44 protein-coding genes and 1 riboswitch are annotated in these 46,369 nt (G+C 73.9%); of the genes, 11 read left to right on the top strand and 33 right to left on the bottom strand.

Annotation, left to right across the window (positions count from 1 at the left end):
- A partial coding sequence (locus D0D28_RS06200; RefSeq protein WP_205413191.1) for a MarR family transcriptional regulator occupies positions 1 to 442 on the bottom strand: 442 nt, incomplete at its 3' end.
- A gap of 105 nt (positions 443 to 547) precedes the next feature.
- Here D0D28_RS06200 and D0D28_RS06195 point away from each other — a divergent pair.
- From D0D28_RS06195 to D0D28_RS06185, 3 genes are all read left to right on the top strand, one after another.
- Complete coding sequence (locus tag D0D28_RS06195) at positions 548 to 1,654, top strand: ABC transporter ATP-binding protein (RefSeq protein ID WP_094007045.1); 1,107 nt, start codon at positions 548 to 550, stop codon at positions 1,652 to 1,654.
- Between the two features lie 105 nt (positions 1,655 to 1,759).
- Positions 1,760 to 2,938: a xylose isomerase gene (xylA, locus tag D0D28_RS06190; protein ID WP_116110022.1), complete on the top strand. Its 1,179-nt coding sequence runs from the start codon at positions 1,760 to 1,762 to the stop codon at positions 2,936 to 2,938.
- A gap of 49 nt (positions 2,939 to 2,987) precedes the next feature.
- Positions 2,988 to 4,187 (top strand): ROK family protein, encoded by a 1,200-nt coding sequence (locus D0D28_RS06185; protein ID WP_116110021.1) that lies wholly within the window; start codon positions 2,988 to 2,990, stop codon positions 4,185 to 4,187.
- 315 nt (positions 4,188 to 4,502) lie between these two features.
- On the opposite strand, the gene D0D28_RS06180 is transcribed toward D0D28_RS06185, so the two are convergent.
- From D0D28_RS06180 to metH, 5 genes are all read right to left on the bottom strand, one after another.
- Positions 4,503 to 5,777, bottom strand: coding sequence for a sigma-70 family RNA polymerase sigma factor (locus tag D0D28_RS06180; RefSeq protein ID WP_116110020.1), 1,275 nt, complete (start codon positions 5,775 to 5,777; stop codon positions 4,503 to 4,505).
- Positions 5,778 to 5,881: 104 nt separating this feature from the next.
- Positions 5,882 to 7,060 (bottom strand): 4-hydroxybenzoate 3-monooxygenase, encoded by a 1,179-nt coding sequence (locus tag D0D28_RS06175; protein WP_116110019.1) that lies wholly within the window; start codon positions 7,058 to 7,060, stop codon positions 5,882 to 5,884.
- A 426-nt stretch (positions 7,061 to 7,486) separates the two neighbouring features.
- Complete coding sequence (locus tag D0D28_RS06170) at positions 7,487 to 7,954, bottom strand: DUF6292 family protein (RefSeq protein WP_094007037.1); 468 nt, start codon at positions 7,952 to 7,954, stop codon at positions 7,487 to 7,489.
- A gap of 67 nt (positions 7,955 to 8,021) precedes the next feature.
- Complete coding sequence (locus D0D28_RS06165) at positions 8,022 to 8,891, bottom strand: hypothetical protein (protein WP_162830988.1); 870 nt, start codon at positions 8,889 to 8,891, stop codon at positions 8,022 to 8,024.
- Positions 8,888 to 12,496, bottom strand: a complete 3,609-nt coding sequence (gene metH / locus D0D28_RS06160) for a methionine synthase (protein ID WP_116110017.1) — start codon at positions 12,494 to 12,496, stop codon at positions 8,888 to 8,890. Before metH ends, D0D28_RS06165 begins: the two co-directional genes overlap by 4 nt.
- A 15-nt stretch (positions 12,497 to 12,511) precedes the next feature.
- Positions 12,512 to 12,589, bottom strand: a riboswitch (S-adenosyl-L-homocysteine riboswitch).
- A 345-nt stretch (positions 12,590 to 12,934) separates the two neighbouring features.
- Between metH and D0D28_RS06155 the strand changes: the two genes are divergently transcribed.
- Entirely contained in the window at positions 12,935 to 13,942 is a 1,008-nt protein-coding gene (locus D0D28_RS06155; protein WP_116110016.1) for a zinc-dependent alcohol dehydrogenase, read from the top strand.
- Between the two features lie 208 nt (positions 13,943 to 14,150).
- Here the strand turns inward: D0D28_RS06155 and D0D28_RS37285 are convergent, their stop codons facing one another.
- The 5 genes from D0D28_RS37285 to D0D28_RS37280 form a co-directional block, all read right to left on the bottom strand.
- Positions 14,151 to 15,185 (bottom strand): enoyl-CoA hydratase/isomerase family protein, encoded by a 1,035-nt coding sequence (locus D0D28_RS37285; protein ID WP_094007030.1) that lies wholly within the window; start codon positions 15,183 to 15,185, stop codon positions 14,151 to 14,153.
- Positions 15,182 to 15,826 carry a TetR/AcrR family transcriptional regulator gene (locus D0D28_RS06145; protein ID WP_094007029.1) on the bottom strand — a complete coding sequence of 215 codons (645 nt, stop codon included), beginning with the start codon at positions 15,824 to 15,826 and terminating at the stop codon, positions 15,182 to 15,184. The genes D0D28_RS37285 and D0D28_RS06145 overlap by 4 nt, the downstream gene beginning before the upstream one ends.
- 80 nt (positions 15,827 to 15,906) lie before the next feature.
- Complete coding sequence (locus D0D28_RS06140; RefSeq protein ID WP_116110015.1) at positions 15,907 to 16,668, bottom strand: 3-hydroxyacyl-CoA dehydrogenase; 762 nt, start codon at positions 16,666 to 16,668, stop codon at positions 15,907 to 15,909.
- Between the two features lie 326 nt (positions 16,669 to 16,994).
- On the bottom strand, positions 16,995 to 17,204 hold the full coding sequence (locus D0D28_RS06135) for a hypothetical protein (protein ID WP_094007025.1): 210 nt from the start codon (positions 17,202 to 17,204) through the stop codon (positions 16,995 to 16,997).
- Positions 17,205 to 17,278: 74 nt separating this feature from the next.
- Entirely contained in the window at positions 17,279 to 17,404 is a 126-nt protein-coding gene (locus D0D28_RS37280) for a hypothetical protein (RefSeq protein WP_255407928.1), read from the bottom strand.
- Positions 17,405 to 17,731: 327 nt separating this feature from the next.
- Here D0D28_RS37280 and D0D28_RS37575 point away from each other — a divergent pair, with 327 nt between their 5' ends.
- From D0D28_RS37575 to D0D28_RS37565, 3 genes are read left to right on the top strand one after another with little or no spacing between them, the layout of a single operon-like run.
- A complete protein-coding gene (locus D0D28_RS37575; RefSeq protein WP_429727765.1) occupies positions 17,732 to 18,094 on the top strand; it encodes a hypothetical protein in 363 nt (120 codons plus the stop codon).
- The gene (locus tag D0D28_RS37570) at positions 18,046 to 18,951 is read left to right on the top strand and encodes a hypothetical protein (protein WP_116110013.1); all 906 of its coding nucleotides are present in this window, start codon (positions 18,046 to 18,048) and stop codon (positions 18,949 to 18,951) included. The genes D0D28_RS37575 and D0D28_RS37570 overlap by 49 nt, the downstream gene beginning before the upstream one ends.
- Positions 18,888 to 19,058, top strand: a complete 171-nt coding sequence (locus D0D28_RS37565; protein WP_429727764.1) for a hypothetical protein — start codon at positions 18,888 to 18,890, stop codon at positions 19,056 to 19,058. Before D0D28_RS37570 ends, D0D28_RS37565 begins: the two co-directional genes overlap by 64 nt.
- Positions 19,059 to 19,062: 4 nt before the next feature.
- Here D0D28_RS37565 and D0D28_RS06120 read toward each other — a convergent pair whose 3' ends face one another.
- Both D0D28_RS06120 and D0D28_RS06115 read right to left on the bottom strand, forming a co-directional pair.
- On the bottom strand, positions 19,063 to 19,716 hold the full coding sequence (locus tag D0D28_RS06120; protein WP_094007024.1) for a response regulator transcription factor: 654 nt from the start codon (positions 19,714 to 19,716) through the stop codon (positions 19,063 to 19,065).
- Positions 19,704 to 20,828, bottom strand: a complete 1,125-nt coding sequence (locus D0D28_RS06115) for a sensor histidine kinase (RefSeq protein WP_116110012.1) — start codon at positions 20,826 to 20,828, stop codon at positions 19,704 to 19,706. Before D0D28_RS06115 ends, D0D28_RS06120 begins: the two co-directional genes overlap by 13 nt.
- A 108-nt stretch (positions 20,829 to 20,936) precedes the next feature.
- Here D0D28_RS06115 and D0D28_RS06110 point away from each other — a divergent pair, with 108 nt between their 5' ends.
- Positions 20,937 to 21,458: a YceI family protein gene (locus D0D28_RS06110; protein ID WP_116110011.1), complete on the top strand. Its 522-nt coding sequence runs from the start codon at positions 20,937 to 20,939 to the stop codon at positions 21,456 to 21,458.
- Between the two features lie 36 nt (positions 21,459 to 21,494).
- Here the strand turns inward: D0D28_RS06110 and D0D28_RS06105 are convergent, their stop codons facing one another.
- On the bottom strand, positions 21,495 to 22,574 hold the full coding sequence (locus tag D0D28_RS06105) for a polyprenyl synthetase family protein (RefSeq protein ID WP_116110010.1): 1,080 nt from the start codon (positions 22,572 to 22,574) through the stop codon (positions 21,495 to 21,497).
- Positions 22,575 to 22,928: 354 nt separating this feature from the next.
- On the opposite strand from D0D28_RS06105, the gene D0D28_RS06100 reads away from it, so the two are divergent.
- A complete protein-coding gene (locus D0D28_RS06100) occupies positions 22,929 to 23,159 on the top strand; it encodes a hypothetical protein (protein ID WP_116110009.1) in 231 nt (76 codons plus the stop codon).
- Between the two features lie 345 nt (positions 23,160 to 23,504).
- Here the strand turns inward: D0D28_RS06100 and D0D28_RS06095 are convergent, their stop codons facing one another.
- The 7 genes from D0D28_RS06095 to D0D28_RS06065 all read right to left on the bottom strand — a co-directional run bounded on the left by D0D28_RS06095 (position 23,505) and on the right by D0D28_RS06065 (position 30,459).
- Complete coding sequence (locus D0D28_RS06095) at positions 23,505 to 24,281, bottom strand: adenylate/guanylate cyclase domain-containing protein (RefSeq protein ID WP_094007156.1); 777 nt, start codon at positions 24,279 to 24,281, stop codon at positions 23,505 to 23,507.
- Between the two features lie 40 nt (positions 24,282 to 24,321).
- On the bottom strand, positions 24,322 to 24,921 hold the full coding sequence (locus D0D28_RS06090; RefSeq protein ID WP_116110008.1) for an energy-coupling factor transporter transmembrane component T family protein: 600 nt from the start codon (positions 24,919 to 24,921) through the stop codon (positions 24,322 to 24,324).
- A gap of 649 nt (positions 24,922 to 25,570) precedes the next feature.
- Positions 25,571 to 26,245 (bottom strand): energy-coupling factor ABC transporter ATP-binding protein, encoded by a 675-nt coding sequence (locus tag D0D28_RS06085; RefSeq protein WP_094007014.1) that lies wholly within the window; start codon positions 26,243 to 26,245, stop codon positions 25,571 to 25,573.
- Positions 26,242 to 27,348, bottom strand: coding sequence for a thiolase family protein (locus tag D0D28_RS06080; protein WP_094007012.1), 1,107 nt, complete (start codon positions 27,346 to 27,348; stop codon positions 26,242 to 26,244). Before D0D28_RS06080 ends, D0D28_RS06085 begins: the two co-directional genes overlap by 4 nt.
- An 88-nt stretch (positions 27,349 to 27,436) precedes the next feature.
- Positions 27,437 to 28,666 (bottom strand): class I adenylate-forming enzyme family protein, encoded by a 1,230-nt coding sequence (locus D0D28_RS06075; protein WP_116110028.1) that lies wholly within the window; start codon positions 28,664 to 28,666, stop codon positions 27,437 to 27,439.
- A gap of 2 nt (positions 28,667 to 28,668) precedes the next feature.
- Positions 28,669 to 29,238 carry a biotin transporter BioY gene (locus tag D0D28_RS06070; protein WP_094007010.1) on the bottom strand — a complete coding sequence of 190 codons (570 nt, stop codon included), beginning with the start codon at positions 29,236 to 29,238 and terminating at the stop codon, positions 28,669 to 28,671.
- A gap of 51 nt (positions 29,239 to 29,289) precedes the next feature.
- Positions 29,290 to 30,459 (bottom strand): AI-2E family transporter, encoded by a 1,170-nt coding sequence (locus D0D28_RS06065; RefSeq protein ID WP_094007009.1) that lies wholly within the window; start codon positions 30,457 to 30,459, stop codon positions 29,290 to 29,292.
- Positions 30,460 to 30,526: 67 nt separating this feature from the next.
- On the opposite strand from D0D28_RS06065, the gene D0D28_RS06060 reads away from it, so the two are divergent.
- Positions 30,527 to 31,168 carry a GntR family transcriptional regulator gene (locus D0D28_RS06060; RefSeq protein WP_116110007.1) on the top strand — a complete coding sequence of 214 codons (642 nt, stop codon included), beginning with the start codon at positions 30,527 to 30,529 and terminating at the stop codon, positions 31,166 to 31,168.
- Between the two features lie 153 nt (positions 31,169 to 31,321).
- Complete coding sequence (locus tag D0D28_RS06055; protein ID WP_116110006.1) at positions 31,322 to 32,326, top strand: 1-aminocyclopropane-1-carboxylate deaminase; 1,005 nt, start codon at positions 31,322 to 31,324, stop codon at positions 32,324 to 32,326.
- A 134-nt stretch (positions 32,327 to 32,460) separates the two neighbouring features.
- On the opposite strand, the gene D0D28_RS06050 is transcribed toward D0D28_RS06055, so the two are convergent.
- Genes D0D28_RS06050 through D0D28_RS05995 form a run of 12 tightly spaced genes read right to left on the bottom strand, consistent with a single transcriptional unit; the run spans position 32,461 to position 46,240 of the window.
- The gene (locus tag D0D28_RS06050) at positions 32,461 to 33,465 is read right to left on the bottom strand and encodes a sugar phosphate isomerase/epimerase family protein (protein WP_116110005.1); all 1,005 of its coding nucleotides are present in this window, start codon (positions 33,463 to 33,465) and stop codon (positions 32,461 to 32,463) included.
- Positions 33,462 to 34,856: an alkaline phosphatase family protein gene (locus D0D28_RS06045; RefSeq protein ID WP_116110004.1), complete on the bottom strand. Its 1,395-nt coding sequence runs from the start codon at positions 34,854 to 34,856 to the stop codon at positions 33,462 to 33,464. Before D0D28_RS06045 ends, D0D28_RS06050 begins: the two co-directional genes overlap by 4 nt.
- A complete protein-coding gene (eboE, locus tag D0D28_RS06040; protein ID WP_116110003.1) occupies positions 34,853 to 35,938 on the bottom strand; it encodes a metabolite traffic protein EboE in 1,086 nt (361 codons plus the stop codon). The genes D0D28_RS06045 and eboE overlap by 4 nt, the downstream gene beginning before the upstream one ends.
- Positions 35,935 to 36,810, bottom strand: coding sequence for a TatD family hydrolase (locus D0D28_RS06035; protein WP_116110002.1), 876 nt, complete (start codon positions 36,808 to 36,810; stop codon positions 35,935 to 35,937). The genes eboE and D0D28_RS06035 overlap by 4 nt, the downstream gene beginning before the upstream one ends.
- The gene (locus tag D0D28_RS06030; protein WP_116110001.1) at positions 36,810 to 38,222 is read right to left on the bottom strand and encodes an EboA domain-containing protein; all 1,413 of its coding nucleotides are present in this window, start codon (positions 38,220 to 38,222) and stop codon (positions 36,810 to 36,812) included. Before D0D28_RS06030 ends, D0D28_RS06035 begins: the two co-directional genes overlap by 1 nt.
- Complete coding sequence (locus tag D0D28_RS06025; RefSeq protein WP_116110000.1) at positions 38,219 to 39,073, bottom strand: SCO3242 family prenyltransferase; 855 nt, start codon at positions 39,071 to 39,073, stop codon at positions 38,219 to 38,221. Before D0D28_RS06025 ends, D0D28_RS06030 begins: the two co-directional genes overlap by 4 nt.
- Entirely contained in the window at positions 39,070 to 40,221 is a 1,152-nt protein-coding gene (locus tag D0D28_RS06020; protein WP_205413190.1) for an inositol-3-phosphate synthase, read from the bottom strand. Before D0D28_RS06020 ends, D0D28_RS06025 begins: the two co-directional genes overlap by 4 nt.
- Positions 40,214 to 41,362: a Gfo/Idh/MocA family protein gene (locus D0D28_RS06015; protein ID WP_198958305.1), complete on the bottom strand. Its 1,149-nt coding sequence runs from the start codon at positions 41,360 to 41,362 to the stop codon at positions 40,214 to 40,216. The genes D0D28_RS06020 and D0D28_RS06015 overlap by 8 nt, the downstream gene beginning before the upstream one ends.
- Before the next feature lie 28 nt (positions 41,363 to 41,390).
- Positions 41,391 to 42,446 carry a substrate-binding domain-containing protein gene (locus tag D0D28_RS06010; RefSeq protein ID WP_162830650.1) on the bottom strand — a complete coding sequence of 352 codons (1,056 nt, stop codon included), beginning with the start codon at positions 42,444 to 42,446 and terminating at the stop codon, positions 41,391 to 41,393.
- Positions 42,447 to 42,480: 34 nt separating this feature from the next.
- On the bottom strand, positions 42,481 to 43,512 hold the full coding sequence (locus tag D0D28_RS06005; RefSeq protein ID WP_094006994.1) for an ABC transporter permease: 1,032 nt from the start codon (positions 43,510 to 43,512) through the stop codon (positions 42,481 to 42,483).
- The gene (locus tag D0D28_RS06000) at positions 43,509 to 45,017 is read right to left on the bottom strand and encodes a sugar ABC transporter ATP-binding protein (RefSeq protein ID WP_116109998.1); all 1,509 of its coding nucleotides are present in this window, start codon (positions 45,015 to 45,017) and stop codon (positions 43,509 to 43,511) included. Before D0D28_RS06000 ends, D0D28_RS06005 begins: the two co-directional genes overlap by 4 nt.
- Positions 45,017 to 46,240, bottom strand: coding sequence for an ROK family transcriptional regulator (locus tag D0D28_RS05995; RefSeq protein ID WP_116109997.1), 1,224 nt, complete (start codon positions 46,238 to 46,240; stop codon positions 45,017 to 45,019). The genes D0D28_RS06000 and D0D28_RS05995 overlap by 1 nt, the downstream gene beginning before the upstream one ends.
- Positions 46,241 to 46,369 lie beyond the last annotated feature (129 nt).

Genomic DNA, 46,369 nt, shown 5'->3' with positions numbered 1-46,369 from the left:
CCTCGATCCCGACCACCGACACCAGCCGCCCGGCCGTCGTCGCCTCGTCGAACAGCCGCCGCAGCACCGGCCGCGACGCGCGCACCCCGTCGGCCGCGTCCGCCCCGGCCACGTCGAACCGCCGCAGCTGCCGCGCGAGCGGCCGCCCGGACAAGTCCAGGATCACCCCCGCGATGTGCCCGGAGGCGAACTGCAGGCCCAGCGCCACCGGCCCGTACGGATCCAGCACCAGCCGCCCCGCCGGACGCCCCGGCGCCCGGCCCGGTTCCGGCCCCAGGTCCCGCACCAGCTCCGCCCCGGTCAGCTCCGCGACCAGGCTGGACACCGTCGCCTTCGTCAGCCCGGTCCGCTGCGCCAGCTCGACCCGCGACACCGGCGCGTCCCGCGCGATCAGCTCCATGACCAGGGCGACGTTGTGCCGCCGCATCGCCTGCGCACCCATCGCCTCCACATTCGTCAGTTTAGTGAATTGACGAACTCTGGTCACCGGGCCCGGCGCCCGGATAGACAGGCGGGGACAACGACGTGACGCGAAAGGGCGGTCCCCATGGCTGAGGTCAGCTACCGGCAGGCGTCGCGGCTCTACCCCGGCAACCCGCCGGTCCGGGCCGTGGACAGCCTCGATCTCGACATCGCCGACGGCGAGTTCCTCGTGCTGGTGGGGCCGTCGGGCTCGGGCAAGTCGACCGCACTGCGCATGCTCGCCGGTTTGGAGGACGTCGACGAGGGCGCCATCCACATCGACGGCAGGGACGTGACCGCGGTGCCGCCGAAGGACCGCGACATCGCGATGGTGTTCCAGTCCTACGCGCTCTACCCGCACATGACGGTCGCGGAGAACATGGGCTTCGCGCTCAAGCTCAAGCGCGTGTCCAAGGCCAAGATCGCCGAGCGGGTGCGCGAGGCCGCCGCCCTGCTCGACCTGACCCCGTACCTGGACCGCAAGCCGAAAGCGCTTTCCGGCGGCCAGCGCCAGCGCGTCGCCATGGGCCGCGCCATCGTGCGCGAGCCGGCCGTGTTCCTGATGGACGAGCCACTGTCCAACCTGGACGCCAAGCTGCGCGTGGAGACCCGCGCGAACATCGCCGCGCTGCAGAAGCGCCTGGGCACCACGACCATCTACGTGACCCACGACCAGGTCGAGGCCATGACGATGGGCCACCGGGTCGCGGTGCTCAAGGACGGCAAGCTCCAGCAGTGCGACACCCCGCGCAACCTCTACGAGCGCCCGCGCAACGCGTTCGTGGCCGGGTTCATCGGCTCGCCGGCGATGAACCTCAAGACCGTCGCCCTCACCCCGGACGGCGCGCAGCTCGACGGGCTGACCGTGCCGCTCCCCCGCGCGACGCTGGCGGCCGCGCGGTCGGCCGGCGTGGAGTCGGTGACGCTGGGCCTGCGGCCGGAGTCGCTGCGGCTGGCCGGCGCGGGCGAGCAGGCGGCGAAGCTGACCGTCGAGCTGGTCGAGGAGCTGGGCGCCGACGCCTACATCCACGGCGGCGTGAAGATCGGCGACCGCGTCGAGCGGTTCGTGGTGCGCGCCGAGGGCCGCCGCCCGCCGCAGCTGGGCGAGACCGTGCAGATCGCGGTCGGCGAGGCCGAAGAGGTGCACGCCTTCCACCCGGAGACGGGTGAGCGGCTGCCGTCGGCCGACTGACACCGGACACCACGAGGGGCCGGGCGGCATCCGCCGCCCGGCCCCTTGACTGTGTGCGCACCCGGAAATAAGTTACCCCGGAAAACAAAACCCGGAGGAGCTGCGATGGTGCGCCAACCGACCCCTGAGGACAAGTTCTCGTTCGGCCTGTGGACCGTGGGCTGGACCGGCACGGACCCCTTCGGCGGCCCGAGCCGCTCGGCGCTGGACCCGTGGGAGTACTCCGACAAGCTCGCCGAGCTGGGCGCGTGGGGCATCAGCTTCCACGACAACGACGTCTTCCCGTTCGACGCCGACCTGGCCACCAAGCAGCGCCTCACCGGCCGCCTCAAGGACGCCGCGGACAAGGCCGGCCTGGTGATCGAGATGGTCACCACCAACACCTTCAGCCACCCGGTGTTCAAGGACGGCGGGCTGACCTCCAACGACCGCGCCGTGCGCCGCTTCGGCCTGCGCAAGGTGCTGCAGGCGGTCGACATCGCCGCCGGGATGGGGGCGAGCACGTTCGTCATGTGGGGCGGCCGCGAGGGCTCCGAGTACGACGGTTCGAAGGACCTGCACGCGGCGTTCGAGCGCTACAAGGAGGGCCTGGACACCGTCGCCGGCTACATCAAGTCGCAGGGCTACGGCCTGCGGATCGGCCTGGAGCCCAAGCCGAACGAGCCACGCGGCGACATCTTCCTGCCCACCGTCGGTCACGCGCTCGCGCTGATCGCCGAGCTGGAGCACGGCGACATCGTCGGTCTCAACCCGGAGACCGGGCACGAGCAGATGGCCGGCCTCAACTACACGCACGCGCTGGGCCAGGCGCTGTGGAGCGGCAAGCTGTTCCACATCGACCTCAACGGCCAGCGCGGCCTGAAGTACGACCAGGACCTGGTGTTCGGCCACGGCGACCTGATCTCCGCGTTCTTCACCGTCGACCTGCTGGAGAACGGCTTCCCCGGCTCCTCGGGCGCGCCCCGCTACACCGGCCCGCGGCACTTCGACTACAAGCCCTCGCGCACCGAGTACCTGGACGGGATCTGGGACTCGGCGCGGGCGTGCATGGCGACCTACCTGATGCTGGCGGAGAAGGCGAAGGCGTTCCGCGAGGACCCGCGGGTACGCGAGGCGTGGGACCGGGCCGGGATCCTCGAGCTGTCCGAGCCGACGCTGGGCGCGGGCGAGTCGGTGGCGGACTTCCTGGCCGCCGACGACGGCTTCGACCCGGAGAAGGCCGCCCAGCGCGACTACGGGTTCGTCCAGCTGCAGCAGCTCGCGCTCGAGCACCTCATCGGGTGAATTCGTCCATCCGCTGGACGAATTCGGCGCTCCGGTTAGGATCGCCGGCGTGACCGCCCTCGATCAGCGAACCAGCGCGCGCCAGTCCAGCCTCCGGGCGAGCAACCTGGCGCTGGTGGCGCGCACGGTGTGCGCGTCGGCGCGGCCGTTGTCGCGGGCGGACGTGGCGGCCTCGACGTCGATGACCCGCACCACCGCGACCCGGCTGGCCGACGAGCTGGTCGCGGGCGGGGTCCTCGGCGAGATCGAGCCGGACGGCGGCGGCAGGCGCGGCCGTCCGGCCACTCCCCTGGTGCCCGGGTCGCGGCTGGCCGCGGCCGGGCTGCAGGTCAACGCCGGGTTCCTGGCGGTGCGGGTGGTCGACCTGCGGGGCCGGGTCGTCGCCGAGTCGCTGGAGTACGCCGACCTGGTGGAAAGCGATCCGGCGGCGACGCTGGACCGGCTGGGTGCGTTGTCGGCGCGGGTGCTGAGCGGGTTGCCCGAGGGGTTGCGGCTGGTCGGGGCGGGACTGGCGCTGCCCGGCATCGTCGCGGCCGCGACCGGGACGCTGCTGCGCGCGCCGAACCTCGGCTGGTCCGACGTGCGCCCGGCCGAGCTGCTGGACCCGGCCGCGGTGGCGGGGCTGCCGCTGCGGGTGGGCAACGAGGCCAGCCTCGCGGCCCGCACGGTCGCCGAGGTCGCGCCCGGACGGCCGGGGCCGTTTCCGGATTTCGTGTACCTGTCGGGCGAGATCGGCATCGGCGGCGCGGCGGTCGTCGGCGGCGAGGTGATGGCGGGGCGGCACGGGTGGGCCGGCGAGATCGGGCACGTGTGCGCCGACCCGGACGGCCCGGCGTGCCGGTGCGGGTCGACGGGGTGCCTGGAGACCTACGCGGGCCGGGACGCGCTGCTCGCCGCCGCCGGTCTGACGCCCGCGTCGACCCCGGCGCACCTCGCGGAACTGGCCGCCTCCGGCGACGGGCGGGCGCGGGAGGCGGTGACGGCGGCGGCGCGGGCGCTGGTGGTGGCGCTGGCCGGAGTGATCAACGTGCTGGACATCCCGACGGTGGTGCTCGGCGGGCATCTGGCGCAGGTGGCGGACCTGCTGCGGCCGGAGCTGGAGAGCCACCTGCGGGAGCGGGTGCTGTCGGCGCGGTGGACCCCGCCGGCGATCCACGCGGCGAAGAACACCCCCGCCCCCGGCGCGACGGGTGCCGCGTACCGCGAACTGACGGCGGTCCTGGCCGACCCGGCGCGCTGGCTGCCCTGACCGCCGGCTCCGGGCCCTGGCCGAGCCGCCTGGTCAATGCCGGGCCGGTCCTGCCGGCATGGCCGGCCGGCTCAGCTGACCACCAGCCAACCTGCCGGGTCGGTCCTGCCGGGAGACAGCGGCCGGCGGCGGGCTCCCGGCCCGGTGCCCGCTCTGGGATGCCCGGCGACAGCGGCTGGCTTTCCGGCCTGGGCCGCCCCGGATGCCCGGGGATGCCGGCCGGCAGCGCGCTCTGCGCCCATCCCGGATGCCCGGAGACAGCGGCTGGCCCTCGGCCCGGGCCCCCGCCCATCCGCCGCCGAGGGACGCGCGCTGTCACTTCGGTGACGGGCCCTGCGCCTTCTCGGGAGGCGGCTTGGGCTCGGGGGACTTGCGGGCTTTCGGTGACTTGGGGGCGGTGGCCTTGGCCCGGCCCGGTGCGCTCTTCGCGGCACTGTTGCCCCTCGCCGCGCTGTTGCCCTGCGCGGCACTGTTGCCCTTCGCCACGCCGTTGTCCCGCGCCGCGCCGTTGCCCTTCACTGCGCCGTCGTCCTTCACCGCGCCGGTGCGTTTCTCCCCGCTGTTGCCCTTCGCCGCCCCCTTGTCCGGCGCGGTGCTGCCCCTCGCGGCCGTGTCCCGTGCCGGGCCGGTGCGGTTCTCCTCCCGGGCTTCCGGCGTGGCGCCGTCCGGGACCGGCTCGGCGGGGCGCGACGCGGCCGGCGCCGCCAGGACCTGCGGCGGAGCGGACCGATCGGGAACGACCGCGGGCCCGGCGACCGCGACCGCGGCCAGCGTCACCGCCGCGGCCATCTTCGAGATCACCCCGCCCCCGGCGGCCACCGACGCCGTCGGCGCCCCGCCGCCCAGCAGCCGCCCGAACAGCGGCACCAGCGCCAGCACGGGCAACCCGCCGTTGACGGTTTCCAGCACGTCGGCCACCCGGTGGCATTTCGGGCAGTCCGCCAGGTGCGCCGACACCGCCCGGCCCTGCCGCGCGGTCACCTTGCCGCGCGTCCACGCACCCAGCCGCCGCCGCACCGTGCGGCAGTCCTCGACACCCGCCGCGGGCACGTGGGCCTGCAGGAACGCCTGCCGCAACCCCTCACGGGCCCGCACCGCCAGCGCGGCCACCCCGTTGGCGGTCATGCCCAGCTCACCGGCCAGCGTCGCGGGCCGGGTGCCCAGCATCTCGGTGTGCCAGAGCACGTACCGCCACCGCGGGGGCAGCGTCTCGAACGCCGACCGCGCGACCTCGCCGGTCAGCCGGTCGATCACGATCTCCTCGACGCCGGGCGCGCCCTCGTCACGGGTGGCGGTCCACGGGTCGCACCGCTCGCGGCGGCGGCCCCAGTCCATCGCCAGGTTCCGCAGCGTCACCAGCAGGTAGGGCCGGAACCGCTCGGCCGGGCCGGCGCCGTCGCGGATCGCCACGAGCACCCGCAGGAAGGATTCGGCCACCAGGTCGTCGACCTCGGACCGGTCCCGCCACATCATCGACGCCACCCGCCGCGCGGCCGGCAGGTGCCGCCGGAAGAGGCGGTCGTAGGCGAGCAGGTCGCCCGCGCGGACCGCCTCGATCAGGTCGGCGTCGACGTCCGTGTCCCCCGCCATGGTCCTCCTCGTCACCCCGGGCGCCTCTGCCCGGGGAGACTCCGCAGTCGCGAGTTTCGTTACGGCGCAGCCTGCCACGCCGGCTGGATCACGTACAGCGATGATCAGAAATCCGCGGCCTTGCCGATGTAGATCTCGGCGAACGAGGCCGCCGCGGCCGGCGACCCGAGCAGACGCCGCAGGCGGGCCTGGCCCAGCCGGGCGCGGAACGGGTCGGCGGGCGGGTCGAGCGTCGAGCTGTGGAAGACGTCCGACAGCCACTGCGAGAACTCCTGGTACTGCCACACCCGGGCCAGGCAGGTGTCCGAGTAGCGCTCCAGCGGGCCGTCGTCGCCGCCGTAGTGGGCGGCGATCGCCTCGGCCAGGTGGAAGGCGTCGTGCAGGGCGAGGTTGAGGCCCTTCGCCGCGATCGGCGCGACCAGGTGCGCCGACTCGCCGGCCAGGAACAGCCTGCCGCGGGACATCCGCTCGATGACGTAGTTGTGCATGTCGAGGACGCGCTTTTCGATCAGCTCGCCCTCGGTCAGCGGCCCGTCCGGCACCCCCAGCCGCTGGTGCAGCTCGGACCAGACGCGCTCGTGCGGCCAGTTGTCCGCCGAGTCGCCGGGCGGGCACTGCAGGTAGAAGCGGGTGACGGTGGCGGTGCGCGCCATGTGCGCGGCGAACCCGCGCGGGTGGATGCCGAACAGGACGCCGTCGGCGCTGGGCGGCGCCTCGGCGAGCAGCGCCAGCCAGCCGATGCCGTAGTCGTGGGTCAGCAGGTGACCGTCGAGGTGACGCCGCGTGACGCCCTGGGCGCCGTCGCAGCCCGCGATGAAGTCGCAGCCGAGGCGGCGGGCGGTGCCGCCGGCGTCGGTGAAGGTGACCGACGGGGTCGACGAGTCGACGTCGTGCAGGGCGACGTCCCGGACCCCGAACTCGAGAGCGCCACCGTTGTCGGCGTACTGGGCGACGAGGTCGGTGACGAGGAGCTGCTGCGGGTAGACGAAGTGCCGCTGCCCGGCCCACCGCTCGTAGGAGAAGGGGTGGCGGCGGTTTTCGAACCGGAACTCGAAGCGGCCCTGGCTGGGGGCGGTGGACAGGAGGTTGCCGGCCAGGCCGCGGTCGTCGAGCGCGCGGACCGCCCACTCCTCGATGAACCCGGCGCGCGGGCGGGCCTCGATGAACGCGCGGGTCTGCTCCTCCAGCAGCACGCAGCCGATTCCCCGGTCCCGCAACACGTTGGCGAGGGCGAGCCCGGCGGGCCCGGCCCCCACGACGACGACCCCGGTGCGCGCAACCACGATTCCTCCCCAGGTGGTGCGATTGCGGCAGTTTGCCCGAAATCGCCCAGTGCCGCAACGGTTCCCGTGGCCACCGGTGATCACGCGGAGCCGGACAGTGCTGGCGGCGGTGGCGACCGCGGGGCGCGGCCGGGGCGGGCGCAACGGCGCCCGGCGCGACAGCGCCGAGGCGGTCAGTGGCACGAGCGCCGCCAGGGGCGATCTCACCGGCACCCGGTCAGGGCCGCGTAGGCAGACCGCAGCAGCAGCCCTCACCTGCGACAACTCGCGGCGGTCTCCCGAACGGGAGCCGGCCGTCAGCGCGCCGGCCCGCGGCGAACCTGCCACCCAGGCCACCAATCTCCCCAGCGGGAACCGGCCATCAGCGCGCCAGCCAGCGGCGAACCTGCCGCCCAGGCCACCAATCTCCCCTGCGGGAGCCGGCCGTCAGCGCGCCGGCCGGCGGCGAGCCTGCTCCACCGGCCGCCCGGGCCTCTCGGTGGGCCTCTCCTGGTACGGGATCGCGTAGGTCGCCAGGTGCTGGCGGACCTTGGCGCCGTCGGTGGTGCCCGCGGGCGCCGCGTCGGGGGCGCGTCCGGCGAAGACCTCGTCCACGAACCGGGCGACCTCGGGCGGCGGCGGCAGCAGCTCGGCGCCCAGGTAGCGCACCACGCTCAGCTCGTGCCCGGCCGTGGTCTCGATCGCCACCGCCCAGCCGTCGTGCTCGTTCCACACCAGGGCCGTGTCCTGGCCGGGGTGGTCCGGCAGCCGGTCGTCCAGCGCGAGGTAGGCGTAGGCCGGCGGCGGGTCCAGGTGGGCGTAGTAGGCCTCGCCGCTGCAGCCCAGTTCCTCGGCGACCGCGCTGACGTACCGGCGCAGCCCGGAGGCCGCCGCGTGCTCGTATTCCAGATGCATCTCACGCCCCGTTGAGTGAGTAGTCCGCCTGGGGCGGGGCTACCACCTGACCGGGTGACCAAACCCCTCAGCCGAACACGCCGAGTCCGGTCGCCGCGTGAACCTCCAGCCGGACGAACTGCTCCTGCGGAACCGCCTCGACGGCGAAGTAGTCCTCGCGACGCGGATCGTCGACCGGAGCGGGCTCGAGCCAGGTGAAGGTCCGCAGTGCCCGGGCCGCTGCCTCCACCGCCTCGAACGCCTCCCGCTCGGTGCCACCCACGAGCGCGGCGACCTCGATCGTGCCGCTGGGCCGCCGCCGCGGCTCGCTGACCTCGATGTCCTCCTCCGAGGGGAACGTCTGCCGCCGGAGGTCGCCGGCGAGCTCGCGCACCATCTCCCGCGCGTCGATCCCGTCCGCGCCCGAAATCTCGGCGACGATCACGATCCGCGTGCTGGTGGCCGCGTGCACCAGGTCCATCAGCTCGCGGATCTCGTCCTCGTCGAACCCGCCCTCGGGGCCGAGCGGTTCGAGCTCCTCGATCTCGATCTCCTCCGGCTCGGTGCCGAACGGATCCCGGCCCCGCTCGACGATCATCGTCACAACGGTGCCGTCCGGCAGCTCCGCGCGGAAGACCCGCCCGAAGGGGCGCCCGCGCAGCTCGACGATCTCCAGCAGCGCCGGGTCCAGCCCGATCACCTCCAGGTGCCCGAGCGCCACCCGCCGGATCGCCTGGATCGCGCTCTCGCCTTCGCGCGAACGTGACCGGATCACCAGCCGGGCGTCGTACGGACCCGGCGGGTCGGTGTTGCCCGGCCCGATGGAGAACCGCCACGCCCCCAGCCCGGCGATCAGTCCCTGGCACGCCTCCACCGCGGTGGCGAGATCGCGCGCGGGAAACCACAACTGGAGCTCCGCGACCACGTCGGTGTCGCGGAGCTCCTCGGAGATCATCACTCCGCGGGATCGTAGTCCAGGTTGGGGCGCAGCCACTTCTCGATTTCCGCCTGGGGCAGGCCGCGGCGCCGGGCGTAGTCGGTGACCTGGTCGAGACCCAGGCGGCCCACCGTGAAGTACCGGGACTCCGGGTGGGCGAAGATCAGCCCGCTCACACTGGCCGCCGGGGTCATCGCGAACGACTCCGTCAGGCCGAGGCCCAGGTCCGACGCCCGCAGCAGCTCGAACAGCTCCCGCTTCTGGCTGTGGTCCGGGCTCGCCGGGTAGCCGAGCGCCGGGCGGATCCCGCGGAACCGCTCGGCGTGCAGGTCCTCCAGCAACGGCGACGCGTCCGGCTCGAACCACTCCCGCCGCGCTTCCAGGTGGATGTACTCGGCGAACGCCTCGGCCAAGCGGTCGGCCAGCGCCTTCACCATGATCGCCCGGTAGTCGTCGTTCCGGGACTCGTAATGGCGCGCCAGCTCCTCGGCCCCGTGCACCGCCACCGCGAACCCGCCGAGGTGATCGCCCGCCGGGGCCACGTAGTCGGCCAGGCACCGGTTCGCGCGACCGTCCGGTTTGGACGTCTGCTGGCGCAGCATCGGGAACCGCACACCGCCCTCCAGCACGATGTCGTCGCCCTCGCGGTGCGCCGGCCAGAACCCGTAGGCGCCCCGCGCCCGCAGCGAACCGTCCGCGACGATCTCGTCCAGCAGCGCGTTGGCGTCGTCGAACAGCTCCCGCGCCACCGGCTGGTCCAGGATCGCCGGGTACTTGCCCTTCAGCTCCCAGGCCAGGAACAGGAACTGCCAGTCGATCATCTCCCGCAGCGCCGGCAGGCCGGGCGAAACCACCCGCACCCCGGTGAACGACGGCACCGGCAGGTCGTCGAACGACACCCGCTCCGGGTTGGCCCGGGCCTGCTCCAGCGTGAGCATCGGGCGGCGCTGCTTGCGCGCGTGCTGCTCCCGCAGCCGCTCCTGCTCCGCGCGGTTCGCCGAGTCCAGCGCCGCGCCGCGCTCCGCGTCGAGCAGGTCCGACACCACCCCGACGACCCGCGACGCGTCCAGCACGTGCACCGTCGTGTGGTCGTAGGCCGGGGCGATCCGCACCGCCGTGTGCTGCCGGGACGTGGTCGCGCCCCCGATCAGCAGCGGGATCTTCAGCCCGCGCCGCTGCATCTCCGCCGCCACCGACACCATCTCGTCCAGCGACGGGGTGATCAGCCCGGACAGGCCGATCGCGTCGGCGTTCTCGGCGACCGCGGTGTCCAGGATCTTCGCCGCGGGCACCATCACGCCGAGGTCGATCACCTCGTAGTTGTTGCAGCCCAGCACGACGCCGACGATGTTCTTGCCGATGTCGTGCACGTCGCCCTTCACGGTCGCCAGCACGATCTTGCCGTTGCCGCGCTCGGTCTCCACGCGCCCGGCCAGCCGCGCCTGTTCCTTCTCCGCCTCCATGAACGGCTCGAGGTAGGCGACCGACCGCTTCATCACGCGCGCGCTCTTGACCACCTGCGGCAGGAACATCTTGCCCGAGCCGAACAGGTCGCCGACGGTCTTCATGCCGTCCATCAGCGGGCCCTCGATGACCTCCAGCGGCCGCGCGAAGTTCTGCCGGGCCTCTTCGGTGTCCGCCTCGATGTAGTCGACGATGCCGTGCACCAGCGCGTGCCGCAGCCGCTCCGCCACCGGCGCCTCGCGCCAGGACAGGTCCACGACGCGCTTGCGGCCCTCGCCGCGGACGGTCTCGGCGAACTCGACCAGCCGGTCGGTGGCGTCCTCGCGGCGGTCGAACAGCACGTCCTCGACCAGTTCGAGCAGGTCAGCGGGGATGTCCTCGTACACGGCGAGCTGGCCGGCGTTGACGATGCCCATGTCCAGCCCCGCGCGCACCGCGTGGAACAGGAACGCCGAGTGCATCGCCTCGCGCACGACGTCGTTGCCGCGGAAGGAGAACGACAGGTTCGAGATGCCGCCGCTGGTACGCGCGCCGGGGCAGCGCTGCTTGATCAGCGGCAGCGCCTCGATGAACGCCTTGGCGTAACCGTTGTGCTCGGCGATGCCGGTAGCGACGGCGAGCACGTTGGGGTCGAAGACGATGTCCTCGGGCGGGAAGCCGGCCTCACTCGTGAGCAGGTCGTAGGCGCGGCCGCAGATCTCCACCTTGCGATCGCGGGTGTCGGCCTGGCCCTTCTCGTCGAAGGCCATCACGACGACACCGGCGCCGTAGTCGCGGATGCGGCGGGCCTGGCTCAGGAACTGCTCCTCGCCCTCCTTGAGGCTGATCGAGTTGACCACACCCTTGCCCTGCACGCACTTGAGCCCGGCCTCCAGCACGCTCCACCGCGAGCTGTCGATCATGATCGGGATCCGGGCCACCTCGGGCTCGGTGGCGATCAGGTTGAGGAACGTGGTCATCGCGTGCTCGGAGTCGAGCAGGTCGGCGTCCATGTTGACGTCGAGCAGGTTGGCGCCGCCGCGGACCTGGTCCAGTGCGACGTCGACGGCGGCCTGGTAGTCGCCGGACTCGATCAGCCGCCGGAACTTCGCCGAGCCGGTGACGTTGGTGCGCTCGCCGATCATCACGAACCCGGTGTCGGCGCCGATCTCGAACGGCTCCAGCCCGCTGAACCGGGTGTGCGTGCGCGGCGGCGGGACCTCGCGCGGGGCCGCGCCGGAGACCGCCCGCGCGATCTCGGCGATGTGCTCCGGGCCGGTGCCGCAGCAGCCGCCGACGATGTTGACCATGCCGCTGCCGGCGAACTCGCCGAGCATGCGGGCGGTCTCCGCAGGCGTCTGGTCGTAGCCGCCAAACGCGTTGGGCAGCCCGGCGTTGGGGTGGCAGGCCACGTAGGTGCCGGCCAGCCGCGACAGCTGCTCGACGTGCGGGCGCATCTCCTCGGCGCCCAGCGAGCAGTTCACGCCGACGACCAGCGGGCGGGCGTGCTCGATCGCGCTCCAGAACGCCTCGACGGTCTGGCCGGACAGGGTGCGCCCGGACAGGTCGACGATCGTCACCGAGATCCACAGCGGCAGGTGCGGGGCCACGTCGCGGGCCGCCGCGATGGCGGCCTTCGCGTTGAGGGTGTCGAAGATCGTTTCGATGAGCAGCAGGTCCACGCCGCCCTCGGCGAGCGCGGCGATCTGCTCCGCGTAGGCGTCGCGGACCTGGTCGAAGGTGACCGCGCGGTAGGCGGGCTCGTCGACCTTCGGCGACAGGGACAGGGTGACGTTGAGCGGCCCGATCGACCCGGCCACGAACTTGCCGTCGGCCTCGTCGGCGGCCTGGCGCGCCAGCTGGGCGCCGCGCACGTTCATCTCGCGCACCAGGTGCTGCAGGCCGTAGTCGGCCTGGCCGATGCTGGTCGCGGTGAACGTGTTGGTCGTGGTGATGTCGGCGCCCGCGGCGAGGTAGCGCCGGTGCACGTCGAGGATCAGGTCCGGCCGCGTGAGGTTGAGCAGGTCGGGGTCGCCCGTCACGTCCTGCGGGTGGTCGCCGATCACGTCGCCGCGGTAGTCGGCCGGGGTGAGCCCCGCGCCCTGCAGCATGGTGCCCCAGGCGCCGTCGAGGACGGCCACCCGGTCGCTCAGGATCTCCCGCAGAGCCTTCGTCGTGTCCACCGGCGCCCTCCCCACTGTCGGGAGGCGCCCTTGTTGCGGTTTCCGGGGGCCGAGCGTGGCGGACCAGGGTCCGTTGCAGCGCCTCTCGGCCTGGCGAACACAGTACTGGACGGCCCGCGGCGGCACCAAAGCCGTTCCGCGATGTGGACGCGGCGCCGTGGGACACCGGCGCACAGCAGAACGGCGGGCCGGCTTCCCCAAGCCGGCCCGCCGTCGGAGACCGCCTGCCCTTCTGGCCCCGACCGGCCGGGCATCGACCTCCCGCGGGCGCCATCCCCCGACGGAACCCGCTTTCCCCGCCGTGCGGTGCCCCGAGCACCCGCACGTGCTCCACCAGTATGCGCCGCGAGGGGCCGTCCGGGGCAAGGCGGAAGTCCTCAAAATGAGGACTTTGTGCCATTGCCGTCCACAGTGGATCTTTCCGGCTACGCTGGGTGCGTGCGGGCGTTCGTGGTGACCGCTCCCGGCGAGGGCGGCGTGACCGAGGTCGAGCCGCCGGTCGCGGCGGCGGGCGAGGTGGTCGTCGCCGTGGAGCGGGCCGGGATCTGCGGCACGGACGCGGAGTTCTTCGACGGCAGCATGCCGTACCTGCACGACGGGCACGCCCGCTACCCGGTGCGGCTGGGGCACGAGTGGTGCGGGACCGTCGTGGAGACCGGCGAGGGCACCGACCCGGGCTGGGTGGGACGGCGGGTCACCGGGGACACGATGCTCGGCTGCCGCGCCTGCCGCCGGTGCCGGAGCGGACGCCAGCACCTGTGCGAAACCCGCACCGAGATCGGCATCCGCGGCGGGCGGCCGGGGGCGCTGGCCGAGCGGCTGGCCGTGCCGGTGACCGCGCTGCACGCGTTGCCGGACACGGTCGGCGCGGCCGCGGGCGCGATGGTCGAGCCGGGCGGCAACGCGCTGCGGGCGGTGCGCGGCGCGGACCCGCGCCCGGGCGACCGCGTGCTGGTCCTCGGGCCCGGCACGATCGGCCTGCTGTGCGCGATGTTCGCCCGCGCGGCGGGCGCGGAGGTGCACCTGCTCGGCGCCACCGCCGCGTCGCTGGGGTTCGCCCGCTCCCTCGGGTTCGGCAATGCCTGGGCGGCCGGCGAGGTGTCGGCGCTGCCGTTCGACGCGGTGATCGACGCCTCCGGGGCGGCGGAGTCGCCGGCCCGGGCGGTGGAGCTGGTCGAGCCGGGCGGGCGGGTCGTCTGCATCGGCCTGGCCGGGCGCCCGAGCCTGCTCGACACGCGTCGCCTGGCGCTGAAGGACGTCACCGCGGTCGGCGTGCTGTCGGCCTCCCCCGGTCTGGCCGGGACGATCGAGCAGTACGCCACCGGCGCGGTCGATCCGGTGCCGCTGGTCGCCGCGACGGTGGGCCTGGACGCGGTGGCCGCGGTGCTCGCCGGTGACCGGCCGGGCGGCGGCGCGCCGAAGATCCACGTCGACCCGCGCCGCTGAGGTCAGGCGTGCGCGCCCACGGTGACCGGGCCGACGGTCGGCCGCGGCGCGAGGCCGAGGATCTCCCCCAGCCGGGACACCCGGCCGTCCGGCTCGCGGCGGTGCGCAGCGCTCAGCGTGGTGAACGGTTCGACGGCGAGCAGACCGACCGGATCGTCGGCGCCGTGGACGCGCTCGCTCCTGACCCGGACGCCAGGCCGGGAAGCGGTCAGGAACCGTCCGCAATGGCGTCGATCAAGCCCCAGTCCAGCGCGGTGTCCGCGCTCAGCGGCCGTCCGGACAGCGCCGGCCACAGCGTCCGCCACCGGCCGATCCGGCGCGGCACGCTCACCGTTCCGCCCGCGCCCGGGATCAGGCCCATCGCGACCTCCGGCAACCGGAACACGGTGCCCGGCCGGGCCACCACCCGGCCCGCGAACGCCGCCAGTTCGAGCCCGGCTCCCACGCACGCCCCGTGCACGCGCACCTCCGCCCGCCCGGCGATCGCGTGCAGCGCCCGCGCGGCTCCGGCCCTGGTGCGGACGAAGTGCGCGGTGACCAGGTCCGGGGCCGTGCCGAACTCGTCGAGATCGCCGCCGGAGCAGAACACCGGGCCCGCGCCGTCGAGCACGACCCGGCACTCCTCCGCCGCCGCGGCCCGCAGGGCACCGACGAGCGCGTCGCGCATCTCGCGGCCGTAGGCGTTGCGCCGCCGCGGCCGGTTGAGCGTCACGCGCAGGACCTCGCCGTCGCGAGTCAGCAGCACCGGCGGTTCGGCGGCGGGCGGTGGCAGCGGGCGGTCCCCGCGGCCGCGGAGCCACCGCACGAACTCCGGCCCGCCGAGCAGGGTCGAGTAGGCGAACGACTCGACGTCCAGCGCCGCGGCCACGTCCAGGCGCCCGCTCGCCCGCAGCACCTGGACCAGGACCAGCGCGGCCTGCGGGTTCGCCTCGGCCGCCCGGCACACCACGTCCGCGTCGCCCGCCGGGTCGTCGCTCGCCGCGAACTGGGGACCACTGCCGCAGCCATCGGCGGCGAAGGTCAGGTCGAGGGCGTCGGCCAGGGCCCAGCGCTCGTCGTCGACCGGGTGGGTGGCCACGCCGACCAGGATGCGCTCGCACGAGCGCGCCGCCCGCGCGGCGGCTTCGACGACGTCGGCGGGCACCGGCTCGTCGAGATCGACCACGACGAGCGGGCGCCGGACCTGGCCGGCGTCGTCCAGGAGCGGGTCGTGCGCGGCGCCGCCGGCGAGCGCGGTGATCATGCCGAGCGGGCCCGGGTGCGGCGCGCCGCCGGCCGCTTGCGGGCCCCGACGGTCATCAGCGCGATGTCGACGTAGCGCTCGGCCAGTTCGTCCGGCGACAGCGGGCCGCCGTCGGGGTGGTACCAGCGGCCGATCGACTGGAGCATGCCCAGCAGCGCCCGCGCGGTCTCGGCCGGCCGCGTGGCGACGAACAGCCCCTCGGCCACGCCGTCGGAGACGATCCGGGTGACCAGGACCTCGATCTCCTTGCGCCGCGCCGCGTACCGCTTGCGGTTGGCCGGGGACAGGTGCCGCAGCTCGAAGTCCAGCGCGGCGAGCCGGGTCCGGTGGGCCATGTGCAGCACGATCGCCTCGACGACGTTGACCAGCCGCCGGTCCGGCCGGTCACCGGCCTCCTCGGCGGCCTGCCGCACCCGCCAGTCGAGGTCGCTCGTGGCCTCCTCGACCAGCGCGGTGAACACGCCCTCCTTGTTCTCGTGGTGGTAGTACAGCGCGGGCACCGTCTGGCCCACGCGTCGCGCGATGTCCCGCACCGGGGTGCCGTGGAAGCCCTGCTCGTAGAAGGCTTCCAGCGCGGCCGCCAGGATCGGGGTCAGCTCGAGCGGTCCGTACTCCCGCCACGCTCCCTCGGGTCGTGTCATGTCCTGCCCATCGAAGAGGTCACGGGGGAACGATAACGGGGCGCGGCAGCGGGCCGGGGCGCCGCTGCCGCGCCACCGGGTCAGCGGGGTGCCATGCGGATGGCGCCGTCGAGGCGGATGGTCTCGCCGTTGAGCATCGGGTTCTCCACGATGTGCCGGGCCAGCGCCGCGAACTCGGCAGGGTCGCCCAGGCGCGAGGGGTGCGGCACCTGCGCGCCCAGCGACGCGATGGCCTCCTCGGGCAGGGTCGCGAACAGCGGCGTGTGGAACAGGCCCGGCGCGATCGTGACCACCCGGATCTTCAGGCTCGCCAGGTCACGGGCGATGGGCAGGGTCATGCCCACGATGCCGCCCTTCGAGGCCGAGTACGCGGCCTGGCCGATCTGCCCGTCGAACGCCGCCACCGAGGCGGTGTTGACGATCACGCCGCGCTCCTCGCCCACCGGCTCTGCCTCGGCGATGCGCTCGGCGGCCAGGCGGATCACGTTGAACGTGCCGACCAGGTTGACGTTGATGACCTTGGTGAAGGCCTCCAGCGGGAAGGCGCCCTGCTTGCCCACGGTCTTGTGCGCGTTGCCGATGCCGGCGCAGTTCACCGCCACCCGCAGCGTGCCCAGCTGCTCCGCGGCGTCCAGCGCCGCGCTCACCTGGGCTTCGTCGGTCACGTCGGCCGCGGCGAACACCACCCCGTCGCCCAGTTCCTTGGCCACGGCCTCGCCCTGCGACGAGGGCAGGTCCACGATGACGACCTTCGCGCCGCGCCCGTGCAGCTCCCTGACCGTCGCCAGCCCGAGCCCCGACGCACCACCGGTCACCAGCGCGACCGCGTTGCCGACCTCCATGTCGCAACACCCCTTCCCGTTAGCCCGTCCCGGCCGCGACGGCCGGAACCTTGCTTAGCGCACGTTAAGGGAGATCGGCGGTGCGGGGAAGGCCCCGGGGCGAACGTCTCAGGCCCGGCATCCAGTCCGCACGCGCGCCGAGCAGCACCTGCGCCTCGGCGACGCAGACGCCGCGCCGCGCGCTCAGGCTGGTTCGGCAGCGGCGGGAGCCGCTCACGCCAGGCACCCGGCGCCGACGCGATTGACTGAGCGGGCGCCGCACCCAGCGTCGCGGCACGCGCGCACGACCGCACCGCCCGGCACGCCGATCCGCCAGGGCCGCGCACTCAGGCCAGTTCCTGCCCCGCCCACTGGGTGCGGATGCGCCGCCAGGCCAGCGCGTAGGGCTCGGCCGGATCACCCGGCCGGATGACGCCGTTCGCGACGTCGGAGCGGGAGCGCGCGAGCTCCCGCTCGGCGAGCGAACGCGGCACGTGCAGCACTTCGACGATCTGCCAGAAGAGCTCGCCCGGCCCGGCTTCTGTCCCGTCCGCCATGCTCGCAGGATGGCGGCTCCCGCGTGCCTGCGCCACCGCAACGCCGGATTCCACGCGATCGGAACCCGGCCGGGTCACGAGACGGCCTCCTCCGCGACTCCCTCCGCGGCCGATGGGACCTCGTCACCGGCCTGCAGCTCGGCCCAGTCGAGCCCGGCCGCGGCGACCACGTCGTCGAAGATGGGAGTCCGGTCGCTCATCGGGCACCCGGAACCGGCTCGGCACACATACGTTCCCCTCCAGCGTCGTGTACGGCCACGCGAGGTCGGAAATTAACACGCGACCAGCGGCAACCGCCACGCGGAATCCCATGAACGGGGGACACCTTTCCGGGGGTGGACCCCCGCGTCCACTGAGGAGTTTGCCGTCCGCGCGCACGGGGAAGCCCCGGCCGTGGACCATGCGCAGGCACCCGTGATCGAAGCCATCCAGCGGTACCGCGAGCACGGTCACCTGGGATTCATCCCGCCCGGCCACAAACAGGGACGCGGCATCGACCGCGGCTGGCCGAGGTCGTGGGCCGGGACGTGTTCGCCTCCGACATCATCCTGATGAACGGCCTCGACGACCGCCGCATGTCGCGGGGCGTGCTGGCCAAGGCCGAGGAACTGATGGCCGACGCGGTGGACGCCGAGGAGGCCTACTTCTCCACGTGCGGCAGCTCGTTGTCGGTCAAGAGCGCGATGCTGGCCGTCGCCGGGCCGGGCGAGAAGCTGCTGGTGTCCCGCAACGCGCACAAGTCCGTGGTGGCCGGGCTGATCATCAGCGGCGTGCAGCCGGTGTGGGTGCACCGCGGTGGGACGGGCGGTTCCACCTCGCGCACCCGCCGGGACCGGAGGACGTGCGGGACGCGTTCGCGAAACACCCGGACGCCAAGGGGATGTTGCTGATCACGCCGACCGACTACGGGGCGTGCGCGGCGATCCGCGAGACCGCGCGGGTGTGCCTCGTCCACGACGTGCCGCTCATCGTGGACGAGGCGTGGGGCGCGCACTTCCCGTTCCACCCGGCGCTGCCGTGGTGGGCGATGGACGCGGGCGCGGACATCTGCGTCACCAGCGTGCACAAGATGGGCTGCGGCCTGGAGCAGGGCTCGGTGTTCCACCTGCGCGGCGAGCGGGTCGATCCGCAGGTGCTGGCATCCCGGGCGGACCTGCTGGGCACCACGAGCCCGAGCGCGCTGATCTTCGCCGGGCTCGACGGCTGGCGGCGGCAGATGGTGCAGCACGGCGAGGAGTTGCTCGGCCGGGCGCTCGACCTGGCCGCGTCCGTGCGGGCGGAACTGGCCGCCGTTCCCGGAATCCGCGTGCTGGAACGGGACGACCTGGTCGGGCCGCGGCTGGCCGACGACCACGACCCGCTGAAGATCGTGCTGGATCTGCAGGAGCTGGACCGATCCGGCTACGACGCGAGCGAATGGCTGCGCGAGCACCACCGGATCGACATGGGATTGTCCGACCACCGCCGGATGGCCGCGCAGATCACGATCGCCGACGACGAGGAGACCACCGGCAGGCTGCTCACCGCGATCCGCGACCTGGCGGACCGGATCGACGAGATCCGCCCCGCCAAGCGGTGGACCTGCCCGAGCCCGGTGAACTGGAGCTGGAGCAGGCGATCCTGCCGCGCGACGCGTTCTTCGGCCCCATCGAGGACGTTCCGCCGGAGGAGGCGATCGGCCGCGTGGCCGCGGAGACGATCAGCCCGTACCCGCCGGGCGTACCCGCGGTGGCGCCGGGCGAGGTGATCACCCGCGCCGTGGTGGACTACCTGCTGAGCGGCCTCGACGCGGGCATGTACCTGCCGGATCCCGCCGACCCGCAGCTGAAGACGTTCCGCGTGGTGAAACGCTGACGGCTCAACAGAAACCGGCGTCGTGCGCCATGAGCGCGATCTGGGTGCGGTTGCCGGCGTCCAGTTTGGACAGTATCCGGGTGATGTGCGCCTTCACCGTCGCCACGCTGAGGTGGAGCTCCGCGGCGATCTCGGCGTTCGTCGAGCCACGGCCCACGCCGAGGGCCACTTCCCGCTCGCGCGGGCTGAGGGTGGCGAACGCGGCGCGCGCCCGCTCGTAGGACCCGGCCTCCACGGCGGCGCGGTCCATCAGCCTGCGCGTGATGCGCGGGGACAGGATCGGATCACCGGCCGCGACCCGGCGGACGGCGTCGGCGATGTCCGCGGGCGGCGCGTCCTTGAGCAGGAACCCGCTCGCCCCGGCGCGCAGTGCCCGCAGCACGTTCTCGTCGGTGTCGAACGTGGTCAGCACGACCACCTCGGGCGGGTTCGGCCGCGCCCGGGTCCGGTGGGTGGCGAGGATCCCGTTCAGGCGCGGCATCCGGATGTCCATCAGCACGACGTCGGCGGGGTGCGCGTCGAGCGCGGCGGCCACCTCGTCCCCGTCGCCGGCCTGGCCCACCACGGCGATGCCCGGCGCGCCGTCGAGCATCATGGTCAGGCCCGAGCGCACCAGGGCGTCGTCGTCCACGATCAGCACGCGCGTCACGCCGGCCACGGCAGCTCCGCCGCCAACCGGAACTCCCCCGCCGCGGCCTGGTGGTCGAGCCGGCCGCCGGCCAGCCGCACCCGCTCGGTCAGGCCCACCAGCCCCGTCCCGCCGCCCGGCCCGGGCGCGCCACCGGACACCGGGTTGGACACCACGATCCGCAGCCGCTCGCCGGGCGCGCCGCGGAGGTCGATGCGCACCGGGCTGCCGGGCGCGTGCTTGCGGGCGTTGGTCAGCGCCTCCTGCAGGACGCGGTAGGCGGTGCGGCCGGTCGCGCCGGGCACCGCGGCCGGGTCGGCGAGCCCGTCGCGCACCTCGACCGGGGTGCCGACCGCGCGGGACTCCTCGACCAGGTCGGACAGCCCGCTCAGCGTCGGGAGCGGGCCCTCGGGGTCCTCGTCGGTGTCCCGCAGCAGCGCGATCACGTCCCGCAGCTCGTTCAGCGCCTGGTGCACGGTGGCGCGGATGACTCCGGCGGCCTGTGCGATGCGGTCCGGCGAGCTGTCCGGCCGGTACTCCAGCGCCCCGGCGTAGGTGGCCAGCAGCGACAGGCGGTGCGCGAGCACGTCGTGCATCTCGCGGGCGATGCGGGTGCGCTCGGCCGCGCGGGCCTCGGCGATGCGGCGGCCCTGCTCGGCCTCGGCGCGGCGGGCGCGTTCGGTGAGCGACAGGATCAGCTGGCGGCGGGCCTCGGCGAGCGCGCCGCCGCCGACGAGCGCGGCGTGCCCAAGCACCACCAGCACGACCCACCACTGGTAGGGCAGGCCGGGGGTGGGCCGCCACAGCCCGCGGACGAGGTGCCCGGCGACCCCGGCCGTGGCGACCCCCACCGCCACGGCCAGCGGCCCGCGCCGCGCGATTTGCACGACGCCGATGCTCGCCGGGGGTGTCGCGGTCGGCACCAGCGCGGTCAGCACCATCTGCGCGACCGCGGCCGGCACCGGCCGGCGGAACAGCAGCGGCACCAGCGCGCAACCCAGGGCGCCGAGGACGAGATCCGCGACCAGCAGGGCGCCGCGCACCCCGGAGAGGGCCTCCCCCGCCGCGGTGGCGGCGAACCCGATCGCGGCGGCGACGGTCAGGACCGTCCGCCCCCGTTCGCAGAGCAGCTCGCCGTACACGTCGGCGAGCCTACGGCCACTTCGGCCGCGGCGACCAGCGACCAAAGTCGACATCGCCGGCCACCTCCGGCCGACGCGCGGCCGGTGGTGCGTGCCAGACTGGCCACCATGACGGCTTCCAGCACGATCGAAGTCCCGGCGGCGGGCGCCTACCGCATCGACGCGGCCGCCTCGCGCCTGTCGTTCCGCACGCGGCACTTCTTCGGCCTGGGCCCGGTGCGCGGGTCGTTCCGCCTGCGCGAGGGGCAGGTGCGGGTGGCCGACCCGGTGGGTGGCTCGGAGGTGGTGGCGACCATCGACGCGGCGAGCATCGACACCGGCAACTCCGGGCGCGACCGCACGGTGCGATCCGGCCAGTACCTGGACACCTCGCGGCACCCGGACATCACGTTCACGTCGGCAGCGGCGGAGCGCGACGGCGCCGGGTGGGTGCTGCGCGGCACGCTGACGGTGCGCGGCACCAGCGGCCCGCTGGACGTGGTCGTCGATTCGGTGATCGCGGAGGGGCCCCGGCTGCGGGCGCGGGCCCGCAGCCGGGTGGACCGCTACGCCTTCGGGGTCACCGCGATGAAGGGCATGACCGGCCGGTACCTCGACCTGGAGCTGGAGCTGATCGCCGAGCGCGGATGACCGGGCCGGTGGTCCGAAGTGGACACGCCGTGCGGATCACGGCGTGCGACGGGTGGCCAGCCGCACCAACTCCGCACAGGCACGACGGGCCGGCGCGGGCAACTCCGCCGCCTCCAACGCGGCCAACGCCTCACGCGCCCTGGCCTCGATCAGCTCCCCAACCGCATGCTCGGCACCGGTCTCGGTGATGACCTCCCGCAGCCGCGCCGCACCGTCCTCGCCGAGCTCCGGATCGCCGTGCAGCGTACGGATCAGCTCGCGCTGCCCGGGCCGCGCGCGCCGCCAGGTCAGGGCCATCAGCACGGTCCGCTTGCCGCGGCGCAGGTCGTCGAGCACGGACTCGCCGGTGGTCCCGGGGTCGCCGAACACGCCGAGCAGGTCGTCGCGCAGCTGGAACGCCTCGCCCAGCGGACGGCCGTAGGCGGTGCACCAGCGCAGCAGATCGGGGCCGCCCCCGGCGAGCGCGGCCCCGATCTGCAACGGCCGTTCCACGGTGGAGCCGGCGCTCGTCAGGCGCAGGGCGCGCCAGCTGCGGTCGAGCACGTCCTCGGTCCACTCGCCGCCGAGGTCGAGGTACTGGCCGGCCAGGACCTCGCTGCGCATCGCGTGCAGCACCGGCGCGACCCGCCGCAGGTCGTCCTCGCCCAGGCCGGCGGTCAGCAGCAGTTCGTCGGCCCATACCAGGCACAGGTCGCCGAGCAGGATCACCGCGTGCGCGGCGGACCGGGCGGCCGCCTCGGCGTCGTGGCCGCGGTAGCGCCCGGCGAGCCGCCGGTGCAGGTCCGAGCCGTCCAGGACGTCGGCGTGGATGAGCGCGAAGGAGTGGAACAGTTCCAGCGCCGCGCCGACCCGCGCGACCGCCCCGCCTGCCGGGTCACCGCCCGCGGCGAGCCATCCGCAGTGGCAGCACAGCGGGCGCAACCAGGTGCCGTCCCGGACGAACTCGCGCAGCACGTCGACCAGCGGCGGCAGGCAGTCGTCGGCCGGATCGCGGGCCTGCGCGTCGAGGAACTCGCCGAGGGCGCTCTCGGCCACCGCACGCGCCCGGCCGAAGTCCGGTTCCGCCGGGGCACGCGGTCGCGGGGGTGCGGACACATCGGCGAGGCGGGTCGACATGAATTCTCCTCGGGGGAAGGGGAAAGACGCGGTCGGAGGTGTAGCACTCCGGCTGCCGGGTGAAACGGCGAAAACGCCGCACCACACTTCCGGGAGCCGCGGCAGACCTTGTGAGCGAGGAATCGGAGGCTTTCGTCGCGGACGGTGAACACCTCCGCGTCATGATGAACCCGTTGCGGCGCAAGGGAAGCAAAAACCCGTTCGTATGAAGCTGCGGGGCGGGCTTGAACCCGGCGGACGCTTCGGGCAACGTGGAGTCGTCCGGTGTTCACCGGAACCCGAAAACCCTTGTGTGGCAGCGTTTTTTCGCCGACCCGCACCGGCGCCCGATTTGGGCGGAACAGGAGGATCCCCATGACGGCCGGGAAAGTGGCTCCGCTCGTCGCCCCGGGTGGCGCCGACGTGCTGGTGCCGCACGAGATCCGCGAGCCGTTCCCGGATGTTGCCCCGCTCGCCGGAGGAATGCACCGCCACGGGCCGCGAGCCACCGGCGGGACCGTCCTGGCCGGCCGCCGAGCGCCGCCGGGAATCGCGCCCGGCGGGTGGGTGGCCGTGCCCCTCCGGCCGGGCGGGACGCTCGGGTAGGCACCTGCGCGCGCGGGGCACGGGGGTGGGATTTCGGCCGGCGGGGCCGCAGACGTGGGGCACGGGCAGTACCCGTGAACCTCGGGAGGGCCAGTGCGGTCGGGAGGCCAGTGCGGCCACCGGGCCTGCGGCCGGCCGCAGCCACGGTGCAGCCCGATCAACCGCAGCGTGAACCCAGGCCGGTCGGCAAGACGCGGCCTTCGCCGACGCGAACGAACGCACCCACTCGGCCTTGGCGTCGGCGCGCTGCCGGGGGTCGGCCGCCGGGCCGCGACAGACAGCCGTGTCCCCATCGGGTCAGCGCCGTGTTCCCCATCCTCGGCGCCGCGGGGGCCCCGACCGGCGTCAGGCGGGCTCGACCGAGAAGATCTCCAGGTCCCGTGGCGTGCCCTTCGCGCGGAACCAGCGTTTGCGGCGCACCTCGAAGCGCTCCGGGTCGAGCGCGTCGCGCACGGGGGCGGAGATCAGGACCTGCCCGCCGGCCGCGGCGTCGGCCACCCGCGCCGCCACGTTGACGTCCACGCCCAGGTAGTCGTGCCCGAGCTTGCGCGGCGTCCCCGCGTGCAGGCCGGCCCGCAGGCTCGGCCGGTGCCCGGAGATCTCCAGCTCGGCGACCCGTGCGCACGCCTCCACGGCCGCGTCGACCCCGGCGCCCGGGTCCGCGAACACGGCCATCAGGCCGTCACCGAGGCGTTTCACCACCCGGCCGCCGCGGCGGGTGATCTCGGGCTCGGTCACGCGCCCGACCTCCCGCAGCAGGCGGAGCGCCGCGTCGTCGCCGGCTTCCAGGGCCCACGTCGAGAAGCCGACCAGGTCGGTGAAGAGGATGGTGATCCCGGCGGTTTCGGTGGCGTGCCGGGAGCCGGTGAACGCCTGCCACACCTGCACCGCGGTCAGCCCCAGCTCGCGGAGCACGCTCGGCTCCGGGCTGCCGGCCAGGGCGCGGGCCAGACGGTGCGACGGCAGCCGGCCCGCGGTGGACAGCGGGTCGCCCATCTCGCTGTCGCCGGGTGCGAGCCGCCGCACGAACCGCGCGGTGCGGAGCAGGCTCTCGCGCCGGTCGACCTCGCGCAACGCCTGGCCGAGCCTGCTGCGGCGGCCGCCGGGGGCCTCGTCGGTCACCGGCCCAGGATAGTGGGCGGCGATCACCCGGCGCGACGCGTCAGCGATCACCCTCGCCGCGGGCGGCCAGGGCCTCGCCCAGCTCGTCGGCGTGGCGGAGGGTCCGCACCAGGAACGGCACGGTGAACGCGACCACCGACCGGTCCGCGCCGCGTGCCTTCGCCGCCTCCCGGACCTCACCCGCGATGCCGGTCAGCGTCGCCACGGCCTGCAGCGTCAGGCCGACCAGCAGGCCGAGCCGCTCCGGCCGCACCCCGAACCGCCGCAGCGGCCCCAGCCCCCGCTCGACCGCGGCGACCAGGTCGTCCACCCGGGTGGTGAGGGTGACCAGGTTCGCGGCGGCGAGCGCGGCGACGATCCGCAGGCACACCACGACGGCCGGTTCCAGGCCGAGCAGCCACCACTGCAGCGCGAACACGACCACGACGAGCAGCCCGAGCGACCGCAGCAGCCCCCAGCACCGCCGCCAGGACACCCGAGCGACCCCATACCCGGCGACGGCCACCGCGCACAACGCACCGAGCCACAACGGCGACCGCAACACGAAGATCACCGCGGCGAGCGCCAGCAGCGCCAGGAACTTCACCCCCGCCGGAGCCCGGTGCAGGACGCTGGTGCCCGGCTCGTACCAGGCGTTCATCCGGCCAGCCCCGAATCCCGGCCAGGCAACGGCCCCCGCGCGCCCGGCTCGTACCGAATGGGGGCACGACCAGGTCGCACACGAGCCAACCGCCCGCCGGCGAGATCAGCTCCGCGCGGCGGGCCGGCCGCCGAAGCCCCGTGCAGGACCTTGCAGCCCAGCTCGTACCGAATGGGGGCACGACCAGGTCGCTCAGGGGCCACCCGCCCGCCGGCGCTGACATCAGCCCCGCGCGGCCGGCCGGCCGCCGGAACCCGGTGCCGGGGGTCGGAGCCCCGCTCGTACCAGGCGTTCATCCAGCCAGGCAACGGCCCTCCCCCGCCCAGCGCGCACCGCGCGGGGGCCCGACCAGCTAGCACACGAGCCAACCGCCCACCAACGCCGGGACCAGCCCCAGCCCACAACGCCCGGCGCAGGAAGCTGGAGCCCAGCCCGTGCCGAGTGAAGGTAGAACCAGGTAGCACACGGGCAAGCCACCCGCCCGCGCCGAGACCAGCCCCACCGGGCACGCCGGCCACCGGCGCCCAGCACAGGAGGCCGGAGCCGAGCCCGTACCGAATGGGGGCACGACCAGGTCGCCCATGGACCAACCGCCCGCCGGCGAGATCAGCTCCGCGCGGCGGGCCGGCCGCCGGGGCGTGGTGCGGGCTCATGCGATCAACTTCCGGTAGTGCGCCAGCGCCGCCTCCGGGGTGTCGTCCGCCGCGATGCGGCCCGCGTCCAGGACCACGACTCGGTCGAAGGCGTCCAGCAGGTCCAGGTCGTGCGTCACCAGGACCACCTGTTGCGGCAGCCCGGCCAGCGTCTCCGCGAACCGGCGCTTGTTGCGCAGGTCCAGCAGCGTCGTCGGCTCGTCGCAGACCAGGATGTCCGGCTCCAGCACCAGCATCGCGCACAGCGCCAGCAACTGCTTCTGCCCGCCGGACAGCTGGTGCGCCGGATGATCGACATAGTCCCCCAGCCCGTAGCGCGACAGCACCTCCGCCGCCCGGGCAGCACGCTCCGCTTTGGACAGTCCGCTCCGGCGCAGCGAGAACGCCACGTCCTCACCGGCCGTGGGCATCACGATCTGGCTGTCCGGGTTGGTGAACAGGAACCCGACCCGCCTGCGCACCGCCCGGCCCTCGCGCACCGGGTCCAGCCCGTCGACCAGCACCCGGCCCGACGTCGGCGCCACCAGCCCGTTGATCATCCGCGCCAGGGTCGACTTGCCGGACCCGTTGGCGCCGACGAACGCCACCCGCCGCTCCGGGATGCGCAAGTCCACTTCGGACAGCACCACCCGCGCGCCGTAGCGGTGCCCGACGCCCTCGAACTCGATCATCCGGCCTCCCACCTCGTCGCGACGCCCACGCCGCCCCCGGCGGACAGCGCGGCCACGCCGCACCCACCGCCCCGCTGCCGCACCAGTGTGCCGAACAACCGCACCACCAGCACCGCACCCGAGGCCCCCCACGGGTGACCGAGCGCGATCGCCCCGCCGTCCGGGCTCACGATCTGCTCGTCGAGGCCCGCCGCGTCCAGACACGCCAGCGCCTGCCCGGCGAACGCCTCGTTGAACTCGACCACATCGGGCGTCCCGTCCAGCACGGTCCGCATCGCCGGCACCGCGCCCAGCCCGAGCCGGTTCGGGTCCACCGCCGACGTCGCCGACGCGACCAGCCGCAGCCCCGGCACGCCGAGCCGCCGCTGCACCCGCTCGCTGACGATGAGCACCGCCGCCGCGCCGTCGTTGATTCCGCACGAGTTCGCCGCCGTCGCGGTGCCGTCCGGGGTGAACGCCGGCCGGAACCGCGCCAGCCGGGCCTCGGTGAAGCCGTCCCGCGGACGCTCGTCCCGCGCGACCCCGCGCACCGGCACGATCTCCGCGTCGAACCGGCCCGCCCGCTGCGCCGCGACCGCGCGCGCGTGACTGCGGGCGGCGAACGCGTCCTGCCGCTGCCGCGAGATCCCGGCCTCCGCGGCGACCAGGTCCGCGGCCGGGCCCATGTCCGGGTCGCCGATCTCGGCCGGCGCGAACGGCGCGCGCGTGTAGAACTCGCCCGGCTCGCTGCTGCCGTCGACCCGCCAGGCGCGGAACGGCGCGGTCGAGGCGCTTTCCACCCCGCCCGCGAGGAACACCTCGCCGTCCCCGGCCCGGATCATCGCCGCGGCCAGGGTGATGGCGGCCAGCCCGCTCGCGCACTGCCGGTCCACGGTCACCCCGGGCACCCCGAGCCCCGCGCGCAACGCCGCGACCCGCGCCGGATTCCCCCCGGGCCCGAACACGTTGCCCAGCACCACGTCATCCACTGTGGACAGACCGGCGTCGTCGAGGGCCGCGCGCAGCACGGGCGCGGCCAGCTCGTCCACCGGCACCCCGCGCAGGGCACCGAACGCGTTGCCGATCGCGGTGCGCCGCGCGGCGATCACGACGGGCGTGGTCACGGCAGCGGCTCCACGGACAGAGTCCCGAGCCGCGCGGCGGCGAGCGCCCGGGCCGGTTCATCGAGCACGGCCATCACGGCAGCCATGGTCACGTCAACGGCTCCGCGGGCAGAGTCCCCTCAGCCAGCCGCGCGGCGACCACCGCCCGGGCCGGCTTGCCGGACGCGGTGCGTGGCAGCTCCTTGACCAGCAGCCAGCGCCGCGGCCGGTTCGCGGGCGCGAGCCGGTCCCGGGCGACCGCCCGCAGCTCCCGCAGCCGCGCCGGACCCTCGACGACCGCCGTGACCAGCTCGCCCAGGCGGGGGTGCGGCGTGCCGCTGACCAGCACGTCCACCACGCCGGGCGCGCTCCGCAGCACGGCCTCGACCTCCTCGGCGGGCACCAGCCGCCCGCCGCTGGACACCGTGGCCCCGGCCCGGCCCCGCACGACCAGCGCACCGGACGCATCGAACTCGGCGAGGTCGCCCACGGTGGACCAGTCACCGGCCGCGCGCAGGTCGCCATCGCGCAGCTGCCCGGCGTAGGCCAGCGGAGACCGCACCCACAGCACCCCGTCGCGCACGTCCAGCTCCACGCCGGGAACGGGACGCAGTCCCCCGGCGCCACGCCGGATCGCGATCAGCGAGTGTTCCGCCGAGCCGTAGTACTCGATCAGCTCCGCCTCCGGCAGCACACGGGCGAACCGGGCACGGACCTCGTCGCCGAGATGCGCCCCGCCGCACACCACCGTCCGCAACCCGGACGAGCCACCACGCCGCTCCAGCACCGACAGCAGAGTGGACAGCATCGCCGGCACCAGGTGCACGGTCGCCGCCTCGGTCCGGGCCGCGGCCTCGGCGTCCCAGCGCGGCAACGTGATCACCGGCCGGCCGCACCACCGGCCGTGCAGCGCGCCGAACAGGAACAGCGACGAGCTGAGCGGCCCGGGGATCAGCACCGGCCCGGGCAGCGGGCCGAGCGCGGCGAAACTGCGCAGCCACGAGTCCCGGGTGCGCACCAGGACCTTCGGGCTGCCGCTGCTGCCCGAGGTCGTGGGCAGGTAGAAGAACGTCTCCCCGTCGCCGGCGGCCTCGACCGGCTCGGCGGGGGTGGGAGCCGGGGCGGTGACGACGAGGTCCGGGCGAGCGTCGGCCAGCACCGCGGCCCGCTCGGTGGGCGTCCAGGACGGCTCGATCACCAGGGACGCGGCGCCCAGCAGGTCCGCGCCGAGGAACCACGGCAGCACGTCCGGCACGTCGAGCGCGACCCGCGAGCCTTCGCCGATCCCGCGGCCGGCCAGCCACCGCGCCGCGCCGTACGCCCGTTCGTCCGGCACCACCGTCACTCGCTCCGGGACGCCGATCCCACCAGCTTGCCGGGCAGCGCGCGGTGCACGACGGCGCCGATCAGGGCGACCGCGACGACCTTGGCCGCGTCGCCGGGCAGGAACACCAGCGACTGCACGGCGGCGGCACCCAGGTCGCCGGTGTAGACGCCGAGGTAGGTGATGCCGAAGACGTAGTCGACGACCAGACCGGCCGCGGCGGCGAGCAGCAGCACCGGCAGGTTGGCCCGCTTCAGCCGCGCCACGATCAGCCCCACCACCAGCGCCGACGGGATCCAGCCGATCAGGAACCCGCCGCTGGGGCCGATGAAGGGCGCGATCCCGCCGCGGCCGCCGGACAGCAGGGGCAGGCCGATCGCGGTCAGCGCGAGGAACAGCACGACCGACGCGGTGCCGCGGCGCGCGCCGAGCACGCATCCGGCCAGCAGCGGGCCGGCGTTCTGCAGCACAATGGGCACACCGGAGCCGCCGACGTAGAGGCCCGGGAACAGCCCGAGCACGGCGATGAACGCGGCGAAGACGACGGTGCGGGCGAGGTCACCGGCGGGAAGGGTGGGGCGTGGCACGCGGGAACGGTAACCCGTGGCTCGCCGCGGTGGGAAAGACGCAGGTCACATTCAGCTGTGGTCGAGCCGGTGGAACACGATTTCCCGCACGAACAGCAGCACCGCGGCGGCCACCGGGATGGCCACGAGCGCGCCGACGATGCCCAGCAGCACCCCGCCGAGCACCACCGCGACGACCGTGACCAGCGCGGGCACGTCCACGAACCGGCCGATGATCTTCGGCGTCAGCAGGTAGTCCTCGACGAACCGGTAGACGATGAAGAACCCGACCGTGGCCAGGCACACCGGCCAGGACACGGTCAGCGCGGTCAGGCTCACCACGACCCCGGCGATGATCGCGCCGATCACCGGGATCAGGTCGAGCACCGCGAGCAGCAGCGCCAGCAGCACCGGGTACGGGATGCCGAAGATCGTGAACCAGATGAACCCCAGCACCCCGGCGATGATCGAGATGACGACGTTGCCCAGCACGTACGAGCCGACCTTGGCGAAGATCTGGTCGCCGATGAGGATCGCGCGCGGGCGGCGGGTGTGCGGCACGAACCGGTAGATCGTGGCGCGCAGCCGCGGGAAGTCGGCGAGGAAGTAGATCGTCAGGACGAGCACGATCAGCGTGTCGGTGAGCGTGCCCAGCACCGCGCGCCCGCTGCCGAGCAGGCCGCTGACCAGGGCCGGGTTGGGGTCGCTGAACGTGCTCTGGAGCCGTTGCTGCAGGTCGAACCGCGCGCTGACCTGGCCGAGCCACGAGCTGCGGTCGCCCAGCCGCGCCAGGTACTCCGGCACCTGGTCGATGAACCGGACGGCCTGCTCGACCAGGGGCGGGATCAGCGCGGCGAAGAACCCGGCGGCCAGGCCCAGCCCGCCGACCACGATCACCGTGACCGCCAGCGGCCGCGGCAGGCCGTGCCGGACGAGCCAGGACGCGACGGGTTCCAGTCCGATCGCCGCGAACAGCGCGACGCCGATGAGCACGAGCGTGCCGCTGGCGATGAACAGGAACCAGACCGCGCCGGCGGTGACCGCCGCCCCGGCGGCCGCGGCCATGCCCACGAAGAACGGCGAGCGCTTGTTCATCGGCTTGCCGGGCGGGCCGAGCGGGCGCTCCTCGCTGCTGATGCGCTCGGCGACGGCCTCGGCGTCGGCGACCGGGCCGGTGATGGCGTCACGGGGCTGGCCGACCAGGTCGTCCGGCCCCTCGGAATCCGCAGCTGACGCCGCCACGCTGGGCGAGTAACCGGCGGAGGGGGTGGCGAAACCGGGCTGGTTTTCCTGGCGATTGACATCTAACATGTCAGTTGTGGAACGAGTCCGGCGCACGTTGCTGCGGGAAACCGCGCACCAGGTCATCCGGGACGCGATCGTGCGCGGCGATCTCGCCCCGGGCAGCGTGGTGCGCGACGCCGACCTGGGCGAGGTCCTGGCCCGGTCGCGGGCGCCGGTGCGCGACGCACTGGCCCGGCTCGCCGACGAGGGGCTGATCGAGACCAAACCGCAGAGCCACACCCGGGTCACCCCCCTGCTGTCCCGGGACGTCCGCGACGCGGCGGCCGTGGTGCGGGCGATGCACGAACTGGCCGCGCGCACGGCGGTCCCCCGGCTGACCGACGCCGACTGCGACGCGATGGCGGCCGCGAACGACCGCTTCGCCGCCGCGGCCCGCGCCGGAGACGTCGACGGGGCCCTGCGCGCGGACGACGACCTGCACGACGTGCTGGTGCGTGCCTGCGGCAACCGCGCGGTCGCCGCGACGATCGACCGCTACACGCCACTGATCCGCCGCCTGGAGCGGATCCGCTTCGCCGAGGGGGCCGGGCACCAGTCGGCGGAGCTGCACGAGCGGCTCATCGCGACCTGCCGCGTCCGCGACACGGCCGCGGCCACCGAGGTGACCACCGAGATCTGGCGGGAACTGGAAGACCTCGCCGACTGACCCCGCCCGCGAGTCCCACACTCCGGCGCGCGAGTCCCACCTTCCCGCGCGCGAGTCCCACCGTCCCGCGCGCGAGTCCCACCTTCCCGCCCGCGAGTCCCACCTTCCCGCCCGCGAACCCTGCGCGAACGCCCCCACGAGAACGGAGCCCCCATGTCCCTCGCCGACTTCGAGCGTTATCCCCTGCTCTTCGGGCCCTCGCCGGTGCACCGGCTGGACCGGCTCACCGCCCACCTCGGCGGCGCCGAGATCTGGGCCAAGCGCGAGGACTGCAACTCCGGCATCGCGTTCGGCGGGAACAAGACCCGCAAGCTGGAGTACCTCGTCGCGGACGCCATCGCCCAGGGCTGCGACACCCTGGTCTCCATCGGCGGCGTCCAGTCCAACCACACCCGGCAGGTCCCGGCCGTCGCGGCACGGGCCGGGCTGAAGTGCGTCCTGGTGCAGGAGAGCTGGGTCGACTGGCCGGACGCCGTCTACGACAAGGTGGGCAACATCCTGATCAGCCGCCTGGCCGGCGCCGACGTGCGGCTGGTCAAGGCCGGCTTCGGCATCGGCGTCAAGGAGAGCTGGGAGCAGGCCCTGGAGGAGATCCGCGAACGCGGCGGCAAGCCCTACGCGATCCCGGCCGGCGCGTCCGACCACCGCCTGGGCGGGCTCGGCTTCGCCCGGTCGGCCGCCGAGGTCGCCGAGCAGGAACGCGAGCTGGGCGTGCACTTCGACACGATCATCGTCTGCTCGGTCACCGGCTCCACCCAGGCCGGGATGATCGCCGGGTTCGCCGCCCTGGACGAGGACCGGCCGCGCCGCGTCCTCGGCATCGACGGCTCCGCCAAACCGGACGAGACCCGCGACCAGATCGCCCGGATCGCCCGCAACACCGCCGGACTGCTCGGCGTCGAGCGCGAACCGGAGGTCGAACTCGACGAGCGCTACCACGCCGGCATCTACGGCATCCCCGACGAGCAGACCCTCGACGCGATGAAGCTCGCCGCCCGCACCGAGGGCATGGTCACCGACCCGGTGTACGAGGGCAAGTCGATGGCCGGGCTCATCGACCTGGTGTCGCGCAAGGAGATCCCGGCCGGCTCGACCGTGCTGTACGCGCACCTCGGCGGCCAGCCCGCGCTCAACGGCTACAGCGCGCTGTTCAGCTGACCGGCGCGAGTCCCACGCTCCGGAACGCGGGTCGCCCAGTCACTGAACTGGCGATTGGGCGACCCGGGCGCCTGAAGGCGGAACTCGAGGCCCTGAACGTGGGACTCGCGCGACTGAACGTGGGACTCGCGGGGTCAGCGCTCGGTGCTGAACGCGGAGTCGAAGGCGGCGGCGGGCTTGTCCCACAGCAGGTTCCGGACGAACCCGACCGCCTCCTCGGCGCCGCGCAACCGGTCCATGCCGGCGTCCTCCCACTCCACCGAGATCGGCCCGCGGTAGCCGATCGAGTTGAGCGCCCGGAAGCACTCCTCCCACGGCACGTCACCGTGCCCGGTGGACACGAAGTCCCACCCGCGCCGCGCATCGGCCCACGCCAGGTGCGACCCGAGCCGCCCGTTGCGGCCGTCGAACCGCTTCTTCGTGTCCTTGCAGTCGACGTGGTAGATCCGGTCGGCGAAGTCCAGGATGAACCCGACCGGATCGAGGTCCTGCCACACGAAGTGCGACGGGTCCCAGTTCAGCCCGAACGCCGCCCGGTTGCCCACCGCGTCCAGGGCCCGGCGAGTCGTCCAGTAGTCGTAGGCGATCTCCGACGGGTGCACCTCGTGCGCGAACCGCACCCCCACCTCGTCGAACACGTCCAGGATCGGGTTCCAGCGCTCGGCGAAGTCGGCGTACCCGTCGTCGATCACGTCCTGCGACACCGGCGGGAACATCGCCACGTACTTCCAGATCTTCGACCCGGTGAAGCCGACGACGGTGTCCACGCCGAGCTTCGCCGCGGCCCGGGCGGTGTCGGCCATCCCGGCGGCGGCCCGCTGACGCACGCCCTCCGGCTCGCCGTCGCCCCAGACGCGGGGCGGCAGGATGTTGCGGTGCCGCTCGTCGATCGGGTCGTCGCACACCGCCTGCCCGACCAGGTGGTTCGAGATCGCCCACACCTTCAGGCCATGGGACTCCAGGATCTTGTGCCGTCCCGCGACGTAGTCGTCCTCGGCGAGCGCCCGGTCGACCTCGAAGTGGTCGCCGCTGCAGGCGATCTCCAGCCCGTCGTAGCCCCACTGCGAGGCGAGCCGGCACACCTCCTCGAAGGGCAGATCGGCCCACTGGCCGGTGAACAACGTGACCGGACGGCTCATCGCCGGCTCCCTTCCGTCGTCTTCAGTCCTTGCACGCTCAGCAGCAGGTCGCGGACCTCGGTGGCGGCCAGCCGTGCCCGCTCCGGCACGTCCGCGTCCCCGCACAGCAGCACCGGCCCGTCGTCCGGCGAGTCCGGCAGTCGCCCGTGCGAGCCGCGCACCGGCGCCGGGTCCAGCGGCGTGGTCTTCATCGCGTACCGCAGGCCGGCCTTCTTGCGCACCAGGTTCAGCCCGGCCTTGGCCTTGACCAGCGGATCGGCCGGGTCGAAGAACAGCTCGGCCGGGTCGTACCCGGGCTTGCGGTGGATCTCCACGCCACGCGCGAAGTCCGGCGCGCGGTCGTCGTCGAGCCAGTAGTAGTAGGTGAACCACGCGTCCGGCTCCGCGGTCACCACGAACTCACCGGCACGCGGGTGGTCGATGCCGTAGCGGGACTGGGCCTGCCGGTCCAGCACTTCGTCCACACCGGACAGTTCCCCCAGCAGGCCGCGCACCCGCGGCAGGTCCGCTTCGTCGGCCACGTAGACGTGGGCGACCTGGTGGTCGGCGACGGCGAAGGCCCGCGACGTCCACGGGTCCAGGTACTCCATGCCGTCCTGCGTGTAGACCTCGAGCAGGCCCTCGCGGCGCAGCAGCCGGTTGACGTCCACCGGCCGGTGCGCGTTGGTGATGCCGTACTCCGACAACGCCACCACCCCGACACCGTCGGCGCGGGCCTGGTCCAGCAGCGGCGCCACGGACGCGTCGACCGCGCGTGCCGCCGCGATGGCCTGCGGCGAGTCCGGGCCGAACCGCTGCAGGTCGTAGTCCAGGTGCGGCAGGTAGGCCAGGGTCAGCTCCGGCCGGTCCTCCCGCAGGATCGCCGAGGTCGCCCCGACGATCCAGTCGGTGGAGGCGATCGACGCGGTCGGGCCCCAGTACTGGAACAGCGGGAACTCGCCCAGCCGCGAAGTGAGCCGGTCGTGCAGCTCCGGCGGGCGCGTGTAGCAGTCCGGCGCCTTCTTCCCGTCGGCGTAGTAGATCGGCCGGGGGGTCACGGTGAAGTCCGTGGTCGCGCCCATCGCGTACCACCAGCACACGTTCGCCGCGCGGTACCCGGGGTGCACCGCCCGCGCGGTCTCCCACAGCTTCTCGCCCTCGACCAGCTTGTTGTGCTGGCGCCACAGGAAGACCTCGCCCAGCTCGCGGAAGTACCAGCCGTTGCCGACGACGCCGTGCTCGCTGGGCATCCGCCCGGTCAGGAACGTGGACTGGACGCTGCAGGTCACCGCGGGCAGCACGGTGTCCAGCCGCGCCTGCCAGCCCTGCTGCCCCAGCTTCGCCACGTTCGGCATGTGCCTGAGCAGCCGCGGGGTCATCCCCACGACGTCGAGCACCAGGAGCGGTTTCACTTCGTCGCCACCAATCCCGCGGCGAAGGACAGCTCCGCCGCGATCCCGCCGATGAGGTCCTGGCGGTGCGCCTCCGGCAGCACCGTCCAGGTGTAGGTTTCCACTTCCAGGTGCGCCGGTTTCGGCGGCAGCGCGGCGAGGGCCTGGGCCAGCACCTCGGTGGTCGAGGACAGCGGCGCCGCCGGGGTCGCGTGCAGCGGCACGTGGAAGTGCACGCGCCACGGCCCCTCCCCCGGCAGGTCCGCGAACGCCTCGCCCAGGTCGTCGGCCTTGCGGACGCCGCCGCCCGCCGACTCCCGGGTCTGGTGCAGGTACCGCGGCTCGTCGAACGCCGCCAGGGCCTCGCGCGCCGCCGGGTCCCGCGGGTCCGGCACGTGCAGCGCGGCCGACATCTGGACCTTCACCACGTCCAGCCCGGCCGCGCCGATCTCGGCGACCGCCCCGGCCGGGTCGGCGAAGGACACCGCGAGGTGGCAGGTGTCCAGGCACAGGCCGACGTGGGCCGGATCGACGCGCCCGGCCAGCCAGGACACGGCGTCGTGCACGGTGTCCAGGATGCAGCCGGGTTCCGGCTCGACGGCGAGCCGGATCGTCCGCTCCTGAGCCCGCAGCCCGGCGGTCACCTCGTCGAGCAACCGCTGGGCCGCCGTGTCGTCCTCCGGCGTCCACGGTTCCCGCCAGCCCAGCGGCAGGGTCGAGATGCTGCCGTACTCCGCGTCGTCGGGCAGCAGCGCGGACAGCACGGCCGCGCAGTTCAGCGTGTACTCCGCGCGTGCCCGGTCGGTCCACCGTGGGTGGTAGACCTTCTGCTTGACGACCGGGTCGTGAAACCCGCCGTACGGGAAGGCGTTGAGCGTCACCACTTCCAGGCCGCGCGCGTCCAGCTCGGCGCGCAACCGCTTGCGCTCGCCCGCGTCCGCGGCCAGCGCCGACGCGACGTCGGCGGCCAGCCACAGCCCGAGCCCGAGCCGGTCCGCGCCGAGCCGCTCGCGCACCGGCAGGGCGTAGGAGTCGAGCTGGCCGAGGACCCCGTGCAGGTCCTCGGCCGGATGGACGTTGGTGCAGTAGGACAGGGGCGTCACGCGACCGCCTCGTCCCGCCCGCCGCGCAGCACCGAGTTGCCCTCGAAGGTCTCCTTGGCCGCGCTGAAGCCAGGCAGCTCGTCGAGCACCAGCCGGCCGCTCTGGCCGTAGAAGGCGACCGGGTTGGCCCACAGCACTTTGTCCACATCGGACTCGGCGAACCCGCCGCCGAGCATCGCCAGCCCGGTCTTGTGCACCTTGAGCGGGTCCGAGCGGCCCCAGTCGGCGGCGGAGTTGACCAGCATCTTCTCCGTGCCGTACTCGCGCAGGATCGCGACCATGCGCTGCTCGTCCATCTTGGTGTCCGGGTAGATGGAAAAGCCCATCCAGGCGCCGGACTCCTTGACCAGGCCCACGGTGACCTCGTTGAGGTGGTCGACCACGACCCGCGCCGGGGCGATGCCGGACTCGGCGACCACCGCGAGCGTGCGCTTGGTGCCTTCCAGCTTGTCGCGGTGCGGGGTGTGCACCAGCACCGGCAGGTCGTGTTCCTTCGCCAGTTCCAGCTGGCGGGCGAAGGCGGCGTCCTCGGCCGGGGTCATCGAGTCGTAGCCGACCTCGCCGACCGCGACCACGCCGTCCTTGGCGAGGTAACGCGGCAGCACGTCGAGCACCGGCGTGCAGCGCGGGTCGTTGGCCTCCTTGGGGTTGAGCGCGATCGTGCAGTGGTGGCGGATGCCGAACTGGGCGGCGCGGAAGCGTTCCCAGCCGATCAGGCCGTCGAAGTAGTCGGTGAACGACGACACACCGGTGCGCGGCTGGCCGAGCCAGAACGCGGGCTCGACCAGGGCCCGCACGCCGGCGGCGTACATGGCCTCGTAGTCGTCGGTGGTGCGGGAGGTCATGTGGATGTGCGGATCGAACAGGCGCATCAGGGTGTCTCTTCCAGGAAGCGGAGGGCGTCGGCGGGAACCGGGCGGCCGGCTGCCCGCCGCTCCCCCGCGTAGTCGGTGATCATGCGGCGCAGCTCGTCGTCGGCCCGCCGGTCCAGCTCGGCGACGGCGGCGAGCGGGATGCCGGTGAACAGGCATTTGAGCACGCCGTGGCGCCAGCCGTGCTGGTCCAGGTGACGGGCGGCGAACGGACCGAGCGCGGCGGCGATCAGGCCGGTGTCGTTGCTGCGCAGGGCGTCGCGGACGAGGTCGAGACCGGCGGCGACGGCCTTGTCGCCGACCGCGGCCAGCGCCCGCAGCACGCCCCGCCGCTCGGCGCCGTCGCCGTAGCGGTAGAGGTCGGCCAGCTCCGCGGCGAAGTCGTCCGCGGGCAGGGCGGCCGCCAGTGTTTGCAGCAGCCGCGTGCGCGCGAGGTCGTCGGCCGTGCCGTGGACCAGGCCGTCCGGATCGGTGTCCGGGTGCAGCGGCCCGCGCCCGACGTGCCGTCCGGCGGCCGGGAACAGGGTCGCCACCGCGGCCGGATCGGTCGCGATCCGGCGCTGCGCCTCGCCGAGCCACGACTGGTCCAGCCGCGCCGCCCGCAACGCGGTCAGCGCGGCACGGGCGACCTGCGGCGCGGCGTGGCTGTGCCGGGGCAGCTCGACGGCGGCGACCCCGGTGTAGCCGATCTCGTCCAGCGCGGCGAGCGTGGCCGGCAGGTCCAGCTCGCCGTCGCCGAACTCGAGGTGCTCGTGCACGCCCGGCCGCATGTCGTCCAGCTGCACGTTGACCAGCAGCCCCTTGGCCTGCCGGATGCAGGCGGCCGCGGCGGTCGGCTCGACGGCCACGCAGTGCCCGACGTCGAGGGTGATCCCGAGCAGCTCGGGTTCGCCCAGCTCGGTGCGCAGCCGCAGCGCGTCCGACAGGGTCTCCACCAGCATCCCGGGTTCCGGTTCCAGGCCGAGGCGGACACCGCGCCGGTCCGCCTCGGCCAGCACCGCGGGCATCCGCGACCGCAGCCGCTCCCACGCCGTCGCGCTGTCCACTGTGGACACCCCGGACCAGAACGACACGCAGTCGGCACCCAGGCCCTCGGCGACCCGGATCGCCCGGGCCAGGAAGTCCAGGCGCCGGTCCGCGTTCTCGCTGACCAGGGTCGGTTCGTGCTTGTGCCACGGGTCGAGCAGGAACCGCGCGCCGGTCTCCACGACGCACCGCAGGCCCAGCGCGCCCAGCCGGGCCGCGACCCGGTCCACCCGCGTGGCCAGGTCGCCGGCGTACGGGTCGAGGTGCTGGTGGTCCAGCGTCAGCGCGACCGAGGTGTAGCCGAGGTCGGCGATGATCGCCAGCGCGTCGTCGAGCCGGTGGTTGGCGAACCCGTTGGTGCCGTAGCCGAGGTGGTAGCCGCTCATGTCGGGCTCACCTTCCGGCCGAGCCGCTTGGCCAGCGGCAGCGCCAGCGCGACCAGGCCGGCGCCCAGCACGCCGCCGCGCCGGGCCGCGAGCGCGGCCTGCAGCGGGACCATGCCGTGGATCCCGGCGGCCGTGGCCGTCCGCACCACCGCCGCGGACGGCTTGCGCACCGCCGCGTACTGCTTGGACCCGACGCTCACGCCGTATCCGGCGGCCGCGGCCAGCGCCGCCACCCGGTGACCGGGCGCACCGCCGCGGCCGGACACCGCGGCGGCCGCGGACGCCGAGGTCAGCGCGACGGCCCCGGCCGCCCGCGCCGGGGAACCGCCGTGCACCTCACCGGCCGACAACGCCGTCACGCCGAGCGTGTGCCCGCCCAGCACCGCAGCCGGGACCACCGCCTTCGCCGCACCCGAGCCACCCGCGCCGAGCAGCACGTCCAGCGACCGGCACACCGCCATCGACACCGCCGCGAGCGGGGTCTTCTTCAGCACGGTGTCGTAGGCCCACACCGCCGCCGCCAGCGGCGCGGCGACCTTGAGGGCGTCCCGGCCACCCGCCAGCGCGGACAACCCGAGACCCGCCCCGGTCAGCCCGGCCGCGATCCCGAGCGCCCGGTTCGGGCTGACCCGGCCGGACGGGATCGGCCGCTCCGGGCGCTCGACCGCGTCCAGGTCCCGGTCGGCCCAGTCGTTGAGCGCCATGCCCGACCAGTAGAAGGCCACCGAGGCCAGCGGCAGCGCGAGCCGCCGTCCCCGCAACGGACGACCGGCCGCAGCGGCGCCCGCGACGGTGTCGCCGAGGACGCTCAGCGCGGCCGGGGCCCGGACCAGCTGCACGTAGGGGTTCACTGCTGCCGCCCCAGCGACGACGCCCACTCGGCCAGGATCCGCGCCTGCTCGGCGAACCGGTGCTCGCCGGTGCCCACCGGGTCCTTGAAGAAGAACGCCAGCTGGCCCAGCGGCCCGGACTCGCCGGCCCGGTACGCGGCCGCGGTCAGCCGCGCCAGGTCCAGCACCAGCGGCGCGGCCAGGGCCGAGTCGTAGCCGGTCCAGGTGAACTGCAGGGTCATCCGCGCGCCCAGGAAGCCCTCGAACGACACGTGGTCCCACGCCGTCTTCTGCTCGCCCAGGTCCGGCACGTGGTCGATGTGCAGCGGCGCGGTCACGTCGTCACCGAGCAGCGCCGCCAGGCCGCGGGCCTTGGACTCCAGCTTCCCGGCCGCCTTCACCGGGTCGGCCAGGGTCGCGCCGTCCCCGCCGCCGAGCAGGTTCGTGCCCGACCACGAGCGCACCTTGAGCGCCCGGGCCGCGAACATCGGCGCGAGCACCGAGCGCAGCAGCGTCTCACCGGTCTTGCCGTCCGATCCGGCGTAGGGCAGACCCTGCCGCCGGGCGAATTCCACCAGCGCGGGCAACCGGATGCCCGTCGACGGCGTGAAGTCCACGAAGGGGCACCCCGCCGACACCGCCGTGTACGCCGCCAGGGAGCTGCCGGGCAGCACCTCCCGGCCCGGCTCGTCCAGCACCAGCAGCAGCGCGTCGAGGTCGTGGTGCTCCGGCGCGTCCACGGTTGGGGGTTCCGTGGACGAGACGTTGATCACCACGACGGCCGACAGGCCGTGCCGGGTGCGGAACTCGCGCAGGTCGTCGGCCAGCCGCGCGGCGATCTCGGCCTGCGTGCGCCCGGCGGGCACCGGGCGCAGGTCGGCCTCGACGGCACGCAGGCCGTCGCGGATGGCCGGCAGCAGGCCGGCCGGGAGCGGCCCGCCGGCGGTGAGCTGCTCCGCCTTCTTCTCCAGTGGCGTGTCCACCAGGTCGTGCCCGCCGACGACGAGCTCGTCCCAGCCCGGGAGCACCCCGGGCGCCACGTCGAGCCGCTCGGTCACGCAGCCGTCCGGCCCGGCGAGGCCGGACCGCATCGCGAGCAGCCCGCTGATCGCCGTCGTGGCCACCGAGCCACGCGCGCCGACCAGCCACAATCCAGTTCTCTCAGGCATCGATCACCCTTTCGGTCGACATTGATACGCCGACCCAGGACGTTCCGTTGCCCGCGCTCTCCTCCACCGCGTGCAGCACCCGCTGGACCTGGAGGCCGTCGGCGAAGGACGGCTCGGGGTCGCGCTGCTCGCCGATGGCGGTGAGGAAGTCGGCGATCTCGTGGGTGAAGGTGTGCTCGTAGCCCAGCAGGTGTCCGGGCGGCCACCACGCCCCGACGTAGGGGTGGTCCGGCTCGGTCACCAGGATCCGCCGGAACCCCGCCTCGGCCGGGTCGTCGTCGCCGTCGTAGAACGACAGCTCGTTCATCGACTCGAAGTCGAAGGCCAGGCTGCCACGCGACCCGTTGATCTCCAGCCGCAGCGCGTTCTTGCGGCCCAGCGCGAACCGGGTGGCCTCGAACGTGGCGACCGCGCCGCCGGTGAACCGGGCCAGGAACACCGCGCAGTCGTCCACGTCGACCTCGCCCAGCGCGCTGCCCGGCTCCCCGGACAGCGGCCGCTCCCGCACGAACGTCTCGGTCATCGCCGACACCCCGGTGATCCGGTCGCCGAGGACGAACTGGGCGGTGTCCACCGCGTGCGCGGCGATGTCGCCCAGCGCCCCGGACCCGGCCTTGTCCCGCCGCAGCCGCCAGGTCATCGGCGTGGCCGGGTCGGCCAGCCAGTCCTGCAGGTAGGCGGCCCGCACCTGGCGGATCGTGCCCAGCCTGCCGTCGGCGACCATCCTGCGGGCCAGCGCGATCGCCGGCACCCGCCGGTAGTTGAACCCGACCATCGCCCGCTGCCCGTTGACCGCCGCGCGCTCGGCGGCCGCGGCCATCTCCTCGGCCTCGGCGACCGAGTTCGCCAGGGGTTTCTCGCACAGCACGTGCTTGCCCGCGGCCAGCGCGGCCAGCGCGATCTCGGCGTGCGAGTCCCCGGGCGTGCAGATGTCGACGATGCCGACGTCGTCGCGGGCGACCAGGGTGGCCCAGTCGGTCTCGGTGTCCGGCCAGCCCTGCTTGGCGGCGGCGGCCTTCGTGCGCTCCGGGTCGCGGCCGCCGAGCACGGCCAGCCGCGGCACCAGGGGCACGTCGAAGAACCGGTGGACCGAGCGCCAGGCGTGGGCGTGGACGGCGCCCATGAAGGCGTGCCCGATCATGCCCACGCCGATGGAGGCGCCCACGGGGTCAGGAGTCGAAGGCGACATCGGCATAGGAATCGACGTTCTCCTTGGTCACCACGGCCGAGTAGGTCGTGACGTTCGCGGGGATCTCGTGCTCGGCGAGGTCGCCGATGCCCTTGTCCTGGCCGAGCAGCCGGGCCAGGGCGATCGCCGAGGACGCCATCGACGGGCTGTAGAGGACCGTCGCCTTCATCACGCCGCTGTCGGCCTTGATCAGGTCCATCATGTTGCGCGACCCGGCGCCGCCGACCATGAAGAACTCGCTGCGGCGCGCGTTGTCGATGGCCGCGAGCACGCCGATGCCCTGGTCGTCGTCGTGGTTCCACAGCGCGTCGAGCCTGCTGGCCGACTGGAGCAGGTTCGAGGTCATCTGCTCGCCGCTCTCCGGCGTGAACTGCGCGGACACCCGCGGGCCGACGGCGAACCCGTGCTTGGCGAGCGCGTCCTTGAAGCCCTGGCTGCGTTCCTGGGTCAGCGGCAGCGAGTCGATGCCGGCGACCTCGCCGATCACCGGGTTGCTCACGCCCTTCTTCTTCAGCTCCCCGGCGATGTAGTTGCCGGCGTTGACGCCCATGCGGTAGTTGTCGCCGCCGATCCAGGTGCGGTAGGCCAGCGGGGTGTCGAACACCCGGTCCACGTTGACGACCGGGATGCCGGCGTCCATGGCCTGCTGGCCGGCCTGGGTGAGGGCCTTGCCGTCGAAGGGCAGGATCACCAGGACGTTGACCTTCTGGTTGATCAGGGTCTCGACCTGGGCGATCTGCTGGTTGACGTCGTTGGTGCCCTCGGTGGCGGTGAAGGTGACGTCGGAGAACCGGCCGGCCTGGGCGCGGGCGTTCTTGGTCATCGCCGCCATCCAGCCGTGGTCGGCGGCCGGGGCGGAGAAGCCGATCGTCACGTGCTTGCCGGGCTGGGCGTTCTGGCCCGCGGTGCCGGCGACGGCCTGCGGGGCGGACTGCGGCGACTCGTTGGACGTGCAGGCGGCCAGCAGGGCGCCGGCGCCGACGGCCGCGCCACCGGTGAGGAAGCGGCGGCGGGCGAGGGAGGATGGTCCGGACATGGCGAACTCCAGTGGTCGTCGGGGGTGGTGTTTCCTAAGTGGACTTGCGACTGCGGTTGGTGCGGAACTGCAGCAGAACGGCGAGCACGATGATCGCGCCCTTGGCGATGTTCTGGATGTCGGTGTCGAGGTTGTTGAGCGTGAAGATGTTGCCCAGCACCGTGAAGATCAGGACGCCGATGAGCGTGCCGATCAGGGTGCCGCGGCCGCCGGAGAGCAGCGTGCCGCCGATGACCACCGCGGCGATCGCGTCCAGCTCGTAGTACAGGCCGTTGGTCGAGGCGCCCGAGGTGGTGCGCGCCACGACCATGATCGCCGCGATGCCGCAGCACAGCCCGGCCACGGCGTAGACGAGCGCGGTGTGCCGCTTGACGTTGATGCCGGCCAGGCGCGCGGCCTCGGTGTTGCCGCCGACGGCGAACGTGCGGCGGCCGAACGTGGTGCGGTTGAGCAGGACCCAGCCGACCACGAACACCAGGGCGAACATCCAGATCAGCACCGGGATGCCGAGGAAGTCACCGCGGAAGACGGTCAGGAACCCGGTTTCCCGCACGACCTGGGTCTGCCGTCCGCTGATCCGCTCGGCCAGGCCGCGCGCCGAGGCGTACATCGCGAGCGTGGCGATGAACGGCACCACTCTGCCGTAGGAGACGAGCACGCCGTTGATCAGGCCGCAGCCGACGCCGACCGCCAGCGCGCAGACCACCATCACCACCGGGCCGAACGACTGCGTCGCCAGCGTCGTCGCCCACACGCTGGACAGCGCGACGATCGAGCCGACGGACAGGTCGATCCCGCCGCTGATGATCACGAACGTCATGCCGACGCTCACCACGCCGATCGCGGCCGCCAGCCGCAGCACGGTCGAGAGGTTGCCCTCGGTGAAGAACGCGTCCGGCCGCGTCAGCCACCCCACCAGGCACAGCAGGACGAACACGCCGAACAGCCCGGCCAGCCGGGCGTCCACCGGGAACCGCCCGCGCGCGGCCTTCGGGGCCGGCGGCGCGGCCGGGGGCGGCGGGGCCTGCGTGGCCTCCGGCAACACCGACGAGGAGTCCTTCGTCATGCCGCACTTCCCTCCATCACCAGATTCAGCACGTCTGCTTCGGTCAGCTCGCTCGCGGGGGCCTCGCGGACCACGTGGCCCTCCCGCAGCACGAGCACGCCGGCGCCGAGCCCGAGCACCTCGGGCATCTCGCTGGAGACCAGCACCAGCCCGACCCCGGCCGCGGCCAGCTCGCGGATCAGCCGGTACAGCTCGGCCCGCGCGCCGACGTCCACGCCGCGGGTCGGCTCGTCCAGCAGCAGGATCGAGCAGCCGCGCACCAGCCAGCGCGCGACGACCGCCTTCTGCTGGTTGCCGCCGGAGAGCGTGCCCACCGGGCGGCGCGGGTCCGCCGGGCGCAGGTCCAGCTGCCGCAGGCGCTCGGCCGAGTCCCCGATCTCGCGCGCGCGGTCGGTGAAGCCGAGGCGGCTGTACTCGGGCAGGCTCGCCAGCGTCACGTTGTGCGCGACCGACATCTCCAGCAGCAGCGCCTGGCTCTTGCGTTCCTCCGGCGCCAGGCCGATCCCGGCCTTGACCGCGCTCGGGACGTCACCGGGCTTGAGCCGCCTGCCCTCGACGAAGACCCGGCCGCCGTCCGGTTTGCGGGCGCCGAAGATGGTCTCCAGCAGTTCGCTGCGGCCGGCGCCGACCAGGCCGGCCAGGCCGAGGATCTCGCCGCGGCGCAGGGTGAAGCTGACGTCGGAGAACTCGCCGCGGCGGGTCAGGTTCTCCACGCGCAGCAGCTCGGTCCCGGTGTCCACAGTGGATTCCAGGCGTTCCGGGTAGACGGTCTCCACGCGGCGGCCGGACATCAGCGACACCAGGTGGTCGGTGGTGACGTCGGCGACCTCCAGCCCGGCCGCGACGGTGGCGCCGTCCTTGAGCACGGTGACGCGGTTGCCGATGCGGCGGATCTCCTCGAGCCGGTGCGAGATGTAGACGACGGCCACGCCGTCCGCGGTCAGCTCGGCGACGATGCGGAACAGGTTGTCCACCTCGTCGGAGGCGAGCGCGGCGGTCGGCTCGTCCATCACGATCAGGCGCGCGTCGTGGACCAGGGCCCGGGCCATGGAGACCAGCTGCTGCCCGGCGGCGGACAGTTCGCCGACCTCGCGGTCGGGGTGGATCTCCGGGTGGCCCAGCCGCGCCAGCAGCTCGCCGGCCTTCGCGCGGGCCTGCCGGTCGCGGGTGAACCCGGCCTGGGCGGGCTCGTGGCCGAGGAAGATGTTGTCGGCCACCGACAGCGCGGGGATGAGGTCGAGCTCCTGGTACATGGTGGCGATCCCGCGGCGCAGGGCCGCGACCGGGGAGGACAGCGTGACCGGTTCGCCCTGCCAGCGGATCTCGCCGGAGTCCGGCTGGTGCGCCCCGGCGAGGACCTTGATCAGGGTCGATTTGCCGGCGCCGTTCTGGCCGAGCAGGCAGTGCACCTCCCCCGCCCGCACCGACAGCTCGACACCGTCCAGCGCCCGGACACCCGGGAACGTCTTGACGATGCCGCGCATGGACAACAGGTCTTCGGTCATCACGCCTCCACGCTCACCGGGGCGCCGGCCGCGACCAGCGTCGGATCGTCCAGCAGGGGCCGGATCGCGGCCTGCGCCGCGCCGGTGCCGACCGCGGTGAACCCGAGCCGGGACGCCACGATGCGGGGGCCGCCGGTCTCGGCGGTCACCGAGCGGGCGGCCAGTTCGGCGCGGATCGGCTCGGCGAGCCAGTCGCGCAGCGGCGCGAAGTAGCCGCCGAGGACGACGATCCGCGGGTCGAGCAGGTCGGCCAGGACCGCGATGCCGTGGCCGAGGCCGGCGCCGAGCTGGGTGAGCGCGTCGAGGACGCGGCGGTCACCCTGCTGGGCGCGCTGGCGCACGATCGCGGTGCGCTGGGCCAGGTCGAGGGACGGGTCGTGGACCAGGTCCCGCGGAGTGGCCAGCGAGTGCAGGAACGCGTCGATCCCGACGGCGGTCTGCCAGCAGCCGCGGCGGCCGCACACGCAGGGGCGGCCGGCGGGTTCCAGCGACAGGTGCCCGACCTCGCCGGCCGCGCCGCCGATCAGCCGGCCGCCGGTGATCAGCCCCGCGCCGACGCCCACGCCGCCGAGGAGGTACACGACGTCGTGGCAGCCGCGGGCGGCCCCGCTGTCGGCCTCGGCCAGCGCGGCCAGGTTGGCGTTGTTGCCGACGACGACGCGATCGAGCGGGAAGCCGGTGCGGGCGGCGAGCCCGTCGGCGAGGGCGAGGTCGCGCCACCGCAGGCCCGGCGCGAGGCGGACGGTGCCCGCGGGGTCGACGAGCCCGGGCACGGCCACCGCGATGCCCGCGACCTGGTCCACTTCGGACACCGCGGCGAGCACGAGGGCGGCCAGTTCGTCGAGGGTGCGCTCCGGCCCGAGGGCGCGGACGTCGCAGGTGACGCGGCGGCGGGCGGCGGCGGTGCCGGACAGGTCGAGGACCGTGCTGCCGAGGTGGTCCTCGGCGACCTCCAGCCCGATGCCCCAGTTGCCGCGCGGCCGCAGCTCGACGAGCTGGCCCGGCCTGCCCTGGCCGCCCTCGTGACGGCCGCCTGCCTGGACCAGCTCGCGGACCTCCAGTTCGGCGACCAGGCCGGAGACGGTGGCCTTGCTCAGGCCGCTCAGGGCCGCCAGCTGCGCGCGGGACAGGCCCCCGTGCCGGCGCAGGAGCCGGACCAGCAGAGACAGGTTGGCTCTGCGAACACCGGCGCGGTCCGTCGGCCGGTCGAAAGGATGGGGCACCGGGGACGCTCCACTTCGTCGGGAAACTGGCCGGTCTCAGTGCTGGGTGTCAGTGCTCTGGCGTACGCCGCCTACTCTGACTGGCGGGTACTTCTGCCACAATCCGGCAAAAGGAGTAACAATCAGATC

It is taken from the genome of Amycolatopsis ruanii, from assembly GCF_003385175.1.
GTDB lineage: Bacteria > Actinomycetota > Actinomycetes > Mycobacteriales > Pseudonocardiaceae > Amycolatopsis_E > Amycolatopsis_E thermalba.
This window is presented reverse-complemented; position numbering and strand designations above follow the sequence as displayed.

Coding starts and splice junctions, on each gene's coding strand:
- D0D28_RS06145 (WP_094007029.1), bottom strand. CDS start 15,826: ATGACACGACCCGAGGGAGCGTGGCGGGAGTACGGACCGCTCGAGCTG.
- xylA (WP_116110022.1), top strand. CDS start 1,760: ATGGTGCGCCAACCGACCCCTGAGGACAAGTTCTCGTTCGGCCTGTGG.
- D0D28_RS06050 (WP_116110005.1), bottom strand. CDS start 33,465: ATGAGCCGTCCGGTCACGTTGTTCACCGGCCAGTGGGCCGATCTGCCC.
- D0D28_RS06035 (WP_116110002.1), bottom strand. CDS start 36,810: ATGCGCCTGTTCGATCCGCACATCCACATGACCTCCCGCACCACCGAC.
- D0D28_RS06005 (WP_094006994.1), bottom strand. CDS start 43,512: ATGACGAAGGACTCCTCGTCGGTGTTGCCGGAGGCCACGCAGGCCCCG.
- D0D28_RS06110 (WP_116110011.1), top strand. CDS start 20,937: ATGACGGCTTCCAGCACGATCGAAGTCCCGGCGGCGGGCGCCTACCGC.
- D0D28_RS06060 (WP_116110007.1), top strand. CDS start 30,527: ATGTCAGTTGTGGAACGAGTCCGGCGCACGTTGCTGCGGGAAACCGCG.
- D0D28_RS06180 (WP_116110020.1), bottom strand. CDS start 5,777: ATGGCGGGGGACACGGACGTCGACGCCGACCTGATCGAGGCGGTCCGC.
- D0D28_RS06195 (WP_094007045.1), top strand. CDS start 548: ATGGCTGAGGTCAGCTACCGGCAGGCGTCGCGGCTCTACCCCGGCAAC.
- D0D28_RS06085 (WP_094007014.1), bottom strand. CDS start 26,245: ATGATCGAGTTCGAGGGCGTCGGGCACCGCTACGGCGCGCGGGTGGTG.
- D0D28_RS06135 (WP_094007025.1), bottom strand. CDS start 17,204: ATGGCGGACGGGACAGAAGCCGGGCCGGGCGAGCTCTTCTGGCAGATC.
- D0D28_RS06170 (WP_094007037.1), bottom strand. CDS start 7,954: ATGCATCTGGAATACGAGCACGCGGCGGCCTCCGGGCTGCGCCGGTAC.
- D0D28_RS06010 (WP_162830650.1), bottom strand. CDS start 42,446: ATGTCCGGACCATCCTCCCTCGCCCGCCGCCGCTTCCTCACCGGTGGC.
- D0D28_RS06105 (WP_116110010.1), bottom strand. CDS start 22,574: ATGTCGACCCGCCTCGCCGATGTGTCCGCACCCCCGCGACCGCGTGCC.
- D0D28_RS37285 (WP_094007030.1), bottom strand. CDS start 15,185: ATGATCACCGCGCTCGCCGGCGGCGCCGCGCACGACCCGCTCCTGGAC.
- D0D28_RS37280 (WP_255407928.1), bottom strand. CDS start 17,404: ATGAGCGACCGGACTCCCATCTTCGACGACGTGGTCGCCGCGGCCGGG.
- D0D28_RS06020 (WP_205413190.1), bottom strand. CDS start 40,221: ATGCCTGAGAGAACTGGATTGTGGCTGGTCGGCGCGCGTGGCTCGGTG.
- D0D28_RS06000 (WP_116109998.1), bottom strand. CDS start 45,017: ATGACCGAAGACCTGTTGTCCATGCGCGGCATCGTCAAGACGTTCCCG.
- D0D28_RS06015 (WP_198958305.1), bottom strand. CDS start 41,362: ATGATCGGGCACGCCTTCATGGGCGCCGTCCACGCCCACGCCTGGCGC.
- D0D28_RS06100 (WP_116110009.1), top strand. CDS start 22,929: ATGACGGCCGGGAAAGTGGCTCCGCTCGTCGCCCCGGGTGGCGCCGAC.
- D0D28_RS06090 (WP_116110008.1), bottom strand. CDS start 24,921: ATGAACGCCTGGTACGAGCCGGGCACCAGCGTCCTGCACCGGGCTCCG.
- D0D28_RS06140 (WP_116110015.1), bottom strand. CDS start 16,668: ATGGAGGTCGGCAACGCGGTCGCGCTGGTGACCGGTGGTGCGTCGGGG.
- D0D28_RS06055 (WP_116110006.1), top strand. CDS start 31,322: ATGTCCCTCGCCGACTTCGAGCGTTATCCCCTGCTCTTCGGGCCCTCG.
- D0D28_RS06030 (WP_116110001.1), bottom strand. CDS start 38,222: ATGAGCGGCTACCACCTCGGCTACGGCACCAACGGGTTCGCCAACCAC.